This is a genomic window from Parvularcula bermudensis HTCC2503 (assembly GCF_000152825.2).
Lineage (GTDB): Bacteria > Pseudomonadota > Alphaproteobacteria > Caulobacterales > Parvularculaceae > Parvularcula > Parvularcula bermudensis.
On sequence record NC_014414.1, the window covers coordinates 2,273,804 to 2,331,474 of the forward strand.

Genomic DNA, 57,671 nt, shown 5'->3' on the forward strand with positions numbered 1-57,671 from the left:
CGTTGTCGTCAGCGGCGAGGTCGAACGATCCAAAATCGTCCTTGCCGATATCAATCTCAATTCCCTGACCTGGTGGACGGCCAAGCATAACGACTATGCCTCCCGTGAGGCCCTGGAGGTCCTGAACGACCGCTATCATTTCCTCCCGCGCGACGCCTTCGGCACCGCCAAGGCCAGCTTCCAGGCGCGGGTGAAGCGGGCGATAAAAGAAACGCTCTATCACCGATTGCCGGGAGGGGGCAGGAGCGTCCTTTATTTCCTGATACGGTATATTTTTCTGCTCGGCTTCCTCGATGGCAAAGCGGGGGCCTATTGGCACCTCCTCCAGGGGCTTTGGTATCGCACTCTTGTCGATGCCAAGGTCGCGGAGGTCGAACGCGCGATGGCGGATCATGGCCTGACGGCCGAGGCGGCGATCAAGCGCCAGCTTGGTCTCGATCCCCGAAAGGCCGAAGGTCAAAGCGTCGCGGCGCCGTCGGCTTTCCCCAAGGCCCCGCCTGCCAAGGCGCCTCCCCCGCCCCGTAAATCCGTCTCCTGACGCCCATCGGGCCATGCTATAAGGACTTCACTATTATGGGCACGACTTTCCTTGCCGCAGTGACAGATGCCTTCGGTGCCTATGGCGGGATCGCCCAGTATAATCGTGACTTTCTGACGGCAGCCGCGACCCATCCGGCGATTGACCGGGTTGAGATCTTTCCCCGTCTGGCCCCCGAGCCCCCAGTGACAATCCCCCAAGGCCTGACCGTCCATCGGCCCTCTCACAATAAGCTGATCTACGGCCTCAGAACCGCTGTCGCAGCGGCCATCGGACGTCCGGGCCTCGTTTATAATGGGCACATCTATCACGGCCCGCTGTCTGCCAAGCTGGAGCAACTGAGCGGTGGACGGATGATCAGCCAGCTCCATGGAACGGAGGTCTGGCAGCCCCTCGCCCCCCCCGTGCTGTCGGCGCTGGATCGCTCGGCCCTTGTCCTCTGCGTGAGTGAGGACACCAGACGGCGATACCGGGCGCAATCCCAACGTCGCGATGACAATACCCACATCGTGCCCAATACGGTGGGACCGCATTTTTCCCCCGCCCCCCGCGAGGGAGCCCGCGAGAAGTTCGGTCTCGGCGATCGGACGACCTTGTTGACGGTCGCGCGGCTCGATCCGAGGGAAGAAGGCTATAAAGGGCATGGCCGGGTCTTACGCGCCCTGCCGGGGCTCTTGGACGCCGACCCCTCCACCCTCTATCTGATCGCCGGGGTTGGCCCCGACCGGGCCCGCCTTGAAACCCTGGTGAGCGAGATGGGGCTGACCCCTCACGTTCGGTTCCTCGGCAAGGTGCCCTTCGGCGATCTTGCCGATCTTTACAGAGCGGCGGATCTTTTCGTCATGCCCTCCACCGGTGAGGGCTTTGGTATTGTTTTCCTCGAGGCGATGGCCGCCGGCACCCCTGCCCTCGGCCTTGCGGTGGGCGGCGCCCCTGACGCGCTTGACGGGCTGGGCGAGGCGGTGAGCGAAGACGCCTTCGCCGGCCATCTCCCCAAGGCCGTGGCGACGGCACGGGGGATGTCGACGGACGCCCGAAAGGATCTCGCCAAGCGAACGCAGGAGCGGTTCGGCTTTGCGGCTTTTTCGGCCCGCGTGCATGAGGCGCTCGACCGCGTTCTTTGAGGCCCTCATCTGAGGCTCCTCCTCGCCGCGTTCGCCCGGGGGGATGAACCTTTGCGCAGCGACTCCCCTATGGTATCGAGAGCAATTGCGGAGCGGCATCGAGTCGTTCCTCTTTTAGGCCCCTTAAGGGCGCCGACGCTCTGCCGAGCACTCAACCGTCGAAGGATCAGAATGCAGGCCGCATCGACTGGCTTTTCTCCCTCTCCACGACAACGACCTCGTCGCCGTGGACCGATGCGGAAGAGTGACCAAACGCGGCTGAGCGAGATCTACGCATCAACCATCGTCCTTCTGCTGCCGCCGTTACTGATCTTTTTCGTGACGGCGAGCACGACGCCGGACCAGAGCCTTTACGATGAGTGGTGGATCAGAGCGGTCAATCGTTACGTCCCGATCTATTCCCTCGGCGTGCTGGCCTCCACCTGCTATCGAATCATTCGCCAAGTCCCCGAAGCGCTCTGGACTCCGTTCGTCTGGTTTCCCTTTCAGTCGGCCATTTTCTTTGTGTTCGGCACGATGGTGGGGGTGTGGGGAAGTGCCGAGACCCTGCAAAGCCGGATGTTCCACCCCCTCACCATCGATATGGTGCAACTCCTGAACGTCAATCTTCTGCTTGGGGTGGGGATTCCCCTCGTCCTCGCCGGGATGTATGGGAGCCTTGCCTGGCTTCCCGATTTGAAGACGGAAAAGGCGAAGGGCCAAGCCAGCAAATTTCTGGCAATGCCTGACAAGATCGTGCCGATCGCCCTACTGACCATCTTTGCGGGCGGGCTTTTTCGCTACGGCCTGATGAAGCCGATGCAATGGGGGATGATCGACGGCACCCTGTCCGGTGTTTTCAGTTCGATGGGGTTTGTGATCGACCTTGGCTTTGCGATGCTCGCCTATTGCGTCGGATTGAAAGGGGGCCGCAGCTACGCGTTTCTCCTCGCCCTCCTCCTGCCGATTCACCTCATCCTGTCGCTATTCTCCTTTGCTAAGTTGGAGATTGTCGTGGCGCTCATGCTGCCCGTCCTAGGGCTGCATCTGGCGCGGCGGCGCATGCACGAGCTGGCCATCGGCACGGTCGTCGTCGTCGTCGCCTATATTCTCGCCGGTCCCATCGTGACCCATGGACGGACCCAATTGACGATCCTCACCGGGGATCTCAATCAGGGGACCTATTCAGACCGGGCCGGGGCCGTTGCGAGTTACTTCACAGCCCCCGAAACCACTCAGATGGTCAGGACGCACACGCCGAACATTCAAGGGTGGTGGATGCGACTCGACTTCGCCGGGCCGATCGCCAACGCGATGGAGCTGCACCGACTGGGGCAGGTCAGCAACTCCCTGGAGACGGCGTGGATGCGTTTCGTGCCGCGGCTGATCTGGCCGGACAAGCCGATCCTTGCCGGACCCGGGGCAGAGTTTTATTCCCTCATCCTCGGTCGGGAAACGAGCACCCTTGTCGGGCTCTCGATCTACGGGGACGCCTTCTGGCAATATGGCTGGAAGGGTATCTTCGTGATTTGCCCAATCGTCGGCTTTTGCTTCGGCTTTGTCGGGCGGCATACGTTGAAATGGGTGACGGAGCGGAGCTTTCTGTTTTTCCCCTTGGTCTTCTACGTTATTCTTTGGTCCGCAGACGGACCGAGTAAATATCTCGTCAATGGCTTTATCGGAAGCATGCCCCTGATCGCCGCCTATTGGATCGCGATGAGTTTCATCCACCCCTATCTCAATATCGGCAGACAAGGTGCACGACGACGGCGCGTTGTCCGCACCCCCCGCCCCATCCCCCCCGTCTCGGCCTAGCCTGGGCGGAGCATCGGTATTGAGGCCGAAAGGCGGCGCCCCCCCTCCCAGAACGCGATTGGGCGCCTTCCCACATTGTCTGAGAGCCCCTAAATGAAGGGCATGGGTTTCTTCAAAAAGCGCCACCGGTCCGCCCGCCCTCCGATTTCGGGAGCGCCGGGGAAGCGGCTTTATGCCATCGGGGATGTCCATGGCTGCGCTGAGGAATTCGATACCCTTCTCGCCATGATCCTCGAAGATCACGAAGCCAGACCGGAAAAACCCGTCTTTGTCGTATCGCTTGGGGATCTGATCGACCGTGGACCGGATAGCCGCCGGGTGATCGAAACCTTCATGCGTTTCAGTCTGCCCCTGGGAAAGAAGCTGCTGATCGCCGGCAATCATGAGGAAATGTTGCTGCGAGGCCTGAAGGACGATCCCACGGTGCTGCCCGACTGGCTGCGCCATGGCGGCTATGCCTTCTGCGAAAGTTATGGCCTTGATGGATTTGATTTAATCGGCCTCGAGCCCCCGAAGATTGCCCAGCTCATCAGCGACGCGATGCCCCCAGACCATATCGGGTTTTTGAGCTCTGGCGTCGAACGGGTCCGCTTCGGCGACTATCTTCTTGTCCATGCCGGCATCAACCCGGAGCGCTCATTAGAAGAGCAGACCGGCCGCGATCTACGGTGGATACGCGAACCCTTCTTGTCGTCTACGGATTATTTCGGCGCTGTGGTCGTCCATGGCCATACGATTACCGACGAAGTTGTGGACAAACCCAACCGTATCGGACTCGATACCGGCGCCTATCGCACCGGACGCCTGACCGCAGTGCGGCTTGAAGAAGATGAGCGCGAATTTCTCAGCACCAATTGAGCGGCCGCCGCTAGAGCCGTGTCGATCTATCGGCGCCGAATACCGTCTCTAAACCTTTGTTTTTCCACACTTTCTTGACGTGAGCCGGTCCCACGGCACGTGCAAAGGCTCCAGCCTGCCTCAGCGTGCCCATGAAAGTGGGATTCGGCCTGCGCCTAAGGGTCAGTAGCGTCCGCTAGATCTCTACGGTCTGGCTCATCGCGTCCGCCGCGGGCGTCTCGCTCTGCGGTCGACGAACGGCCGACCGTGTAGTCTTGGCAGGGTTGGCAACAATAACGGCGATACACAGTGACGCAAAGAGGGCGATGGCCGGGGTGCGGAGGGGATAATCGACAAGACTGTGCAGCACGGGCAACCAAAGAGCGACGACCGCCGCCCGTTTCATCGCCGTACCCGGCTGAATGATCGGCCGTTGCCAGGCAAACAGGGTCAGATTGACAAGAGCTGCCAAAGCCAGCCCCAGGAGAAGAAGACCCGCCACCCCTGTCTCCACCCAGAATTCGAGATAATCATTATGGGCATGATTGACGTAAGTATTGGTGAGAACCTCAGGATCCTCGTAGAGACGATAAATGTCCGGAAAACTGCCCAGCCCCGAACCGGTCAACCAATAGTCCCCAATCATACGAAAAGTCGTCGCCCAAATATCTCCCCGATTGAGAGACCGGCCATCCTCCCCCCCTCCGATCAATGAGAGAAGATCGTCCGATGTGACCATCAACACCGTGAGAGTTATCCCGGCCGCCACAGGGGCCGCGATGAGAAATAGTCGGCGACGCAGCAAGTCAGGTTGAAAGATGAGAACCCCCGCGGTCACGGCAATGGCCATCAACCCAAATCCGGCAAAGGACCCTGTGAAGACGATCCCAAAGCATAGGACGAGCGCCGCCACCACATAGACCCCGGCAAGGGCCTCGACCCGTCGGCGGAGAGGGACATTCCCTTGCGCTCTCCGTGCCCCCACAAAGCAAAAGGGGATGACCATTGCGAGGAAGCACGCCTGATGGTTGGCATTGGCGAAAAAGCCGACAGGCAATCCCACATTTGTATTCTCGTAGAAATAGAAGCCGCTTCCCGGCGCACCCACTTGGGCGATTCCCAGTGCAAAGGAGAGGAGCCCCACCCCGGCCAGCACGGGGACGAGCCGCTTCGTCAGGGCAGACCAGGCCAATTTGCTGGAGAACACCAAGAGCCCCAGCGGGATCAGCAGCATCGTAATGGCCGCAAAGCTCTCCGTTGGGGTCAAACTGATCGGTGTCAGGCCCATCTCCGCCCCGATCAATTGAAACGCGTTCGCCACCTCCTGTCCGCCCGGCAAACCCCGCCTGATCGACGCGGGCAAGGGCAGTAATTGGAGCGCGACAAGACCTACGAAAAGGACCGCCAGGACAGAGAAATACCGGCTGACCTCAGGCAAGGGCCGTAAGCGACGTGACCAGACGCAGACCAACAGAAGCGCGACGGCGAGAAGTTGCAGGGCGAGATTGACCAGGGCATTTCCCGAGGCCCCGGTGATCAGGAAGGCCACACACAGCCCCAAGGGCAGAGCGAACGGGATCGCCTCATGCAGCGCTTGCCGCCTGATACGTGTGACCAAACTGGCCATAGCTACCCCGCAGCCTGAGGGATGGCGTTAATGCGCACCCCGGTAAGGTGATATCGGACGATTTGCGAATATTCCTGCGCCCGACCGATGATGTCCAGCGCCTGATACCCACAATCCCGCGGCGGCACGGTGAAGGTCAGCCGCCGTCTTTCCCCATTGACCGCGTCCTCAAGCGTCGTGGTCATCATCTCCGATCGGTTCGGCAGACAGGAAAGGCGGAAGGCAATGCCGCCACCGCCGAGGGGCACTTGACCCTGTCCGTCAATTTCGAGGCGATAGGTACCGGGGCCCAAGGGCATGACCTGCCGGGCAAACAGCACACGGTCATCTCCTAAATGCGTGATATGCACACCGCCGCTATCCAAAAACTCCGCCTGCAGAGAATGAAGACGCCACGAAAAAAGCCCCTCCCCCTCTTTCCCCGTAAGGTTGGGGTCTAGCGGCCAGGTCCGTCCCGCAAGCCCCTCCTCCTCGAAGGTCATGGCGGCCACCAACGCCAAATCAAAGGCGTTCTCCTGTTGTAGCCGATCATAGAATGAAGGCTGAACAGTATCGGCCGCCCGGTTTACATCGAAAAGAAAATTGAGGTCACGGCTTTCGCGATTGAGGGCCATGACCAGGTGATCGGCAATCTGGCCGCCGTTACGGACATAGTCGACAATCGCCTCGCGGCCCCCGGGGGCGGTTTCCAGCGCGGCCATGATCGACACATAGCGCTGGCGGTTGTCATCATCGAGCCGCGCAAGAACACCCAATTGCGTCATCGCCTCGGCGACATCACCGCGCTCCACCAGCGCCTGGGTCTTCAATCGACGGGCAAGAACATAGCGCTGATTACGCCTTAAGGCCTCCGCCACAGCGGGATGGGCGGGATCATCGTTCAACAGAGCGGCCAAAAAGAGAGGGGTCCCGTCAAGCGGGGCAGCCGCCAGCGCCGCCTCAAGCGCTGGACGGGCCTCCTCAACCGTCAGACTGGTCTCGATCCGATTTTCGTCGAGGCTCTTCTCAAGAAGCGATTTTAACGCGGCAACGTCGACCGGCTGCCCGTTTTGGGTGACCCCGTAAGGCACATCCAGCACCGCCCGGGTGGCGATAAGGGTCGCAACCCCCGCCAGCAAGAACGTCTTTACCAGTTTCGATCCGCTAACGGATGTCACGAAGCGCGATCCTGTCGTGGCGCCCCATCGTGATCATCCGCACTGGCAAAGACCTTGATACGGCGGCGATCGCGGGCCCGGGCGCTGAGCTGTTGCTCGGAATATTCCTCGGCGGCCTTGCCATAGGCATATTGATAATAGCCATATTGCTGTCCGCCTTGATCGGCATCGAATTTCGTCAGCACAACCCCAATCAAATTTGCCTTACTTTCGAGCAGCCTGTTGATCGTATGCTGGATCGACGGACGGCGTACGCCGCCGGCTTCGACCACGACGAGAGTGGCATCGCACGAAGCGGCAAGGATTGGCGCATCGGCAAAGCTAAGCACCGGAGGTGAGTCGACCAACACGATATCGAAATGCTGTTGAGCTTCTCGCAAAATTTCCGGGAAGCGACCGGAAGACAGCAATTCTGCAGGGTTGGGGGGGACGGTTCCCGAGGGCAACAGCGACAATCCGGGATTTTCGGAGGGCACGACCTCGTCGATCAGCGCTCGGTTTTGCGTCAACAGACCGGAAAGGCCGATCGACTCCGTCGTCCCGGTTTCGAAGGAAGGCTTCCGCATATCGGCATCGATGATCAGCACCCGACGACCGGTGCGAGCCAGAACGGTCGCCATGGAAATCGTACAACTCGATTTCCCTTCTGCGGGACGGGTACTTGTGAACAAAAGGGTCGAGGGCATTCCCGACGACGACGAAAATTCGAGCGCTGTCCGCGCCGAAAAGAAAGCCTCGCATATCGGCGACCGCGGGTCCGACAGGGACGCGACGATGGATCGCTCGCCATCCTTCTGCTTGGGGATGACCCCGATGGTCACGGTCCCGAGCTTGTTCTTGACATCCTCCGGGGATTTGATGGTGTCGTCGATATAATTAAGGACAAAGGCCAGCCCCACGCCGAAGCCCAAGCTAAAGAACATCCCCACGGCCAAGCGGCGTTTGATATTGGGTTCGAAGGGATATTTCGGCGGCTCAGCTTGATCGACGATCGACAACTGGCTCGACCCGACCCCAGCGATCACGCCCACTTCTTTCAGACGTTGAAGCAGCGCCTCATATTGCGCGCGGTTGGTATCAACCTCCCGCTGGAGGATCTGATAGTTGATTTGCCGATCGCGGAGATCCTGAACATCCGACTTCAACTCTTCGATCCGAGTGCGGAGAGCCGCTTCCTTGCCGACCAGTGCTCGATATTCGCCCTGCAGCGCGGCCAAGATCCCCTGCCGCTCCCGGGCAATCTGCTCATCGATATTCTCGATGCGGCTTTGCAATTGGCGCATTGACGGGAAATCAGCCCCAAAGGCCCCCCGTCGAGACTCATATTCACTCACGAGTTCGGAGCGTAGCTCTCGAATCCGACTGAGATCCTCACTCTCCGAGAAGGACAGCGCCTGGGGATTGCTTTGCGCCTCAAGATAGCGCTGTTCAGCTTCGATCCTGGCCGCCTCGGCTTCGTTCAGCGCGGTGTTGAGAGCAACAATCGAGTCGGAGTCGAGATTGACGTTCCGTCGCTCGCCGGATTCGAGCTGGAGGATATTCTGGGCCCGCGCATATTCCACCAATTCGCGTTCCGACTCTTCGAGAGCGACCTTGGTCGCCGCGATTCTCTCCCGCAGGAAGCGACGCGCATAGGCGGTGGTGGCGTATTTCCGATCGAGGCTCTGCTGAATAAAATTATCGGTCACGGCGTTGGCGATGCGGGCGGCTTCTCGCGGATCTGGGCTCGTATAAATGACCCGCATGACCCGGCTCCGACCGGAAGGCGCCACGGCAAGATTGCGCCGCACTTTCGAAGTGGCGGCATTGAGCCGAGCTTCCCGGTCGAGGGACTGATCGGCGTAGCGGGGGTCGTTGAGCAGCCCCAGGGTTTCAACGACGCGCTCAGCCAAACTCCGTGATTTCAGGAGCTCGAACTGTGTCGCCATGAATTCCGCATCGGCGATCGTGACCGGGTCGACATTCGACCCCTCAATAATTTGGGTCTCCTGCTTTTGGACCTCAATCGTGGCTTCGGTCCTGTAAAGAGGGGTGGCATTCAGCACCATCACTGCAGAGATACCGCTGCCAAGGAGGGTGATCGCGAGGATCAGCCATTTGAAGGACAGGACGATCCGCACCATCTGCCAAAAATTGTTGGCGATGCTGGACTCGGTTTGGTCAAAAACCTCCTCGCTCTCCACCAGGGCATTTTCCTGCGGCGCGGGAAAATAGGTGAGGTTATCACGGCGGGGAGGTGTCGGCGGCTGTCCGGTCATGTGTGTGTCGACCCTAAATTCGTTTGCAGCGCACTATGCGCTAATTAGAAGAAACGGAACAGACCAAGAATGGGGGCGGCGCGCACAAGGTCGCCATAGCGGGCGCGTGCCTCCGATCCGTCCATCACAATAACGTCGCTGCCATAGACCCTTGGGTCTTCGGCCTCACCACTCCGTATCTCATTGAGATTGAAGGCCGCCCCCGCCCGTCGGCCGTCGATCTCCCTGAAGATCAGCACTTTTTTAGGGTTGGCCCCATCGGAGGGGCCGCCGGCCAGGGCCACGGCTTGAAGCAAGGTTGTACGCCCGATGATCGGATAAATGCCGGGCCGTTCGACCGAGCCGTCCACCGTTATCCGCCGCCCCAAACTCTCGATCATCGTCACGCTGACCTGGGGATCGGTCAGATAGCGCCCCCGCAGCGCATCCTCGATCGTCGATGCCAGCTCGGAGGAGGTCTTCTCACTGGCATCGATCGTGCCGATCAGCGGGAATTTAATCGTGCCGTCAAAATTAACCTGATACTCGCCGGAAAGGTCACGAACCCCGAAAACCGTAATGTCCAAGCGGTCGGCGGGGGCCAACTCGAAATACGAGGTGTCGAGGCTCTCAAGCCTGGTGGGCGCCGTCCCGGCCGTGAACTCACTGTCATAGTCTGCCGCGCTCGAGGCGCAGCCCTGCAAGATGAGGATCACCGCAAGGGAAAGAAGGGGGAGGAGTGTCGCCCGGTCAAACAGCGAAGGCACGTATTTCATGTAACAACCATTTCTGTGCCCGTTGGGATAGGGCGCTGCCCGGTTCATTGCAATGGCCCGCTTTGCGCCTGCGAAGGGGCGGAAATGACACTCGATCAAGACGCTACGTTCCCATTCAGCCTCGAACCAGCCTAGAGGGGAGAGCATTCCCGCTCAAGACGATCCTAGCGCCCTCCCCCGTCCCGCCCCGATCCTCTTGGATTAAACTTTGGACGCTCTCCGTGACGCTCCCATGTGAATGTCGTGAAGCAGCGCGATCCAGCTATCGAGACCAGCACGACCAAGGGCCGGATCGGGGGTCCCCAGCGGCAAGGGGGTCGGTGGTGAGAGGAGCCATGTCTCGACTTTCTGCCGCCACTCCTCGGGGGCCGCGAGGTCGAGGACGGCGCCGTTCCCATAGCGGTCGATGAGTTCCGCAACGGCCCCGTCCGGACTGCCAAGAAAAAGGATCGGGCGTCCAACGGCGATCACGCCATAGACCTTAGAGGGCATGATCAGTCCCTCGCATCCCGGCGCCAAACTGACGAGGTGGAGATCAGGGACAGACAGGCTTTCGCTGAGGCGATCGAGGGGTTGGTAGGGGCGATAATGTACCGTGCCTTCTGGCAGATCGGCTGTGGCGGCCTTAACCGTCTCCAATCCCTTGCCGCCGCCGATGAAGAGCCAGGTCAGGCGCTCCAGATCGGCGGTGCGCCGGACCAGATCGGCCACCGCCTCGGCAATATGGGCACGCCCGAGATTGCCCGAATAGCCGATGACCCGCCGCTCCGTGAGATCCCATCCGGCAATCAGCGAATTCTCCTCGCGGGAGACGGGCCTGATGGCCTCGTCGCACCAATTCGGCACGACCTCGATTTTTTCAGAAGGCACACCCTCTGCCTGAAGACGCTCGGCCATTTTATCGCTGAGGGCGACATTCACCGTCGCCCGGCGCAACGACCAATTGCGCAGCATCCGCAGCCCCCGGCCAAGGGGACCATTCGCCCAATTATGGTCGAGCATGCCCGCAACCTCGGGGAAGAGATCCTGGCACCAATTGACCAATTTCGCCCCTTTGACCGCAGCGACAAAGGCCGCCGCCACCGAGATCAGCGGGGGATCGGTCTTCGCCAGAAGAAGATCGCCGCGGGTAACTTCACGCATCAGGGCGAGGGTCGCCGACAGATAAAACGTCAGATAGTCGATGGCCCGCGCCGGGGCGAAGTCACGGCCGAACCGGCTGCTCCAGACCCGGATAATCCGAATGCCGCGATGGTTCTCCTGCGCCGCGAGGCGCCTTTGGGGGTCATCGTATAGCATCCGGCTGGTGACAATCGTCACCGTCTCCGCCGATAATGGGGCCGATAATGGGGCCGATGATGTGGCCAGTCGCTCAGCCAGGTCCGTCAGCAACTGGCTGGTCGCTGAATGGTCCGGCCAGAAAAAACGATTGACGGCCACGATACGCAAGAGACCCGACTTTCTCAAAACGACAAATCGGGTCTCTATGGGACTTAGGCGCGGAAGGGAAGCGAGAGGCTATTCCGCGGGGTCGAGATTAAAGCCAAACTGGATCCAGCCATCGGCGAACCCGCCGCCCTTTGCATTCGGACCGAATTCGAAATCCGTCATGGTCAGGGGGACGAGTTCATCCGTCGCAATGACATCGTCGCCAAGGCTGAGCGGCGGGATTTCCACCGGCGGAAGGGGGAAGGAGAAGTCGTCATCGAACAAGGCATCGGCCAGCACATCGACAAAAAGCGGCTCATATCGCGCCTCAAGACCGGCCTGATTGATTGGGCGCCCATATCGGTCCGTGGTGCCCAACAGAACATTGATGAGACGCCGCTGGAGGGCCGCCGGCACATTTGACGTCGGCACCGGCATCAGATCGTCAAACCCGCGCTGGGCCACCAGGCTGAAACCGATCCGTCCCCCGCATGAATCGAGCCGGTCCATTTCTTCCTCGCTACACCGCAGGGGCGATTGCAGCATGAAGTTGAAGCTCTTCGTGAAGGCGTTCAGGCGCAGGCGGCTGACGATCGAGGTCTCGAAGATCAGATAGCTGTCATAGTCTTCGAGAAAATCGATCGCGAAACGGATGCCCCCCAGTTCGAGATAGGGCGCTTCGACACCGCTATAGGCCGCGATGCGGGGCGGCACGGTGAAGCTGACCGAGACCTTCCCATTGGCCAGCAGATCATCGATGAACGCGGCGGCCTGTTCATTGGAGAGGTCGAGGTCCTCCGCAGACACCATTTCCCCCAGAGGAAGCGTGAAATCGAGAAAATTCGCCTTCCACATTTGCGCCAGGGCCTGATTGATGACGTCGATATGCAGCGCCCCCTGGATATCCAACTGACGGCTCCTGAGCCGGGGGGGAGCGATCCCAATGGCGGAATCGCGAAGCCCTGGCGACACCGCCTGATCGGTCAGCCGCATATTCTCCCGCGGGACCGAGGGCAGCTTCTCGGCCCGCGGCCGTGCCGGTGCCTCCTCCGGCGAAGTGGTAATGAGATCCGCGAGGCGATCAGCGAGCGTGTTGGGCAGGTCGATCTCCTCCACCCGCCGAAAACCTTCAGTGTCACGTTGACGCAAGACTTCCCGCGCCGTCTCGGGCGGCAGTTTGAGCACAACCGAATCGTCCGCCAAGACCGCCCTTCGCAAGGTCATAAATTGCTGGAGCCCAAGGGTGAAAATCGGCGACATGTCAAAGCGCAAATCGCCGAAAGCCATCACCATACGGTCGATGTTCACGCCGGCATCGAGGTCGATCATCCCTGCAGCGAGGGGGTTTTCGAAGCTACTGCCGGCGGTAAATCCCGTCTCTGTGCTGAGGAGCATGCCGACATCATTGCCGCCCGCGTCAAACAGCGTATCCGCCTCGGTGCATCGCGCGGGCTGACAGGTGTCGGCGTCAGCGAAGGACGACCGAAGGACATCGAGGACGCCGTCCTTGATCGTCTCCCGCATTTTACGGGCCTTCGAGGCCTCGACATTGGACGAAAAGCCGATCGCGGGGGCGACATCGAAATCATCGGGGATGAAGACGATCCCCAAGACCTCGTCGGCCGTGAAGCCGAAGGGCAGCACCGCTCGGATATTGCCGGCAGCCCGGACGGTATCGCCGCCAAGCCACCCCTTATCGCCCGTCGCCTTGAAATCGAAGGGCAGCGTGATGTGGATCGCCAACCGCTCACCGTCGAAGGGCAAGACCTCAAATCGTGGCTGTTCGGGGGTCAAGGTGATCGAGACATTCGTATTCGGCACGAACCAATTGCCACTGTCGATTTCGTCCTTGAACGTGATCGCCTCGAGGACACCGCCCTTTTCCGCGAGCACATCACTGACGAACTGGGTCATGTCGGCAAGGGAGTCGATTTCGGGCGTGCTGTTGAGGAACAACGCATTATTGAGCCATAAATGAAGCGGGCTCGCGCCGTCCGGCGCGGGCACGTCGTCGGCTGCCGAATAGATCGGCTTGTAATCGACACCGAGGACGGCAGGGCGATATTCGGCCCATTGATATCCCGCCTCATCGATCACCGTCACTCTGATCAGGTTGAGGCCTGGGGTGTAGACCATCGGCGCAACGAAAGTGACATCGTGCTCGCCCATGGGGTCGTTATTCGGGTTGCTGGGTCGACGCAGATCCGCCTCGACGGCATTCCGTGTCTCCCCCGTCCGCCGATCCGTAATGGTACCGACAAAGCCATTCGAGACCAGAACCTTGGCGATAGGCCGGGTCGCATCGCGGATGATGCCCGTCACATTCACAATGGCGGGCGGATTATCGGGGGAGACGACATCAAGATCGGTCTGTCCCGCCCTGGGCCCTGAAATGATGATCCGCGGCTGCTTGGCCAGTTCAGGCGAGGCGGTCTGCTCGACATCGACAACGGTAAGCTGGATCCGGTCACACACCACCTGGCCGGTCGGTCGCGCCTGGCGCACATCGACCGTGTACGGGCCGGTTTTGGTGGGAAGGAAGGTCTGAACCACGCCATGGCGCCGGGTCCACTCAGTCCGCTCCCCCTTTTCGATGTCGAAGGTCGTTCTGTCGTCACGCGGGACGGTGTCGCCGCAGGCATAATGGTTCGACAGCACCGAGAACGTAACGCTCTGCGCCTCGACCACGGCGCCATTGCCTTGATCCGCCGCGGCGAGCGCCTTTGCCGAAACGGCAAAAGGTTGCCCGACCCCGATGCGGGTCGTCTCCTCCCCCGTTACGGCATCCGTCATGATCGCCTGGGTGGTGGCGAAGTCCGGTGTCCGGACGACAAAGCTATAGCGATCCGCCGCAAGCCCGTATTTCGCGGCCAACGCCGCATTACCGGGGGTGCAGCTCAAAAGGTGGATCCCCTGCCGGTCAAGGGCGCCGCGCGACCGCCCCCCGAGGGCGGAAAGCGTCAAATAATCATCGGGAGACCGATCGACGCTCAATGTCATCTGCAAATCCGACACCGGCTCGCCATCGGGCAGGGTCTGCACTTGGCGGGCGTCACGCATCACGGTGCACGCCGCTGAGACTCGCTCACCGAGAACATATTCGTGATCGTTCCCTTGGTCATTGATATCGAGGACCACCGACAGCGTTGGCACGGTCGTGACGGCCAGGGAGGGATCGGGGTCGAGGAATTTTGCGTCCGCAAGGGCCTGGTTCTGGGGGCGGCAGCGGAAAACATACGATCCGGCTTCACGAAAATGCCCCTGGCTGGGGGAGGCGGGTAACGGGCCGGTAAAGCCCGCCGCCGGACCGGAGATCTGCACCACTTCAAGACCGAGATCGGCGATCGCGCCCCCGCCGGGAAGGGTAAGACGGGGACCATCTTCGTCGACGATCCCGCATCTGAGGGTGGAGGGGTAATAGAGTTCCGCCTCGGTCTCGCTGAGCCCGCCCTGTAAGACGGTCACGATGCGCGCATTCGGACGGGTGTCCAGTGTCGTTGTGGCCGCCGACACGCCGTTGGCCGCCGCCAGCGCCGCATTGCCAGCCGAACAGGTGAAGGAGAAGCTTCCCTGGCGGACGAATTCGACTTCGGCGCGTTCTGCCGAAAGGGTGCCCTGATAGCCCGCCGGATCCCCCGCCGAGAGACTAATCGTCATGTCGAGATCACGGGCCCGGCCGCTATTGGGGAGTTGGAAGAGCCTGGTCCCGCTATCGCGGACCTGACAGGTCACGGTCACATCCTCACCGAGCCAAACGCCGGCGGGATCGACCCCCGGAGAGACCACCGGTACCATTTGCGGCGCTGCCAGTGCCGACCCGCCCGCCAAAACCAGGCCACTTAGTCTTGCGAGCCATGCTGCGCAGGTTCTCATTGCCTGCATTATCCCCTCCCCAAGGTTGTAGACACACTGACAGAAAGGCCGATCTTTTCCAAGACCCTCGCCCGGCCCCGCCAACCCATTTTCACCCCTTGGCCTCGCCTTCGCCGCAAAGTCGATGCAGGAGGGAGAGAGATCATTGTCGCGTTCGGGCGCTCATTGCGCTCCGGCGGCGGCAGGATGACGTGTGACATGACGGGGGATAGGAGGGCGTATGTCTATTCGGTCGACGGGCCTCATTTTTCTGCTGGTGAGCCTCCTCGTTCTCGGTTGCGACGACCGTAAGGGGCCGCCGCCGCCAACGACGACGACGGATCTGACCGAAGAGCAAAGGCCAGAGCCGCCGCGCAGCGACGCAGACCCGGCCTCTGCGGACGACACCTTCGCCCTGCTGCGGTCAACCGTCAGCCTAGATAGTCCCGTGCCGGAAATATGCCTGATCTTCTCCCACCCCCTCGATCCGCAGGCAGATTATCAACCTTATCTCGACCTTGACCTCAATGTGGCTCTCAAGGTGGAGGGGCAGCGCCTTTGCCTTGGGGGCTTGCGCTATGGCGAGGAGACCCCCCTCACCCTCCGGAGAGGCTTGCCCGGCGCGGCGGGGCGCGAACTCGCCGCCGACACCCAAGTGACCCTCAGTTTCGAGGATCGCCCTCCCCTGGTCGATTTTGCAGGGGACGGCATGATCCTTCCCCGAATCGATGCCGATGGGTTGGCGCTGCGGACGGTCAATGTCGATAAGGTCGAGGTGGTGATCGAGCGGGTGACCGACCGCGCCCTCGTTTTTCAGTCATTGGGCGCCGGGTTTCGCGCCAATGAAGGGGCATATGGCTACGCCCCGAATGACCCCGGCGACCGAGCGATCCCCATATATTCGGGGCGGGTCGAGATCGATGCCGATCGAAACGCCGAAGCGATCACGGTTTTCCCCATCGCCGAGGCGATCGGTGAACTGGAGCCCGGGGCGTATTTCGTCCGCCTGGCCGACGCCGAAGCCATTGATCGCGATGTCGACCGCCCCAGCCGGGCGGCCCGCTGGCTCCTTGTCACCGACCTCGCCTTTACCGCCTATCGTAGCGGGGAGGGTCTGACCACGACGATCAGGTCACTCAATACGGCACGCCCCGTAGCCGATGTCGAGATCACCCTCGTCGCGGCGTCGAACGAACGGTTGGCGACCCGAACAAGCGATGACGCCGGACAGGTTCAGTTCGCGGCCCCCCTATTGGCGGGGCAGGCGGGGAATGCCCCAAGATTTCTGATGGCCTACGGACCGGACGGGGATTTCGCGGCCCTTGATCTTAATCGATCGCCGGTGGATTTGTCCGACAACCCGATCGAAGGGCGTCGTCCGCCCAACGGGTTAGATGGCTTTCTCGCCCTTGATCGGGGGATTTATCGACCGGGCGAGACCGTCTATTCAACCCTCATTGTGCGGACGGCGGCGGCGCGGGCTGCCGAAGGGCGTCCTGGGATCCTCCAACTGGTTCAACCCAACGGCATGGTCGTCGAAGATCGCCGCTTTTCGGATCTTGCGGAGGCAGGGGGGCTGAGCGCCGCTTTTGCTCTGCCCGACCGGGCCGCCCGCGGCCAATGGCGCCTGACCGCAACGCTCGACGGGGCCGGCCAAGTGGCCGCCGCGCGCTTTGCCGTTGAAGATTTCGTGCCGCAGCGGATCGCCCTTACCATCGACAGTGATCAGTCCTCGCCCCTTACCGAAGGCGAAACCCGCCCCATCACGGCGGAGATACGCTTTTTATACGGGGCGCCGGGCGCAGGGTTGCCGGTGGGGGGACGCGCCCGGCTGGTCAAGGACCCCAGTCCTTTTCCCGACTTTAGCGATTTCCGGTTTGGCGTCAGTACCGAAACCTTCAGGGAACGACAATTCCCCCTGCCCTCCACGACCGCGGATGAGACGGGCGTGGCGCAGCTCCCCCTTTCGGCCCCGGAGGCGGAGCAGTCGAGCTTTCCCCTGAGGCTGCGGGCGGTGGTCGAAGCCAGCGAACCCGGTGGCCGCCCCGTGGCGGAAGACCTCTTCATCCCCTTCCGTCCCCGCCCGGTCTATCTGGGGATGCGGCCGGCCCAGGAAGGAACCATTCCCAGGCAAGAGCCTTTTGCCTGGTCCCTCCTCGCCGTGGACCGAACGGGGCAGCAAACGGCGCTGCCGCAGGTGCAATGGCAACTCGACCGCCGCGATGTCGACTATGATTGGTACAAGCCGCAAGGCGGCGATTGGCAATGGCGCCGGACGGAGCGTTCGGTCCCGATCGAGACCGGCCAAACCTCTCTCAACGCAGAAACCGAGACGGTTCTTTCGTTACCCGCTCTCGATTGGGGCGATTACACCCTGACGGTTCGGCACGATGGTGAGGCGCTGGCGGCGCAATCCTTCTTTGTCGGCTATGGCGGACGAACGGGGCCGGATAATCAGGCGCCCGATCAAGTGCGTCTCCTTTTGCCCGATGACCCTCCCACGCCGGGCGAGACGATCGAGGTTGGCCTTGACGCGCCCTATCCCGGAATCGCCGAAATTACGGTTGCCACCGATAAAGTCCTTGCCACCTATCAATTGGACGTCCCCGAAGGGGGGGCCGAAATCAGCCTCCCGACGGATGAGCGGTGGGCCGGGGGCGCCTATGTCCTGGCCACCGTTTACACGCCGCGGGATCGGCAGGATCAGCCGCTGCCGCGCCGGGCGGTGGGGGTGGGCTATGTCGCCACCGATATGTCGGCGCGGACCTATGAGGTGGCCTTGGACGCGCCCGATCGTGTGGCGCCCAATCAATCCCTCCCCATCGACCTTAGACTTCAGGGCGGCCCACGACGGGAGCGCGCCTTTGCGACGGTGGCGGCGGTGGACGAAGGGATTCTCCAACTGACGAAGTTCGAAACCCCCGACCCCGTGGCGCATTTCTATGGCAAGGAACAGCTCGGGATCGACCTGTTAGATGATTACGGACGATTACTGGACCCTAATCAGGGGCGCGCCGCGGCTTTACGCTCCGGCGGCGATCAAATCGGCGGCGCTGGATTGACGGTCGTCCCCACAAAGACCGTTGCCCTCTTCTCAGGTCCTATCGACATCGGGACGGATGGACGGGCACGGATTTCTCTCGACCTGCCGGACTTCAATGGTGAGCTTCGACTGATGGCCATTGTCTGGTCGGAGACGGGGCTCGGCGCGGGGTCCCGCCCTCTGACGGTACGCGATGACGTCCCCGTTGAGGCGATCCTGCCCCGCTTTCTGGCGCCGGGGGACAGGGCGGTGGCCACGCTGAGCGCTGACAATATAAGCGGGGCCGAGGGGGTTTACGGCACGCGCATTGAGACCGAAGGCCCCCTGACAATATCGAACCCGTCAGGCACCGTGACACTGTCTCGCGGCGATCGCGCCGATCGTCCCTTTACGTTGGAAGCGGCGGCGCCGGGGATCGGTCATCTCTCCGTGGACATGCAGGGACCCGATGGCGCCCGATATGGGAGCCGCTTCCCCCTCGAGGTGAGGTCCGCCTTTCTCCCCGAGACGCGGATACGGCGGTTTACCCTCACGCCCGGTGAAAGCCTTACGCTTGACAGCAGCCTAGACGAGGGCCTTGAGACCGCCTCGGTGAGCGCTCACATCAGTGTGTCGGCGACCCCGATCGATGCGGCCGCCCTGTTCAGTTCTTTGCGGCATTATCGCTATCAATGTACGGAGCAGCTTGTCAGCCAGACCATGCCTCTGCTTGACGCTGCGGTGCTCGGAACGGAAGACGACCGCCCCGAGGGGGCGACAGCCGATATTCGCACCGCAATTGAGACCTTACTGGCGCGACAAAGCGCCAATGGCGCCTTCGGCCTATGGCGTGTGGGCGACCAAGACGCCTCCCCCTGGATCGGCGCCTATGCCACAGAGTTTCTGTGGCGTGCGCAGAAAGCCGGCTATCAGGTGCCGGACATGGCCTTGAACCGCGCCGTTGACGCCCTTCGGCCCTATGCTGACGGACGGTTCTACGCTGGCGGCGGGTATGATGTCGGGGTCGCCCCGCCAAAATATACCGACGACACACCTCAGCGCCTGCAGCATAGAAGCGCCGCCTACGCCCTTTATGTGCTCGCCATGCAGGGGAGCGTCGATCGATCCCGCCTGCGTTATATGCACGATCAGATATTGGACGAGATCGAAAGCCCTCTGGCGAAGGCTCATCTCGGTGCCGGCCTCCACCTGATCGGTGACCGTGGTCGGGCGATGAGTGCCTTTACCGCAGCCAACGACTCCCTCGGATATCGAAATCAAGGCGACTGGTATCAGACCCCTTTGCGCGATCGGGCAGGCGTATTGGCACTGGCCAGCGACGCCGGACTGGTCGAAAGGGCGGAAGAGATGGCCGATCTGCTGGCCACGGATATCCCGCCCCCTGCCGATTTGACGACCCAGGAGAAAGCCTTCTTGATCAGGGCGGCGGGGGCCATGGCGACGGCTGGCGAAGCGGCCGACGCGGCAACCCTTGACGGCCGCCCCTTTGATGGGGCGAGCCCTCTTTCCGCGTCACAATTGGACGACGCCCCGATTGTGCGCAATGCCGGAGACGGCCTTCTATACGGTACGCTCTTGGTGGAGGGGGCGCCGCTGACCCCTCCGCAGGCGGTCGGTTCCGGGCTATCCCTCACAAAACGTCTTTACACTGAGTCGGGCTCCTCGATTGACGCCTCGTCCTTCACCCAAGGCCAACGGGCGATCATCCTGTTGACCCTGACCCCGGAACGCGCGGCGGAGGCCAGCTATATCGTGGAGGATTTGCTCCCGGCTGGGTTCGAGATCGAGACAGTCCTCGATGTCCAGGACAGTCTTAAGGAAGGGGTATATGCCTTTCTCCCCGATCTTGTCCGCCCCGATATCGCTGAGAAACGCGATGACCGGTTCGTCTCGGCCCTGACGGTGTCATCGAAAACGCCGCGCCATCTCGCCTATCTCGTACGGGCCGTGACGCCCGGCGACTTCACCGCACCGGGGGCGGTGGCAGAGGATATGTATCGGCCTGATATTTTCGCCAGGAGTGCGTCTGGGACGATCTCGATCGAGGCCGCCCCTTGAGCCATTTCCTCCGTAAAGGAGGGAGAGTGGGCCTCCTATTGGTGGGGCCGGTCTTGCTCGTGCTCGCCTTTGACAGGCTGTTCCCTCCCCCCCTGTCGGATTTGGAGCTGTCGACCGTTGTGGCGGACCGTCATGGCGCGCCCCTTAGGGTGTTTCCCGTAAGAGAGGGACGCTGGCGTCTCCCAGCGGACCTTGACCGCCTCGACCCCCGTTTCATCGACGCCGTCATCACCATTGAGGACAAGCGATTTTATCACCATCCGGGCGTCGATGCCGCCGCGATCCTCCGCTCCCTAACAACATGGATGTTGGAGGGGGAGATCCGTTCTGGCGCCTCGACCATCACGATGCAGACCGTCAGGCTGCTTCGACCAAGGCCGCGGACCTTTGGATCGAAGTTGATCGAGGCCGTCAGGGCCCTGCAGATCGAAGCCAGAATGTCCAAAGCGGAGATCCTCTCGCTTTACCTCACCTTGACGCCCTATGGCGGCAATTTGGAAGGGGTCGAAGCCGCCAGCTACGCCTATTTCGGACGGCCGCCCCGCACCCTCGCCCCAGAGGAGACGGCGCTTCTCATCGCCCTCCCCCAGGCACCTGAAGCGAGGCGCCCAGACCGCCAGGCCGAGGCGGCGCAGAGGGCCCGATCGCAGATCCTGGCCAAGCTGGTCGCGGCCGGCGTCTATACAAGCGCCGAAGCGGCGGGGGCCGCCGAAGTGCCCGTCCCGACCGCCCGTTCCCCCTTCCCGTCCTCGGCGTGGCATGCCAGCGACCTCGTCTCGGGGCGGGCTGTTGCCAAGACTCCTTTGGTCACAACATTTGATACAGATCTTCAAAAGGCCGCCCAGCGCCACCTCGCCGCGGCACTTGAGACGACCGGGCCTGATGTCCAGGCCGCAGCGCTGGTCATGGATATTGAGGGACGGGCCGTTCGCGCTCTGGTGGGCTCCGTCAGCCGGGACCGGGCCGGGGGCTGGATCGACCTCACGAACCGGTCCCGCTCTCCGGGGTCGACGCTCAAACCGTTCGTCTACGGTCTTGCGTTCGATGACGGCATTGCGGGGCCGCAGACAATTATCGCCGATCTCCCTGCTCGATTTGCAAGCTATCAGCCGGACAATTTCGATCGACGGTTTCGTGGGGATGTGACGATTGCCGAAGCCCTACAGCATTCGTTGAATGTTCCTGCGGTGCGCGTCATGGACCGTATCGGGAGCAATCGATTTTTAGCGGCGCTTTCCTATGCCGGCAGTTCCCCGCGACTGCCGGGGGGACCCCACCTCGATGCCGGCCTCGCCGTCACCCTCGGCGGGGCGGGGCTGAGCGCGATGGACCTCGCCGTCCTCTACGGGGCGCTCGGCGATGGAGGACGCGCCCTGCCCCTCGCCTTTACTCCCGAAGAGGTCAGTGCCAATACTGCACGGCGCGGCCTGTCCCTTCTCCGGCCTGAAACGGCGACGCACCTCCTTGATATTCTCGCCGCCGCCCCCTCCCCCGCGGGCAGGATCCCCCGATCCCTGACCACAGATACCGCCCCAATCGCATTTAAGACGGGAACGTCCTATGGGTTTCGGGATGCGTGGGCCGTCGGGGTGTCCTTGGGGCGCGTCATCGTCGTCTGGGTCGGGCGACCGGACGGACAGCCTCGTCCAGGGGAGACGGGGCGCCGGGCGGCGTTGCCGATCTTGTTCGATCTCTTCGATGCAGCGGACCGCCATCTGGGCAAAGCCCAATCGGGGCCCAAGTCCGCAACGCCTCTTGAGGAGACGGGGCCGACCCGTTTTAGGGACGAGACCGCCCCGCCCCAGATCCTCTTCCCGCCCGACGGCGCCACCTTGTGGATTGAGCATGCCCAGCGGTCCCTGACCCTCACGGCAAATGGAGGCGCGCCGCTCACATGGTATGTCGATGGCGTCCCCCTGACCAATCACCCCGGTGGAGCGTCCTGGCACCCTGCCGGCCCGGGCTTTTACCGACTATCCGTGATCGACCATGCGGGGCGCACAGCCACAACATCCGTACAGGTGATCGTCGGCACCATGACCGCCCCCGCCGACGATCCGCTATAACGAAAAAAAGCGGGCTCCTGAGAACCCGCTTTTGCGCTGTCTTGTTGCTCTTCGGCGAGATTAGAACTCTTTCGTCACACGAATGAACGCCTGACGACCGCGGAGGTCATATTGGGTCCCGAAGATCGGCACATTGCCGCGGCGGAAGGTCACGCCGTCTGACACGATCGGCGGTTCCTCTCCAAACAGATTGGTGATCCCGCCCGTGATCGTGAGGAGATCGCCTGTCCACCGAACCGATGCATCGTGATACCAAACCGCTTCGGTCTCGACGATCCGCTGCGCCGGCGCCCCAAAATAGGTGGTGTCCACCGGATCGAAGACTTCATTCGACGTGTGGCCAACGAAATCGAGGAACCAAGAGAAAGTATAGTCACCCCTGGTAAAGCGGACTTGCGCATCGCCGACGACGTCGGGATCACCGATGGTCCGATTGAAATCCTCCGTGGCAAAACCAGACTCACTATCGGTATCGAAGAGATCGAGTGTATCCTCGAACGTCCATGTGGCCTGCGCATCGACGAGCAAGGTCCCGAAATCGAAATCCCGTTCATACCTTAAGGTCGCATCGAGCCCGCGGGTCACCTGACTGTTGATGTTGATGAATGTGTCTGTGACTTCATTCACCGCCAGCGGTTCTGTTGCCGTTCCCCGCGTGAAGAGATCGCAGAAATCATTCGGGAAATTATCACCACCGTAGCAGCCGCCGAGGATCGTCCCCGCCCCAAGCTGCGCGATTTGATTGTTCACTTCGATTTCGAAGTAATCGAGCGCGAGACTGACGGGGAAGAATTCCGGCGTGATCACCGTCCCAAAGGTCAAGGCGTCCGAAGTCTCCGGTTCGAGGAAACCAGCGCCGCCCCCCGAAATAATCGTCGCGGACGACGTTCCCCCGCCATAATCACCGGGAATACCCTCCGCCGCACAGTTTGCTCGAATGTCATCATCGGTACTGTCTTCCCACAGAATACACGGGTCAATGTCGGCCTGATCCAAAAATCCGGTTTGCTGCCCGAGGAACAGCTCATAGAGCGCAGGAGCACGGAATGAGGTTCCTCTCGTCCCGCGGAACCGCACGGCCGGCACCACTTGCCAATCGAGAGCGACCTTATAGACATCGCCGCTGCCGGAAGATTCGTAGTCGAAGGCTCGACCGGACGCGGTGAACGTCAATTCCTCGACGAGGGGGGCCCCTTTTAAGAGCGGGAATTCCGCCTCAGCGAAAATTTCGGTGACATTGTCTTCGCCTTTCGTGACCAAGGCGGAAGAGGAGCCCCACAAATTCCCTGCCTGGGCCTGTTCGTCCGGCTGATCATCGATCGAAAAGCCACGATATTCGGCGCCGAGGGCGAGAAGCACATCACCTGCCGGAAGGGCGAACAAATCACCGGTTACATAGGTACTGGCGACGAACTGTTCATAGGTCGTACGGCCGACAATCGGCCCGCCAAGGGTATCGTAGAAATTATCGGGATAATTGCCGCTCAAGATCTCAGCCGATTGATAATCGAATTGCGGCGCGTCGTCGTCGAACCGCACATCCCCTGACTGGTCGGCAAAAATAGCCGTATCCGTCCCATATTTGCCATCCGATCGGGAGAAAGTGGTCAGCGCGGTCCACCCCCAATCCGAGAAATATCCCGTGCCGCCGAACTCACCGTTCAGCTCACTGGATACGGATAGATATTTCACTTCCGCCTGACTGTTCGCCTGATAAATGAGAATCGGCTGGGAGAGGAAGAAAGGGTTACTGTACCCTGGATCATTAGCATAGCCATAGACGCCAAACACTGACTGGACCTCGGCTCCGCCCACCAAGGGGAAGAACTGGCGAATGCCATCGGCTGTCGTCTCCCGCTCAGTATACAGCGCTTCAAATTGCCAATTCACACCACCGAGTATGTCGATATCGAAATCCGACAACGAATAAAGGCTGAACCGCTCTTGGGCATTGATCGCGTCGGCCTCAAGAGCGTCAGGGTGGTTCAAAACGCTCTCATAAAAGGCCTGGGCCCCCGGTCCATCATCATATCGGCCTGGATTGCGAGGACGATACCCTTCTAGCGGGCCGACGGTCATACCGTCCGGTGCCGGAATGTATCGAATTGTCGGATCAAGTGCGTCGATCACCGTATTGAAATAGACATTGCCGGTGGAACAGCCGCCAAGATCGGTTCCGGCCAGGATGGACCGATCTTCTCGATCAAGCCTTTCCCTGTATCGGGGTCGAAATAGAAATCCTGCGGGCAGGCCAGATAGTCCCGATCGCCGAGGGAAAGATCCTGAAATTTCTCATACTGCGCAGCAAACAGTACGCTACCAGTATCATAGTTCAGGCCAAAGGCCCCATCGATTGAAAAGCTTTCACCGCCATCTTCAAACGGTTTGTTATATTGCACCGTAAGGGTCGGTCGATCGACGGAGGTCAGCGTGATGATATTGGCCACCCCCGCAACGGCATCCGATCCGTAGACAGAAGAAGCACCGTCTTTGAGAATCTCCACCCGCTGGATTACGGAATCGGGGATCACGTTCAAATCGAACGACCCCACCTGACCGCGAACACCGGCTGGGCCGGGTCGACGACCGTTCAACAGAACCAGACTCCGCTGGGCGCCAAGACCCCGAAGAGAAATCGAATTGATCCCCGTCCCGCCTTCGACAACAAAACCGCCGAATTGGTTGTTAAACTGGACCGAGCCCGATGCGACACTTGACCCCTGAATGATCGACGCTGTGTCGATCAATCCCTCAAGGGTCGCCTCTTCGGCCGTAATCACCTGAATGGGAGCCGCAGAACTAAATTCATCGCGGCGCAGGCGAGACCCTGTGACGACGATTTTGTCATTCGTTCCGCTATCGTCGAACGTCGTCTCCTCGATCTCTACCTCAATCGTTTCTTCCGCCGGGCTTTCGGTGATCTCGTCCTCAACGACGAGATCCTGCGCCAATGACGGCACGCTGGAGAGCGCGAAGACGGCGGACCCCAGCATCAAGGTTCGCACGCAATGCTTTTTTACAACCATATTCACACCCACAATCTAAAGATGTGGCCTTCTTAAAATACCGGTCACTTGACGTTAAGGAGTTCGTAACAATTCTGACAACGTCGAGCAGATTTCTTCAAGGGTTTTTGTAACGCAATGTCGATTTTTTTGTCATTGCTATGTCACATTATATGTTATGTATATGTCTTTTATACATATTTTCCCCTATCGCGGAACGCGAAAACGCGCAACAAAATACACGTCGATGTCACAGGCTGTCGAATTGACGCGCTGGTTTTTCTGTAAGATTGTCTCCCCAACAGACGATATTTTTAGGAGATGTGGCGTTATGCGAAAATTGGGGCGGACGAAGTGGGTCAGTGTCGCCGCCTGGCTGACGGTGTGGGGCGCCCAGGGGCAGGCAGAGCCGATCCCCGTTGAAGCGCTCTCCCGAGAGCCGGAGATGACCAGCCTCTCCATGTCGGCCGAAGGGGACTATCTCGTCGGCTTGGTGTCCCCAGCGGGCAATGACGGCGAAAAACTGGCCCTCGCCGTTTGGGACCTCGAAAAAGGGGGAGAGCCGAAACTCACCGCGCCAAATGATCGTATACGGTTTATTGCTGCCCAGGCCCTTAAAGCCGACAAGTTGTTTTTCCTTACATCCCAGGCCTGGACAGGCACGTTGCAAGGTTGCGGCGAAGGGCGCCGCGTTGGATCAACGGCGACATTCCTCAACAAATTATACATGACCGACACGGCGATGGACGATTTTGAGGAGCCGTTCACCGGGGCACGCCGACTTGGTAATAGTGACGCCACGGAACGCTGCTTCGAGATCGCCGGCGAAGCGGGTCTATATCAAGACCTTCCCCTCGACCCGACCGACGTCATCGCCCAGAGGGTCAACACAGACACGCTCATTACGGAATATTATCGCGTCAACCTTGTAACAGGTCGTGAAACACTGATCTACAAAGAAACGTCTAGGGAATCCGCAGGGTTGTTCAACCCTCGTACAGGGGAGCTTCTGACCAAATTTCGGCAGAGTCCTGATGGGAATGGCGGCTATACCTTCGAAACATTGATCCGAGACGATGAGACAGGAAGTTTCGACGTCCACGACAAGCTTACTTGGACAGCCGACAATCGGCACTCCATCCAGATTGTCGGGCGGGACGAAAAGACGGGATACTATTACGTCTCTACAGACCAATTTTCCAATACGGCCGACATTTATTTCTACGATCCAGTTGCGCGGGAATACGAGTCGGAACCGCTATTCGCGTTAGATAATTTCGTCGCCAGTGGCGTCGTCCTGGGGCAGAAAGAATCGAACTTCAATGAATTGCTGGGGTTCCGCTATCTCGGTGCCAGCCCATCGACCTATTGGATCGATCCGGAGTGGGATGCCATTGTCCGTGGGCTGGAAAATGCCTATCCTGACCGGGGTATTGGTATTGTTGATTACACGGATGACCTGAGCAAAATCCTCTTTACAACGGAGAGCTCAACCTATCCGCCCGCCTATCACATCCTGGTCGATAAGCGAGCGACACAGGACATTGGCGCTCAGCGTCCTTGGATTGACAGTGACGCTCTGCGCCCCACCAGCCTCATTTACTACACGGCGCGCGATGGCCTGCGCATCCCGGGGTTACTGACGCTGCCAAAGGGTTTCACCCCTGGCGAGGACGCGCCTTTACCCGCAATCGTGTTGCCCCATGGGGGGCCATGGGCGCGGGATTACGCGAATTGGGATGCCACCGGATGGACCCAATTCCTCGCCAGTCGAGGCTATGCGGTCCTGCAACCACAATATCGGGGGTCGGATAATTGGGGACGCTCCCTGTGGCGCGCCGGCGACAATGAGTGGGGTCTCAAAATGCAGGACGACAAGGACGATGCCGCGGCCTGGTTGGTCGACCAGGGCATCGCCGACAGAGATCAGATGGCGATCTTCGGCTATTCCTATGGGGGGTTCGCCGCCATGGCCGCGACGGTACGGGAGGGTGGCCCCTTCCAGTGTGCGATCGCCGGGGCAGGGGTCTCTAACCTTGACCGACTGAGCAATACATGGAGTGAGAACCGGGTGCAGCGGGCTCTTCAAGGGCGCACAGTGGATGGAATGGATCCAGCCGAGAATACACGGCACGCGAATATTCCCGTGCTCGTCTACCATGGCGACCGGGACGTCCGGGTACCGCTATTCCACGGTCGAGATTTCTATAATGCCGTGAAGGATCGGGTCGACGCAGAATTGCTTGTCGTTGAAGACATGCCCCACAGCCTGCCATGGTGGCCACGTCACCATCGGGTCACCCTTGAGGCCATTGAGCGGTTCCTTTCGACCACTTGCGGTCTGACCCCGACCCCACCGCAATAAGTCGGGGTCAGCGCCGGCGTGGCAGCCCCCTCAGATCGGCGCCGTCAGGTGAACGGCCCCCGCCTCGACGCGGGCCTTCACCTGATAGACCCGCTCGATCAAGGGCGGCGTCAGGACCTCTTGCGGTGGCCCGTCCGCAACGAGGCGCCCGTCAACCATCACCAGGACTCTGGTCGCGTATTGGCAGACAAGAGAGAGGTCGTGGAGGATCATCAAGACGCATCCCCCCTGTTCAACCATACCCTTTAATAGAGCGAGAAGGGTCAGGCGATGATACGGGTCGAGACCGGCCAGCGGTTCATCGGCGATAAGCATCGGTGCTTCGGAACAGAACGCCCGCGCAAAATGCACCCTCGCCAGCTCTCCGCCTGATAAGCGCGTCGCCGGACGATCGGCGAGGGCCACGAGGTCGCATCGGACAAGGGCCTGCATAACCGCGCGGAGATCTTGTCCCTTGAGCCGTCCGAGGGCGGCGCCATAACTAAACCGGCCCAGCGCAACCATTTCACGCACGGACATCGGCCAGGGCGGCGGGCGATCCTGGGGAAGGTAGGCAAGGCGTCGTGCCCGCTCGGCGGGGGGCAGTTGCGCAATCTCTGCCCCCCCTAAAGTCGCCGTACCGGCTTCCCGTGGTTCCCCCCCGAGAAGTCCGCGGACCAGACTGGTCTTTCCCGCCCCATTCGGACCGATCAGGGCGATCAACTCGCCCGGCCCCGCTTGGAACGAGACCGATCTGACGACTTGCCGCCCCTCACGGATCATTGTGAGATTATCGACCTTGAGATCAGTCACCGAGGCGCCCCCCCACGGCGATCCAAATAAAGAGTGGCGTGCCCAGCAGTGCCGCAATAACCCCAAGTCCAAGCTCATTATGGGTGGGGATCAGACGGACACAAATATCCGCCGCAACAAGGATAGCGCCACCGGCAAGGGCGGAGGGCAGCAATGATCGCGCAGGGTCGAATCCAACAAGGGGGCGGATGAGATGCGGGATCACGATGCCGACAAAGCCGATAGCCCCCGCCAGGGCCACGCTCCCCCCAACCGCCATCCCGGCGCCAAGAATGGTCCATCGCCGTTGCCGCGCAAGATCAAGGCCCAAGCCCCACGCCGCCTCCTCTCCAAGGGTCAGCGCCGACAATCCTCGGCGAATGACCCATAGCAAACCGCCGCCGACCAGGATGAAGGGACAGCATAGGAGAAGATCCTGCACGGATCTGTTCGCAACCGACCCCAAGGACCAGTAGATCAGGTCAGAGAGCGTGAACGGATTGGGCGCGAGATTGAGAAGCAGGCTCAGGAGGCTCCCCGCAAAGCTGGTCACCCCAATTCCCACAAGGAGTAAGGTTGTCACGCTCCGGACTTTTTGGGCAACGATCACCAGACCGGCCGTCGTGACAATGCCGCCAAGTATCGCCAGCCCAGGTAAGATGAGCGGGCTTATTGTCGTCAGTCCAAAGAGGATGCCCGTCGTTGCGAATAATGCCGCCATGGACGAGATGCCCAAGACCCCAGGGCCGGCCAGCGGATTACGAAGAAGCCCTTGCAAAGCGGCTCCACTCACCCCCAAGGCCGCGCCGACACTAAAAGCCGCCAACGCCCGCGGTAAACGGAGTGACCAGACAATGATCCTGTCACTCGGTGTGCCCTGCCCGACCATCGCGGCGATGACCTCGAGTAGAGAAAGGGAGGCTGCACCGAAAGAGCAACTCACCAGCAGAGCAATGACGGCCACAGCCAAAAGGCTGCCGGTCAGTCCCACCTGCCGGCTCATTGACGCTCTCCCTGCTGGTCGAGGGAAGCGAGGGTCTCAATTGCGCGAAACGTATGTTCGCCGCCGCAGGTAAAGAGTGAACCGTCAACATCATAGGTTGGAACATGATCGAGCAAAGCCTGAACATGGGGGTGGCGGGCGGCGCTCCAGCGACCCGGTCGATCATCGGCAGGACCAAATCGAGGGACGACGATCAAATCGGGCTTCTCCAGGACCAATCGCTCCAAAGGTACCGCCTGCCACCCTGGCCTTGTCTGATAATTCCGATACCCTGCCCTTGTGATCACATCGTCCACCAGCGTCCCGGGTCCCGCGACCACCCCCCCGGCGGTGAGATAAAGAAGACGCCGCCCTTCGGCCTGCGTTTCTGATTGCGGTGCCGACGCATGGCGATCCAATCCTCGGGACGCGATCCGGCTTGCGCGCCCATCAGCGCCCAGCGCCGACGCCAGCGCGTTCATCCCTTCAAGAACACTTGCCGTCTCCGTACCGCTCAATTGGGTCGTCCAGGGGATCGTCACCACATCGAGCCCCGCCGCCTCAAGCCGCGATAAAAGAGGGGGTCCGCCGCCATAGGACCGCACGATCAGCGCCGGCTTCAGGGCAATCAATTCCTCGGCGCTTGGCCTTATCTGCTGCAAGCCGTGGGCTTTTTCTCGCTCCGCGGAATAGCTCTTCCCCGCCTGGGGGGAGACGGCCAGAATATCCGAGCGATCCGCCAGCTGCAATAGATACTGGTCTGCACAAAGATCGATACTAACGAAACGACCCCCCTCCCCTCTATCGCTCTGCGGTGACGGCGCACACCCCAGAAGAAGGCCGATACAGCCCATCACTGCAGAACGTGTTGTTTTCATGCCTCAATACTCAACCTTCACCCCGATGAAGCCTGAGCGGCCCGGTGTTCCGTAGCCGAGGACCTGCTGATATTCCTCATCGAACAGGTTCTCAATCCGGCTATAGAAGACCAGATCGTCCGTGAGCGCATAGGTTGCGGTGACATCGACCCGGGTCCATGCGGGCAGGTCCTCACCGCTTACGGTCTGCTCCTCGCCATTATAGCGGACGAACAGCGCGCCGGAGAGGCGGCCTGTCCCCTCCCCTATCAAGGCCAAATCGCCGCTATGGCGGGGGAGGCGAATAAGAAGATCGCCTGCCTCATCCTCCGTGTCCAAAAAGGTATAGGCCCCGTCGACGGTAAGCCAGGGGAGCGGAACGAGACGGACCGCTGCCTCCCCCCCCACTGTCTCGACGTGATCAATATTCACATAGCCATCGGTGAAGGTGAAATCGATCAGATCGTCAAAGGACTGCTGAAATACGGTCATCGAAAGGGTGGCAGGAAAATATGCCGGATCCCAATCAAAGCCGAGTTCAGTGCCCTCGGCCCGCTCAGCCCGCAGCTCGTCATTCGGCTCTGTCAGGCCGCAAAAAGTACAAACATAGGTGGTTTGGAACACAGAGGGCGCTTTGATCCCCTCCCCCCAATTTCCCCTTAAGGTCAGGGCGTCCGTCACATCATAGGCTGCCGCGATCCGCGTGGTTGTTTCCGATCCAAATCGGGAATCATCATCAATCCGTCCCCCGATGGTGAGGGTGAGGCGATCGCTTGCGCGAAATTCGTGCAGCAGAAAAAGACTGTCGGTGGTGGCGTCCTCGGTCTCGACTGACGTTTTCTCCTGCTCAACGCCTAGGGCGATACGATTGCGCTGCCCCAGCTTCCCCTTTCCCAGGTAACGATAGAGCTGTCGCTCTCCCTCCGTAGAGAAACTGAGTTGCCCGCCTGAAAAGCTATCCCTCGAAAGGCGCCAAGTGCCGAGGGTGAATTCGTGGGCGAAGAGGTGGCCGTCCCCGCCGAGATTGAGACGCACCTGTCCCCCCTGCTCCGCGGCTTCATCATAGTCGTCGCCGTCGGCGACGCTTCCCACCGCGCTGGCGTCGAAACGGTCGAGATCGGTTCTCGCCTCGCTGCCGAAAAAGCTACCCGTTAGAGTGGCATGGGCACCGAGATCCACATCGCCCTTGATCAGCCATTGGGCGCGATGGAATCCGTCCGATTCCTCATTTCCCGCGGCTTCATCGGCCTTGGAAATGCCGTCTGTCGTCAGCGCATTGCCGATGAGGGCAAGGCCGCCCGATGAGCCGCCGAGCTCAAGATCGACCATGCCGGAGCGGGTGGCAAAAGAGCCAAGTTCCGCCCCGACCGTGCCCGAGATCCCCTCACGCCGAGGCGTGACCGTGTTGACCAAAACAACACCGCCAATCGCATCGGCCCCCCAAAGGACCGATTGCGGCCCTTTGAGCACTTCGACCGTCTTGATCCCCGCCGTGCCCAAGCGGCTGAAATCATACCCCCCGGCGGGCGCTGCCGTATCGTTCACAGGAAGACCGTCGATCACCAACAATGTCTGGGCCGAAGCGGCCCCGCGTAGGCGAACGCTGGCTGTGCCGCCAAAGGCGCCGTTTGTGTTCACGGTGACCCCCGGCTGGGCCGCCAGGGCCTCGACCAGAAAAGGCGATTGCCGCCTTTCAAGATCGGTCCGATCAAGGACGGATATCGCGGTCCCGGTCTCGGCCAGAGATTGCGGCAGCCGCGTTCCGTCAACGATAATGATGTCTTCTTCGGCCTGGTCGCGGCCATCCCCCTGCGGTTGATTCCCAACCACGGCCAAGGCCCCGCTCAACGCCCACGCGCTCAATCCCATTCTATCTCTCCGTGGTCCCCCCACCCGTGATGGGACCGATGATCACGACAATCGATCGAACGGATCACCGTACGGGCGATCGATCAGCTTGCCGTTACTGAGGAGAGGCGAGGCCTTCCCGCCCGCGATAAGGGCTATTCCCGGCCCCCGGACGAACGACGCGATGGCAGGTCTCCTGGCTCACCGATCATCGCTTCCAACCCCCTTCCCGGAGTTTCCTCCAGTGGTGTATCGGTTGTCAGCTCCTGGCTCACAGTTGCGGGTACAGCCCCGGATTGCCACCGGGTTCCCTCTTCGCCGTGATCTCTCACGGAACCATCTCTTCGCTGAATGGCCAAACGCACCGGCAAAGTCAAACGGCACCCCCACAGGAGAGTATGGGTATTGCGCCGCTGCGGACTGTCCTTGTGCGCCCCCTCACGAGGCCATCTCCAACGCATCCAGGCGGACCCGCCCTAGCGTAAAGCGGCAAAGACCGCACGGTCCCTAGGCAGGCGCGGGATGACGATCCCCTGATGGGACGGTTTTTGTCGACCGATCCGGTCGGATTTTCCCCCGCCCGACCTGACATGGTCAACCGCTACGCCTATGCCGCAAACGATCCGGTGAATATGTTGGATCCGACGGGGATGTGTTCGGAGAGCAGTTCAAGCTCGGAAAAGTTTTGCTATCTCGAGGATACGATCAAGAGTTTTCTTGAACCAATCGTCGAAACAGCAATGAACTTTGCCGGGGTCGATGTGACCCCCGAGTTTTATCCGCTTGGGGATAGAGTCGGTGGTTGGGTTTTGCCCGTGTGGGCGGTGGATGCAACGGCCATCAGCACGGAGGCTCAGGCGGTGATGGCCGTTGCGGGTGCAGGGATGCGGCATAGACCGCCGGGGATTGGTAGCCGATGGCCGAATGAGGCCGCTCGGTGTTGTGGTCGTTGAAGTGTCCGTATGGCGTGGTCTTGCTCAGTTCGCTGACGTCGATCATCGCAGCGCCTCCACCTTGGTCTCCTCCAAATAGGCATGCAGGTCGTTGAGGCTGTAGCGTACGAGCGCGCCGATCTTCGAGTATCTGGGCCCGCCGTTACGGTGATGCCGGTGCCACTCTAGCTTCTGCCTCGAGCAGCCGAAGTAGGTCGCAGCCTCGCGTGTGGTGAGCAGCTCTCTGTTCGGCGCCATGGACGCTCCTTGTACACCACTTAGGAACGGTTAGGATACGCTGAAAAACCAAGAGAACTAACCAGCAAAGTGTTACACATTGAAAGGCGAAAAAAAATGTTCAGCGTTTTCAGTAATTTGATAAGGGACTTTTCTTCCGAGAGTTTCTGCGCAATGATCGGCAGAGGCAAGCGAGGAAGCCATGACATTTATGCCATCGATCCAAAGCCAGAAGTTTTATCGCGTGCCATATCACGTCATCCAAAGAGGTCTCGAAGCTGGCGGCTTTGACTTCAACGAGGACGGGTACTCCAATTTTAAAGTGTCATTGAACGGTCAATTAGATAAGCCGATGCCGAGCTACAAGTCGCTTGGCGCAATGGTTCGCCGACACGACTACAATAAACTCAACACGTTGAGACCCCTGATCGCGGGGTTGAACTCGATCGATGCAAATAATCTCGATCCGGAGAGTGCGATTGTTGAGTTCTCGTATTGGATCGAGAACTATGAGGGAGCGCTGCGAACCACTGGTGAAATAGTTAAAAGGCGAGGTCTAACTCGGCTCAGCAAACCCCGGGATGGGCGCGTCAAGCACGCCATGGCTTACATTGAACAGGAGACCGGTATCACGAGGCAGTTCCAAAATGAGCTGTTGAAGCGTCGTCGAACTTCGCATGCCATCTGCGACAAAATTAACGCATGCATTCGCGATTTGACGGGATTTTCCGTGCACGTAACTCAAATCGGCGCCGGATCCTCGACCGATCAAGGGCCGGTAGCGCCCACTGTTGCTCAGCAAACTCTGCAATTGGAACTCGATCTGTACTAGGAAAAGCTCATCCCACAGAAAGATTTGCGATTCCAATCGACTAGATGGTTAACGAAATTCTGAGACCTTCCAGGTCCCGACGAATGTATCCCACAAATTCCCTATAAAATTGTCAGCATAACGGCTTGTGTCTTCTCGGATAAGTAGCTCGGAGAAGATAAATTGGTCGGAATCTGGGAATGGCTACAGCCTTGGTTTGTTAATCTTGGAGACAAGCTCGGGTCGATCAGCTTGAGTTCGCTTGTGACATGTTTTTTTGCCCTGGAAGCGCTCTTAAGTCTTTTGGACCGGCTTCCAAGAAAAGGCGCGGAAAAGCTTGCTGACAAACCATCCGAGAATAGGGGCTGGGCCTCGGGTTGTAGAGTGGCAATCTATGTTGTGGTGGTGACGGGCGTTATGGCCAAGCGCTCGTTGGTCTAAACTGAGATTTGTTCAGAAATCGCGACGGACCTGCCGCCAGCAGCTTTCCGAATGGTTGCTGCCACCTTCTCGACCTCGCCCCGCAGATACCCCGTAAGGTTCGCCCGCGTCACGTAGCGCGAGCTGATGTCGTTGGTCTTATGGTTAAGGAGGATCATCGCCGTTTCGACCGAGACCCCTGCCTCGAGGGCGAGGGTCCTGTAGGTGTGGCGCATCATGTGCGGTGAGTACGGGAACTTCTCCGACCGCTTGAGCTGGTCGATGTAGCCGGTCCTGGTCCTGGCCGGGAAGACGAACTCGCTCTTACCACGGAGCACACCCAAGTCCTCGATCAGCGACCAGGGGATCGGCACGCGGAAAGCGCGCTCCTCTCCGCCCTTCGGCGAGGGCACCAGCAGGACGCCCTGGTCGTCGAGGTTCGCCCACCGCATCGACCGCGCCTCGTTCGACCGCAGGCCCGTCATGAGCATGGTTTGCCAGCAGAGGCGCTTCTTCACCTTCTCCATCGCGTCGAGCCGCGCCCAGAGGGTCGGCATCCCCTCCAGCGGTACGGCCCAGTCCCGCGTCCTGTCCTTCGCAAAGCGGACGCCGCGCGTGACGGGGTTCGGCGGCAGGTCGTACACCCGCGCCACGTCGTTGAGCAAGAGGCGGGCGAGCCGCAGAGCGCCGTTGGCGGTGGCGGGGCCGCGCTTCTCCGCCAGCTCCTCGTGTAGCTTCGCGCAGGTCTGCCGGTCGAGCAGGTGCATAGGCAGGTCGCCGATCTTGGCCAGGGGCGCCTTCGGTCCCACCGTTAGGCTCTTGTACGACTGGTGCGTCTTGGGCCGCAGGTCGTCGCCGCGCGCCTTCAAATACTTCTCCAGCGCCTGGCGCAAGGTGGGGATGCCGTCCTTTCGTAGCCTCGGGTCCTCACCACGCCGAGCCATGACGTTGGCCTCGATGGCCTGCTGCCGGGCGGTCCTCAGGCTGACCTCGTTCGCCCGGCCGATCATCAGGGAGACCGCTCGGCCCGTTCCGTCGTTGACGCTGGTCACGAGCTTGTAGCTGCTCGACCGCTTTCCGATGACGAGCCGCAGACCACGCACCTCCGTGTCGTAGAGCTGCGTGCCCGCCGGGTGTTCGTCCCTGGCCCTGTCCACCAGGCCCTGTGTAAATTTCGTCGCCACGTCCAAATCCTCCTTCTCAGACCTAAAATCGGCCTGAGACGCATCAGGAGCCGTTAGGATCGGTTAGGATTATGCCGTGGACGGAGCGCTGGAGATGCGGCTAAATGGAGGGGCGCCGGCGAATCATGGGCACAGCATGTTGTGCCTACTGGCTCGAATGGCGCTGATTTTTGTGGTGCCCCCAGTCCGACTCGAACGAACGACCTACTGATTACAAATCAGTTGCTCTACCAGCTGAGCTATAGGGGCCAGGACTTGGCGGTATGCCGAAGCGCGACACCGGTCAAGCCGCGGATTCTATCGAAAAATGGTTGCGAGGTCATCGCCTTTTGTCTATCCCGCGCCCTCCCCAAGGCCCGGACGGGCCACTGATGGAGGGGTGGGTGAGTGGTTAATACCACCAGACTGTAAATCTGGCGCTTCGGCTACGCTGGTTCGAATCCAGCCCCCTCCACCATTTTGTTTGCGCACCCGCTTCTCTGCTTGAGCGCGGTTCCACCATTTCTATTTTCGCACCCGCTTCGCTGCTTGAGCGATTTTTCCATATCTCACGGCGCGCAGCGCCTCCGATGGGGCGGACTTCGTCCGGGCCGCCGTCGCGGCCTTGTTCCGGGGTCGATCGTTGATCGAACACCTCCAGCATTCTTGCTTGCGCTACCGCTTCGCTGCTTGAGGCGCTCTCTGGCCTACCGCTTCGCTGCTTGAGGCACTCTCTGGCCTACCGCTTCGCTGCTTGAGGCACTCTCTGGCCTATCGCTTCGCTATATGAGGCCGGTTCCGGCTAGAGGGCGCTCCCCTCACCTCCCCATCAAGGCGCCGGTAACCAGCAAGTGCCGCAAGCCGCGATGATTTGCGCGCGGACCCGCTGCTGTAAATGCGCCCCCAGCGCTGAAGCGGCGAAGTGCCGGTCGTCAAGCTGGGCGCAGGGGACGATTCCGCGAACCGCATTCGTCAAAAAGAGAGCCGATGCCTTGGCGAGCAGGTCTGCGGTGATAAGATCCTCCCGCACCTCCCGCCCCTCCGCCGCCGCCATCGCCATCAGCCGGGCCCGCATGGTGCCAGCAAGAGCCCCGGTCGAGAGCGGCGGGGTGATAAGCGTTTCGTCAATCAGGACAAAGATATTCGCGATGGTCGCACAGGCAACGCTCGTGCCCTGCCAGTCAAGCAGGAGAGCCTCGTTCCGCCCCGCGGTCTCCGCCTCATCCGTTGCGAGAATGGCCCCCAAATATTGCGCACATTTGAGATGGGGGCTGAGGGTCTCAGGATGGGGTCGCCGCCGCTTTGTCGTGACGGCTGTTCGCGGCTGCCTCAACGCTTCGGCACCGGGAGCCGCGCCGACCAGCACCGCGACAAGTGGTTGATCGAGCCCGCGGGACGATAATCCGCGCACCCCCGTGCCGCGCGACACGGTGAGCCGAAGAACGCCCCCCGACGTCAGATCATTATGCTGCAAGGCGGCTGCGAGGCTTCGCTCCGCCCGCGCCAAAACGAGGGACGGGGCCACCCCCATGACCTTCAGCCCGCGAGTCAACCGATCCAAATGATCGTCAAGACCGAATGGGACGCCCCCGTGAACCGCAATCGTTTCGAAAAGACCGTCACCGTAAAGGAAGCTCCGATCACGGAGCGGCAATACCCGCGCATCCCCCTTAACGGGCGCGCCGTCGATGATATCCACAAGTTCCATTATATATTTTCCGGCACGGCGTTCCCCATAGGAACCAATCCCCCTTCCTCCGCAAGACGATAGGCGGTCGGGTCCCCGCTTTCGGCCAGGGCCAACCCGGCAAAGGAGGCAGCGGCCTTCAGCTTCATCTCGCGATACTCCGCCATCGGGTCGGAGAGGGTCGTGATCGCCCCCCCTGCGCCAATCCTTGCATACCGTCCGCGCTGGCAGATCGCGCGGATGACGATCGACATTTCCGCCGCCCCGGTATGGCTGATCCAACCGAGCGCCCCGGAATAGAGGCCGCGCGGCTCTCCTTCAATCTGTTCAAGGAGAGTCATCGAGCGGATCTTGGGGGCACCCGTCATCGAGCCACCGGGAAAGCACGCCGAGATAACGTCGAGCGCGTCAAGACCGTCCTGCCGTTGCCCAACGATAGTCGACACCAATTGATGGACAGTTTGATAGCTCTCGATCCCTGCGAACACCGGTACGGTGACAGTCCCCGGCACGGCCACCCCGCCAATATCATGCCGCAGCAGATCGACGATCATCAGATTCTCAGCGCGATCCTTGACACTTGCGCCGAGGGCCGATTTCAACTGTGCATCCGCCGCCACCGTCGCCCCCCGGGGACGCGTGCCCTTGATCGGTTTGGCCTCGATGGCGCCGTCCACGGAGAGCTTCAAGAACCGCTCTGGCGATGCCGAGGTGAGCGCGATCTCCGGATGCCCAATATAGGCCGCAAAGGGGGCGGGGTTCACCGACCTCAGGGCGCGATAAACCTCCCAGGGCGGAGCGGACATTTCCGCGATGAAAGAGGTCGTCAAACAAAGCTCATAGCTGTCGCCGTGACGGATCTTTTCCTGACACCACTTCACCTTCTCCCGATAGGTGCGGGCATCCTCCCGCGGGGTGATGATGAGGGGCCTCGCCCCCCCCTCTCCGTGAGACGGATCTGTGGGGCGTTGCCGGAGCTGCGCCAGCAGGCGCGCCTTCATTCTGCCCCCCCATTCGCGCCGCTGCGGTGCGTCGTCCTCGTCGCCGATGGAGACCACGAAAACCTCTCCGGCCTGGTCATCCACCACCAGGAAGGAGGACACGGCGAGGAAGAGCGCTTCGAGGGGTGCGGGCGCGAACGTCACCGGCAAGCCAAGGGCGCGGCGCGCTTCATAGCCGATCACCCCAATGACCCCACCGAGGAATTCTGTGGGCAGGGCCCCCTCGTGCCTGACCTCACGGTCAAGATGGCGGCGAAGGGCCTCGGGCCAGGGATCGGCGCCCCCGCCTCCTGTGATCCACTTATTTCCAGGTGCGTCTGGAAACGCCAGGATCGACACCTGACGCCCTTCATAGGGGCGCGCCGCTTCGAGGAGGATCCCTTGCGGAGGGCCAGGTGCCGTCAGCGCTTGGAAGATATCGGCGACGCTCCCCGTGATCGGCACCGTCTCCATCAGGGCGGCGGCGGGCCTATCGTCCCTTTGCGCATGGCCACCCCGCTTGCGTTCCCCCTCCGAAGGAACCGTTGCCCCAGGTCGGTGGCAGGCAGGCGGACATGCCTCCCCCTCACCCTTCGCACATTCGCCAAGAAACGCTGTCGCGAGATCGCGCCCGCCGTCAGTGCCGATTGACTCAGGATGAAACTGCACCCCCCATCGTCGACGGACCGGATCGCTCGCCGCCATGATATATCCGTCCTCGCTCCGCGCGTCTGGCACAAATCCGCGGTGGCCGGGAGGTCGGTGATCCCCCAGGAATGGTATCGCGTCGCCGAAAAGGGGCTGACCAGATTGGCGAACCCTCCCCGCTTTTCATGGTGGATTGGCGTCACCTGGCCGTGGATCGGGGTGGGCATTTGAACCAACCTCCCCCCCGCCGCCAAGGCCAGCACCTGAAACCCGAGACAGACCCCGAATATCGGTCGATCAGCCCGCGCGATGAGGTCCGGCATGATACCAATATCGTCGGGCCGTCGTGGGTCCCCAGGCCCAGCGGACAGGAGGATCCCATGCCAATATGGCGATTGGAGAGAGGCCAGGCTGCGCCGCTCATTCCGAAAGACCACCACCTCATCCGCCCCGCAGAGACGAAACAGATGCACGAGATTATTGGTGAAGGAATCGTCGTTATCGACGAGGGCCAACCGCATAGGCGCACTTCCAGAACGAGCTGCCGGATTAGCGCTGATTTGCAAACCAGCACAGATTGAGATGATGCAATAATGCCGCACTTTCGCGGGAGCGTCACGAAAATGACATTTCGTGTTGCGGATTTCCCCGAACGCCGGTTTGTTCGCCACGATTTGTTGCTGGCGCTGACGAAAATAACAGGATGTGCTCAATTCGTCGGGTGTTTTCGCCCCCGCTGCTCGCGGGATTGTGCATCGCGGCGGAGCGTGGCACTGTATGGTTAAGAGCGGGTAATATTCGCGCAGAAGGAACAGTGAATGTCATTGGGTCGTCTTGTCTCTCGTTATAGCGTGGCTTTGGTGCTGCCTGCTTTGACACTGTCCAGTGTGGCGGTCGCACAGGATGCGACGCCGGACACATCAGCGGCGCTCGATACCCAATTCATCTTGAACAGCTTTCTTTTCCTTTTCGGCGGCGTCCTCGTGATGTTCATGGCCGCCGGTTTTTGTATGTTGGAGGTCGGCCTCGTTCGGACCAAAAACGCTGCGGAAATTTGCCTGAAGAATATGGTTCTCTACGCGTTGGCCGGCATCGCGTATTACGTCATCGGCTACAATCTCATGTATAACGGTGTTGAGAGCTTTGTCGGCTCCCTCGGCATATGGTCGCCGTCCGAGCTGGCCAGTGACGAGACCATTTCCATTGATACCGGCTATGCGGCGACATCCGATTGGTTTTTCCAGATGGTGTTTGTGGCGACCGCAGCTTCTGTCGTGTCCGGTGCGGTTGCCGAGCGGGTAAAGGTCTTCCCATTTTTGATCTTTGTCCTTGTCCTGACAGCAATTATTTATCCCATTCAAGGGGCGTGGAGCTGGGGCGGCGGCTTCCTCAGCCAGAGTGGATTTTCCGACTTCGCCGGCTCGACGATCGTTCACTCCGTCGGCGGATGGGCGGCCCTGACCGGGGTGATCATTCTCGGCCCGCGGGCGGGTAAGTTCGTCAATGGGCGTATCAATGCGATCCCCGGCAGCTCCCTCCCCCTCGCGACCCTCGGGACATTTATTCTTTGGCTTGGATGGTTTGGCTTCAATGGCGCCAGCCAATTGGCGATGGGCACGGTCACGGATGTCGTGGCGATTAGCCAAATCTTCGCCAATACGAATATGGCCGCCGCCGGCGGCGTGACGGCCGCATTGATCACGACAAAGCTCGTCTACAAAAAAGTGGATCTGACTTTCGTCCTCAATGGGGCTCTAGCTGGTCTTGTGTCGATTACCGCCGAGCCGCTGACCCCCAATATTGGTGAGGCCATTTTGATTGGGGCCACCGGGGCGGTGATTGTGACCTTCGCGGTCCCAATGCTCGACAAGTTCCGTCTGGACGATGTCGTGGGGGCCATTCCCGTACACCTCGTCGCCGGTATTTTCGGAACGCTCGTCGTTCCGCTCACAAATAGTGACGCACAATTTCATACCCAATTGCTGGGGGTTGCTGCTGTGGCGGCGTGGGTCATTCCAACGTCGGCTATCGTTTGGGGTGTCCTGAAAGTCACACTCGGGATCAGATTGTCGCCTGAGCATGAAAGTTTGGGTGGGGATCTTTCCGAACTGGGCTTGGAAGCTTATCCGGAATTCGGGCGGGGATCGATTGGTCCGCTCGAGTCGGCCGAAGGAGCAGCGGTTCGCATGGCGAAATCCTCCTCCAAGGCATGAATTCACGTATTCTCTCAGTGCCGAGGCGGGCGGCACTCGGGGGTAATGTTAACCACCGTCAACAGATAGCGGAAAATACCATGAAGAACTCGACTCTCCTTCTTGCCGCCAGTTCGGCACTTGTCTCCTCCCTGGCCGTCGCCAGTGCCCAAGATTCATCTTGGGATGTGTCCGGCAACGTCGCATTTACGTCTGACTACCGCTTCCGCGGTGTGTCTCTGTCGGACAACAGCTTCGCTGTCCAAGGTGGCTTTGACGCGGCGCATGCCAGCGGATTTTACGCCGGGACCTGGGCGTCCAGCCTCGACGGTGACAGCGGCGTGCCCACCGAACTCGACCTCTATGCTGGCTATGGGTGGACGACCGCCGACGGCGTGAGCTTCGATATCGGCCTCCTTGGCTATTTCTACCCCGACGCGGCACCGGACGACTTTGACTATTACGAGCCCTATGCCTCTGTCGGCACCACGATCGGCGGCGCCGATCTTGGCCTTGGCGTTGCCTATGCCCCTGAGCAAAATGCCCTCGACGACGACAATATCTACTTCTATTCGAGCGCCGATTTTGCCCTGTCGCCCGCCGTTGGGTTGAGCCTTGGCCTCGGCTACGAAGACGGCCCCTTCGGTGACGAAAAGCTGGACTATAGCGTCGGCGTTGGCACCTCCGCCAGCGGCTTGGACGTTTCGGTCGCCTTTATCGGCTTTACTCAAGAAGACGATGACGGCTTCGAAGGCAGCGACGAAACCGTCGTCCTGACCGTTGGGAAATCCCTCTAAGCGCAAAAAAGCGCGACACATTTCGCCAAATTAAGGGCGAAACATCGACATAACCGCCTCCACAGGCTAGGGGAAATTCCCTTTTGCCTGTGGAGGTTTTCTTTTGTCCGATATGCTTCGTTTTATCGACACGCCGCGCCAGACGCCCGAGAAGCGGGCCGCCGAATTGCGTCGAGAAGATTTCGAAGAAGTCTATAGCGGCTTCAAGGAACGCCAGGCGGAGGCGCAGGCGAGCCGCTGCAGCCAATGCGGCGTTCCCTTTTGTTCTTCGGGCTGCCCGCTTGGCAATCATATCCCTGACTGGCTCCGTCTCGCTGCGGAGGATCAGCTCGAAGAAGCCTGGCGCCTGTCGGAAAGTACCTCCAACATGCCAGAGATCTGTGGGCGAATTTGTCCCCAGGACCGGCTATGCGAAGGATCGTGCGTGATCGAACAATCCGGTCACGGTACGGTAACCATTGGCGCGGTGGAGCAATATATTACGGACAATGCCTGGTCGAAGGGGTGGATCAAACCCATTGCCCCCGCCAGGGAACGGCCGCAGTCCATTGGCATCATCGGCGCCGGTCCCGCTGGCTTGTCCGCGGCGGACGAGCTGCGGTCCCTTGGCTATCGCATTACGGTCTATGACCGTTACGATCGCGCAGGCGGTCTGATGACCTATGGCATTCCCGGTTTCAAACTTGAGAAATCCGTGGTGATGCGGCGGGTGAAGCGGCTGGCGGACTCGGGCGTCACCTTCGTGCAAAATGCCGATATCGGCGGCGGCGTGCCTTTTTCGGATCTGCGGGAGAAGCACGATGCGATCCTCATCGCCACAGGCGTTTATAAAGCAAGAGAGCTTTCGGTCCCTGGGGTCGGCGCCAATGGGGTCGTGAGAGCCCTTGATTATCTCACGGCCTCGAACCGCAAGGGCTTCGGCGACGAGGTTCCCGGATTTGACGAAGGGCATATGAATGCGCACGGCAAGCGTGTGGTCGTGGTCGGGGGCGGCGATACGGCGATGGACTGTGTCCGCACGGCAATCCGCCAAGATGCCGCGAGCGTTACCTGCCTTTATCGACGGGATCGGGAAAATATGCCCGGCTCTGCCCGGGAAGTTGTGAACGCAGAAGAGGAAGGCATCTCCTTCCGGTGGCTGTCCAATCCCAAATTGCTGCTTGGCGATGCCAATAAGCTCGACGGCATCCGCGTGGCGCGTATGCGCCTTGGTCCACCGGATGCCTCTGGCCGTCAATCGCCTGAGGAGATCCCTGGCGAGGATGCGGACCTTGCCGCCGATATGGTGATCAAGGCCCTCGGCTTTTCCCCCGAAGATCTTCCCACAGCGTTTGATGAGCCCGATCTCGCCCTTACCCGCTACGGCACGTTGAAGGTTGACCCCTCTTCCTATGAAACCTCGCTGCCGGGTGTTTTCGCCGCAGGCGATATCGTCCGCGGCGCAAGTTTGGTAGTATGGGCCATCCATGACGCCCGCAGAGCGGCGGCGTCGATCCACCAATATTTTAAGGGTCAAACGGTCGGGGCCATTCCCGAGACGGTCGGTGAACAGCAAACCGATTACGACCCCAGAACTTACGAACCGGTAGCGCCATGACCCAACAACCTCCCTTTGGCTTTTATGATCCGAGAGACGAGCACGATGCCTGCGGTGTCGGCCTTGTGGCGGCAATCGACGGCACCCCTCGGCGAGAGGTCGTCACCCGAGCCGTGGCCGCCCTTAAAGCGGTGTGGCACCGCGGCGCCGTCGCGTCGGACGGAAAGACCGGCGATGGCGCGGGACTGCGTATCGATGTCGCCCAGAATTTCTTCCGCGAACAGGTGGAGCGATCCGGCCATTCCGCAAAGGATCTCGATGTCTGTGTCGGGATGATTTTCCTGCCCCGGACCGATTTTGCCGCTCAGGATCGGGCCCGCGCGATCGTCGAAACCCACATTCTCAATTTCGGGTTCCGCCTATTTGGTTGGCGGCAGGCCCCTGTCGAACCGGGGGTTATCGGCGCAAAGGCGAATGCTGCCCGTCCTGAAATCGAGCAAATCTTGTTCTTCGACCCCAAAGGACGGGACGCGGATGAACTGGAGCGAACCCTCTATATTGTCCGCCGCCGTATCGAAAAACAGGCACTGACCGAACGGCTTCCTGACTTCTACGTATGCTCTTTGAGCCCTAGGGACATCATCTATAAGGGAATGTTCCTCGCCGGGGATATCGACAGCTTTTACCTCGACCTGCAGGACGACCGTTTCGTTTCCAGCTTCGCGATCTTCCACCAGCGTTATTCGACCAATACCTTTCCGGAATGGCGACTGGCGCAGCCCTTCCGCATGCTGGCGCATAATGGCGAGATCAACACCGTCAGAGGCAATATCGCCTGGATGAAGGCCCATGAAGCGAAAATGGCGGGGGCGGCCTTCGGCGATTACGGCGAGGACATCAAACCGGTGATCCAACCGGCTTCGTCAGATTCTGCGGCCCTTGACGCGGCCTTCGAGCTTCTGGTGCGGGCGGGGCGCTCGGCCCCAATGGCCAAGGCCCTTTTGGTGCCGGAGGCCTGGTCAAAGCGCGAAAGTGTCTTGGGACCGGAGATTCGCGCCCTGTACGAATATTGTAATGCCGTGATGGAGCCCTGGGACGGTCCGGCGGCCCTTTGCGCCTTTGATGGCCGGTGGGCGATCGCCGGTCTCGACCGCAATGGCCTGCGCCCTCTTCGATATGCCCGGACGACTGACGGATTGCTCGCTGTGGGGTCGGAATCCGGCATGTGTCCCCTCGATGGGAAAGAAGTGATCGAGCGGGGCGCCGTGCCCGCCGGTGGGATGATCTGTGCGGACCTGAAAGAAGGGAAATTCTACGGCATTCAGGAAAGTCTCGATCGTCTTGTCGAGGCCCATCCTTATACGGATTGGCTCAAGGAAGTCACCGATCTCGACCCGCTCATCGGGCCGGGTCCGGAGGATCGCTTGTTCGACAGTGAAACCCTCAATCGGCGTCAACTCGCCGCGGGGTATTCTCAAGAAGACCTTGAATTGATCCTGAAACCAATGGTCATGGAGGCCAAGGAAGCCATCGGCTCCATGGGGGACGATACGCCCCTTGCGGTGCTATCTTCACAATATCGGCCCCTCTCTCATTTCTTCCGGCAACGGTTCAGTCAGGTGACGAACCCTCCGATCGACCCCTTGCGGGAAGGTCGAGTGATGTCACTCAAGACACGCTTCAAGAACTTGGGGAATATCCTGGCCCAGGATGAAACCCAGTCGGATGTCTATGTCCTCGAAGGACCGATCCTGACCAATGGCATGTACGACCGTCTTTGCGAACGGCTTGATCCGGTTGTCATCGACTGTACCTATACTGAGGCCAAGGGCGACGGACGCGCTCTCAGTGCTTGTGTCGACCGTATACGGAAAGAAGCCTGCGATGCGGTGCGGAGCGGGGCGAGCCATATCGTTCTATCCGATGAAAATCAGGGGCCGTCACGTCTTCCCCTGCCGATGATTCTCGCCGCGGGTGGTGTTCATCGTCGCCTGATTGACGAAGGGTTGCGGTCCGATTGTTCGTTCACCGTGCGGTCCAGCGAGGCAATCGACAGTCACTATGCCGCCGTATTGATTGGGGTCGGGGCCACCTGCGTCAGCCCCTATCTTGCCTTTGAGACGATCGCGGATCGGCTGGAGGCCGGGAAGTATCGAAATGTGACGCTGTCCGAAGCGGTGCTTGCCTACAAAACGGCGATCGAGAATGGCCTGTTGAAGATCCTCTCCAAGATGGGTGTGTCGGTGCTTTCCGCCTATCGGGGGGGGTGCAACTTCGAGACCCTGGGCCTCTCTCGTCCGCTGATTGCCGAGTTCTTTCCGGATGCCTCATCCCGCATTTCGGGAATGGGCTTTGTGGGGCTTGAGCAGTCAATGATGCGCCTTCATGACAGTGCGTGGCCCCGTGAAGATGAAGGCTCGGTCAAACGACTGCCTGTGGGGAGTTTCTACCGCGTCAGGACCGGCGGCGAAGCCCATGCGTATGAAGCATCGTCGATCAAGGATCTGCAAATCGCAGTCCGAGAAAATGATCAGGATGCTTATCGTCGCTTTTCGACCCATCTTCAGAAGCAATCGCCGATCCAACTTCGTGATCTTCTCGATTTCACGAAGAGCGGAAAGCCTATCCCTCTCGAAAGTGTGGAAAGCGTCAATTCAATCCGTCAACGGTTTGTCACGCCGGGCATGAGCCTTGGGGCCCTGTCGCCCGAAGCCCACGGTGTCTTGAATGTCGCGATGAACCGTATCGGCGCGAAATCCGTTTCCGGTGAGGGGGGGGAAGACCCCAAGCGCTACACCCCAATGCCGAATGGCGACAATATGAACTCCGCGGTCAAGCAAGTGGCCTCGGGTCGCTTTGGGGTGACGGCTGAATATCTCAACCAGTGCCGTGAAATTGAGATCAAGGTGGCGCAAGGGGCCAAACCCGGTGAGGGGGGACAGCTCCCTGGGTTCAAGGTCAACGCCTATATCGCCAGCCTGCGGCATTCGACCGAAGGCGTGACCCTGATTTCGCCGCCGCCGCACCATGACATCTATTCGATCGAAGATCTCGCCCAGCTGATCTACGATCTCAAGCAAATCGCCCCCAAGGCACGGGTCTGCGTGAAGCTTGTGTCGTCGGCCGGGGTTGGCACGATCGCGGCGGGGGTCGCCAAGGCCAAGGCCGATGCCATTTTGATTTCCGGCAATGTGGGGGGCACGGGGGCCAGCCCGCAAACCTCCATCAAATTTGCCGGGTCGCCTTGGGAATTGGGTCTGGCAGAAGCCAATCAAATCCTGACCCTGAACGATCTGCGGGAGGATGTGACCCTAAGGACCGATGGGGGTCTGCGGACGGGGCGCGATATCGTCATCGCCGCCATGCTCGGCGCCGAGGAGTATGGGATCGGCACCCTATCCCTCGTGGCCATGGGCTGCCTGATGGTGCGCCAGTGTCATTCCAATACTTGTCCCGTGGGGGTTTGCACCCAGGATGAGGCGCTACGGAAAAAGTTCGTCGGAACCGCGGATCAGGTGGTCAATTTGATGACCTTTATCGCCGATGAAGTGCGGGAGATCCTCGCCTCCCTCGGAGTGGCCTGCCTTGACGATATTATCGGGCGCACGGATCTTTTGGCGCAAGTGGGGCGGGGCTCTCCCCTCCTCGACGACCTTGACCTTAACCCGCTTCTGGTGCGGGCCACCGGCGGGGTGCCGCCGCGGTCCGATCGGACGAAACGGAACGAAGTGGCTCCAACGCTTGACGAGAACATCGTCAAAGATGCCGGCGCCGTGTGGGAACGGCGCGAGAAAATGCAGCTCACCTATACCGTCCGAAATACTCACCGGGCCGTCGGCACACGGACGAGCCATCATATCGTCAAGCATTTTGGGGAATTGCCCGATGGGCACCTTACCGTCCGGCTGCGGGGCTCGGCGGGGCAATCCCTCGGTGCCTTCGGGGCAAAGGGTCTCCGGATTGAGGTTGAAGGGGACTCCAACGACTATGTCGGCAAGGGTCTTTCGGGGGCACATATCGTTGTTCGTGGCTTTAAGGATGAACCCTCCGGCTCGGTGTTGATCGGCAATACGTGCCTATACGGGGCAACCGATGGCCGCCTTTTCGTCGCCGGCAAAGCCGGTGAACGGTTCGCGGTGAGAAATTCCGGCGCCGTGGCTGTTGTCGAAGGCGTGGGGTCCAATGGCTGTGAATATATGACCGGCGGCACCGTCGTGATCCTCGGTGAGATCGGTGACAATTTCGCGGCGGGCATGACGGGCGGCAAAGCGTTCGTGTACGACGAACATGATCTGTTTGTTGGTCGTACTAATCCTGAGCACGTTACGTGGCGCGCCCTGGGTGACCACGAGAAAGCCTGCCGTACCCTTATCGAACAACATTTGCTCGAAACGGGTAGTCCAAAGGCGCGGGATCTCTTGTCGAATTGGGACCAGGTCATGCCGAAATTTCGGTTTGTTCTGCCAAAATCCCTAGCCGACAAGCTCGATCACCAAGAAGTGAGCGCCGTCTCGGCCTAAATGGAGAGCGTTGCCCGGTCCTCGACGAGGTTGGACCGGGCAAGGACGGGAGGAGACATCGAAAAAGATGACCGGTCAACAACATATCGTGGTCATCGGCGCCGGACAGGCAGCCGCTCAATTCATTTCCGCCTATCGGCAACGGGGGGGGGAATCGAAAATAACCCTTGTGGGTGACGAACTCGACCTGCCCTATCAGCGTCCGCCTCTTTCAAAAGCCTATCTGAAGGGCGAGTTCGACGCAGACCGCTTATCCTTTAAGCCGCAATCCTTCTACGATGATAGCATGGCGGTTTGTCTCTTGGGGGAGCCGGCAGCGTCTATCAACCGGGAACAGAAGGTCGTGACAATGACGTCTGGCAAGACGCTCCCCTATGATGTTCTCGTTCTGGCGACAGGGTCGCGGCCCCGTCCCCTTCCCTCCTTGCCGACCAGTTATGACAATGTGTTTTCTCTCAGAACACGGGCTGAATCGAACGAACTCGGTGCCGCTCTGTCAACGGCAAAGCACCTGACCGTCATCGGGGGCGGCTTTATCGGGCTTGAAGTCGCCGCCATATCCCGATCTCGTGATATCCCCGTCACCCTCTTAGAGCGAGCTGACCGTCTGTTGGCGCGGGTGACGTCTCCTCTTGTCAGTGACTTTTTCACTCGCCTCCACCGCCGTCACGGGGTCAATGTTCATTTGTCCGCCGAAATCAGTGAGGTGCGAACCGACGGAAACCGCGTGACCCACCTTGCCCTAGGGGATGGACAGGTCATCGATACCGACATCATTCTCGTCGGTATTGGCGGCATCGCCAATGACGAATTGGCCAAAGGGGCGGGAGTTAATTGCCAGGACGGTATCGTGGTCGACGATCTTGGCGCCACGAACGACCCCGCCATCTTTGCGGCCGGCGACTGCACAAGGCGGCCAGTGCCGTCGGGCGACCTTCTCCGTATCGAGAGCGTCTATAATGCCAAGGAACAGGCCGATCAAATCGCCTGTCATTTGACCGGCAGCCCCTCGCCCGTGGTCGACACGCCCTGGTTCTGGTCCGATCAATATGACGTCAAGCTTCAAACCGCCGGGCTCTTCAATGGATATGATGAGGCCCTACCAAGAGGGGAGACGGACGACGCGCCGTTTTCCGTCCTCTATTTCAAGGATGAGAGGTTGATCGCGGCGGATTGTCTGAATGACGGCCCGATGTTCATGACGGCGAAGCAAATCCTCAAAACAGGGGCGGTCATCCCCAAAGCCGACCTCATCGATCCCGCAGTGCCCTTGAAAGAGATTATGGCGAAAGCGAAGGCCGCGGGCTGACGACGAGGCTTCTGCCATATGCCTTCAAGCGGATCCGGGCCGCCCGATATTCGTCGCCATGACGCTCGGACGACGATCGAGGGCATCGCGCCAACGCCAAATATTGGTCATCTCCGCCGGCGGTCGTTGCCTCACGACCTTTGCGAAATCAACGGCAACGAGAGCGGTAATGTCCGCAAGAGAAAACCTGTCTATCGCGAGAAATTCTCTCTCCGCCAGCGTCGCGTCGAGCACGGACCAGAACGCAGCCAGCCGTTTGGCCCCGCGCTCGATAAGGGCCGGGATCTGATCAAATCCATGGGGGCCGGTAAGCGCCCGTCCCTTCATTTGAGGCGCGGCATTGCGGAGAATTTCGGCCACCGCGAGAAGCCCCTCATACTCGCATCGCGCATTCCACTGCGCGACCAACCCTTTTTCGGCGGGTGTCTCGCCCGTCAAAGATGGCTCAGGGTAGGCGGCCTCCAGATAAGCGAATATGCCGTGGTTCTCCCCCAGCACGGTGCCATCGTCGAGTATGAGAGCGGGCACAGTACAGCCTGGATTGATCGCCCGATAGGCGTCCCCCAAATGCTCCCCCGCCACCAAATCGACGATCACAGTGTCGAACGAGACACCCTTCTCAAGGAGGGCAATGCGGGCCCGTCTTGGGCTTGGGGCACCGGGGAAGTCATAGAATTTCATTGTCATCAAATCCTCCCAATGGGGCGTGTCATTGTCCAGCATGCCCCCACTACCTAGGTTAAGGACATCCTGAAGGGAGACGACAATGACGCAAGCGAGATATCTCCTTTATACCGCGCCGACCCCCAATGGATGGAAAGCGTCCGTCACCCTCGAAGAGCTGGAACTCCCCTATGATGTGCATCCCATCGATTTGATGAAGGGCGCGCAAAAGGCGCCGGACTATGTGCGGCTCAATCCGAATGGCCGCATCCCGACCCTGGTCGACAGGGAGGAAGGCGATTTCGCCATCTTCGAATCCGGCGCGATTATGATCTATCTGGCAGAAGAGACCGGGCGGCTATTGCCGACTGACAAAAAAGGCCGGAGCACAGTCCTTCAATGGCTGATGTTTCAGATGGGCGGGATCGGCCCAATGATGGGGCAGGCCAATGTCTTCGGTCGCTATTGGCCAGAGAAGATAGAGCCCGTGATCGACCGATATCGCGGCGAGAGCGCCCGTCTGTTCGGGGTGCTCGATACGCGGCTTGCTGACCATGAGTGGCTGGCTGGCGACTATTCTATCGCCGATATTGCGAATTGGTGTTGGGTGCGGACCTATGCCTGGTCCGGGGTCGATATCGACCCATTCCCCCATCTTATAAGGTGGAAAAACGCGATCGAAGGGCGCCCAGCGGCCAGGGCCGGGGTTGTCGTGCCCGGTTCGCTTAAACTTTCCACGCAGGAAGACGCGGACGCCTTTTCAAAGGGCGCCCGGTCCATGGTCGAGACGGGCAAGAAATAGCGGTCCGTCGATACCGCCTAGTCCCGCCGCGAGAAGCTGCGCAGCCTGGCGGCCGCAGGGAACAAAATCACCACCAGCGCAATCTCGATGACCAGCGGCGCAAAAACCATCACCCCGCCTTCGCCGGCCAGAAGCCCGACCAGCCGACTGAAAATCATCAATCCTTCGATCATGATGATCGCCACCAAAAAGCGGGATTCTTCGAGGAAGAAGCCGAAAACAACCATCAGCGCCATGGCGAGATAATGCCCGCCGATAATCGCGCGAATAGCGTTCATCCCGCTCTCTTGGGTGACGGAGAGACCCAGAATGCCGGCGACCCAATCCGGGGCCACCAAGGCATTCGCCCCGATCAAAAAGAACCCTACCGCCGCCAAAAGAACGACACGATCCAACAAAACGCCCATATTTCAAGCTCCCTGAGGCATATTGAGACATTCCGTGTCTTGTTGGCCTAGGTCAGTCGGTCAATAAAGGCTGCCAGCTAATAATAAGGGAGGCTGGGCATGGAATTTGACTATGTCATCGTCGGGGGCGGATCGGCCGGAGCTGTTTTGGCGGCTCGGCTGAGTGAAAATGGCCAAAATTCCGTCTGTCTTTTGGAGGCTGGGGGCAAAGGAGACAGTATTTTCGTTCGGCTGCCAGCGGCCATTGCCCTTGGGGTCAGGGGGACGTTGAACAACTGGAATTATGAGACCGTTCCCCAAAAAGGATTGAATGGGCGGACGCCCTTCCAACCTCGCGGCAAGGCCCTTGGCGGATCGAGTGCGATCAACGCCATGATCTATATGCGCGGCCACCACAAAGACTATGACGAATGGGCGTCGCTCGGTGCCACTGGCTGGTCATTTGACGACGTGCTGCCCTATTTCAAGAAATCCGAAAGCCACGAACTGGGTGAGACCGACCTTCATGGGGGGGAGGGACCGCTTCAGGTCTGTACCCAGAAACATGCCCAACCCATCAGCCTCCGATTTATCGAAGCGGCCAATCAATGTCAGATCCGCACGAACAATGATTTCAACGGCGAAATCCAAGAAGGGGCCGGCCTGTTCCATCTGACCCGTCACTTCGAGGGCAAGCATAAAGGGGAGCGATGCTCTAGCGCCGCGGCCTATTTGCGATCAATCAAGGCACGGTCTAATCTGGAAATTCTGACAAACGCCCCTGCCTCCAAAATCCTCTTCGATGATCATAAGGCGACGGGGGTCAAATTCCGTCATGGCGATACGGAGAAAACGGTTAAGGCCAGGCGTGAGGTCATCCTATCCTCCGGCGCCTTCGGCTCCCCGCAATTATTGATGCTGTCGGGTATTGGCGATCCGAACAAGCTCTCGCCGATGGGCATTCCTGTACTGGCCGAAGCCCCCGAGGTGGGGACGAATTTGCAGGATCATTTGGATATCATCCTTCCGGCCAAGTCTTCTTCAGCCTACACCCCATTTTTGCCATTGCCTGGACCGATTTCAACCATCAGGGCACTGGTCGACTGGATCAAGCGGCGGGATGGCTTGTTCGCGACGCCGGGAACGGAGGCCGGAGCGTTCTTTTTCTCCAAACCCGAACTCGACCGACCGGACTTTCAGCTTCATTTCGGGTTGATGCGGGTCGAGGATCACGTCCGTAAACTGCATTTCGGTCACACCTATTGTACCCATATGTGCCTGCTGCGACCGAAATCCCGCGGTGAGGTCACCTTGTCGAGCCCGGATGCCATGGCCCCGCCCCTGATCGATCCGCGCTATCTGGATCACGAAGACGATCTTGCCGACATGATCGCCGGTGCCAAGAAAACCCGTGCCATCATGCAGGCCCCCGCGTTGAAAGAGGCGCAGAAAGAGGAAATCGACACCCATGAGGGCATGACGGATTCCGATTGGGCCGCGTATATCAGAGCGAAAGCCGACACGATCTATCACCCCGTCGGCACCTGTCGCATGGGAAGTGACGAGGGGGCGGTGGTCGATCCGCAATTGCGGGTGCGCGGCGTTGACAACCTCCGCGTTGTCGACGCGTCGATTATGCCCCGGCTGATCGGCGGCAACACCAATGCGCCCACCATGATGATCGGCGAAAAGGCTGCCGATATGATCCTCGGACGCGCATCTGCGTAAGATCGTCTGCCCTCTGGTCGACCCTGTTCCCGTTTTTGGTAGAGTATGCCAAGAACGAAAGTGCAGAAAGTATTTTCGTCGCCGGGCTCTCGCGTTGCACGCGGGCAGCCCGGGGATGGGTCGGCAGGAGCGGCACCATGGACAACGCCCCTACGCAAGGTGATCGGGCGAATTTGAGCGCGCGCCCTGCCGGGTCGCTCGCCGATCGCGCCCAGCGTCTAGGGCTCGACCTCTCCCCTGAGGCCTTAAGCGGGATCGCGACCGTCGAAGCCGGGCTCGCCGACCATATGGAGCGCCTAAACGCCGAGGTCGCTCACATCCCTCCCCTTGCGCAGCACGGCCCGGCCATCGGCGCCATAGTGGACGCCGTCAAAGGGCGGCAGCAAACGCCCCGCGACATCGCCCTGTCGGCCTTGGCCGTGGCGCGTGAGGCCAATCGAGATTTATCCTGCTTCACCCGCTTCTTCGAGGCACGCGCCCTGGCCGACGCCGCTCGGGTCGAAGCGCGCCTGGCCCGCGGCGAGGATCCAGGCCCCCTGGCGGGCGTCCCCTATGCCGTGAAAGATCTGTTCGGCGTTGCCGGGGAACCGACAACAGCAGGGGCCCAATCCCGGGAAACAGCTCCCCCTGAAGCGGATGATTGCGAAGCGATCAGACGATTGGGCGATGCCGGCGCCATCCTCATCGGGTCAACCATGATGGATGAATACGCCTACGGCTTTGTCACGGTGAACAGCCATTATGGCACGACCAAAAACCCGCACGCACTCGATCGCCTGGCCGGGGGCTCATCGGGCGGCTCCGCCGCGGCCGTAGCGGCCGGCCTCGTGCCCTTTGCCCTTGGGTCTGACACCAATGGCTCCGTCCGTGTCCCCGCCAGTCTCTGCGGCGTGTTCGGTCTGCGACCAAGCCATGGCGATATTCCCACTGAAGGGGTTTTCCCCTTTGTCCCCAGTCTCGATACGGTCGGGGCCTTTGCCCGCTCTGCGGCGGATCTGGCCCTTGTTCATGCGGTCCTTCGCGATCGCGCCTTTGTGGGGAGCGAACGGGCCTTACGGATTGGCTGGCTCGACGGCTATTTCACCGCCCCCCTCGATCCTTCCCTCCGGGCCCGTCTTGATACGGCCATCACGTCCATTGGCGAGAGCCCCCCGATCACCCTCCCCGAAGCGGGGCGCGCGCGATCGGCGGCATTTCTTCTCACCGCGGCGGATGGGGGACGAGGACATCTCGGCAGGCTTCGTCAGCATCGCGATCAATATGACCCAAGTACGCGGGATCGGCTCCTCGCGGGGGCGCTGTTGCCAGACGATCGCCGCGCCGATGCCCGCCGCGCGGCAAGAGCCTTTGCCGTGGCGCTCGACGAGGCCTTCGACAAGGTCGACCTCCTCGTCACCCTCACGACCCCGTCAGAAGCGCCGGCAATATCGGACCCAAGATTTTCCCTCGGCGGAGAATGGGTGGACGCGCGGCGGGAACTTGGTCTTTTTACGCAACCCTTTGGGCTATCGGGCGTCCCCGCCATGAGCCTGCCCCTTCCCTCCCCGCCCGGGACCCTCCCGATCGGGTTGCAGCTTATCGGCCCCCGCGGTCGCGATGACCTGGTGATCGAAGCCGCGCTACGCCTTGCCCAGGCAGGGACGGTCGCCCCCTCCACTCCTCCCTATTACAGGACATCGCTGCCATGCTGACGACGCCAAGTAGCCAAAGGGGCATGGTGACCTCCCCCCACCATCTGGCGAGCCAAGCTGGATTGGATGTCCTGCGGGAGGGCGGCACAGCCATAGAGGCGGCCATCGCCACCGGCGCCTGCCTAGCGGTCGTCTATCCGCATATGAACGCTCTTGGTGGTGACAGTTTTTGGCTGATTGTGCCTCCCTCCGGTGCCCCAAGGGCGGTGATGGGGGTGGGCAAGGCCGCTGCGGATGCCGGGCTATATCGCGGTCGAGGTCTGTCCACCATTCCCACCCGTGGCGGCCTTGCGGCCAACACCAGTGCCGGTCTGGTCGAGGCCTGGCGGGTCGCGCGAGAGCAGGATCCCGGCGAGGGCACCCTCCCCCTCAAGCGTCTTTTCGACGACGCGATTTTCCATGCCGAGAACGGCGTCCCTGTGACCGCCGGCCACGCCGCCCTGGCACAGGGAAAGGACAAAGAACTGACCGGAGACCCCGGTTATGATGCCATCTATCGCCCCGGCGGCAAATTCCTCGTCGAAGGGGAGAGGCTGTCGCAGGGGGCGCTGGCCCAAACGCTAAGGGGCCTTGCCGCGCGAGGACTTCGCGACTTTTACGAAGGCGACATTGCCCGCGCCCTCACCGACGACCTGGAGAAAGCAGGCAGCCCCGTCACGGCGGCGCATCTCGCCCGGCAGGAGGCCAGGGTGGTGCCCCCTCTCAAATGCTGTCTTCAGAACCAGATCGAGGTGCTGAATACCCCGCCCCCCACCCAGGGACTGGTCTCTCTCCTCATCCTGGCCCTGTTCGACAGAATTGCCCCCGATCCCACCGAAGGCGTTGATTTTGTCCATCGTGCCGTCGAAAGTTTCAAAGCCGCCCGCCGGATCGCCGCAAAGGCGCGTCTCGGCGACCCGTCATTGATGACGTCGGACGCCCAGTCGCTTCTCGATGACCACGCCCATCTCAACGACGTGGCCCAGGCGATCGACCTTGGCCGCGCCAGCCCCTGGCCCGACCCTGGCAGCGACGGCGGCACGGTGTGGTTCGGCGCCGTCGATCGCGACGGCACAATGGTCAGTGTGATCCAATCGATTTATCACGAATATGGATCGGGGGTCGTGTTGCCGGAAACCGGCGTCACCTGGCAAAATCGCGGGGCGAGTTTCGGCCTCAAGGAGAGCGACCCCAATCCCATCGCCGAAGGACGGGAACCCTTCCACACCCTCAATCCCGCCGCCGCCTTACTGCCCGATGGTCAGCGGATGATCTACGGCACGATGGGCGGGGAAGGGCAGCCGCAAACCCAGTCCGCCATTTTCATCCGTCGTCTGCTCTTTGGCCAGCCTCTCCAGGCGGCCATCACGGCCCCCCGCTGGTTACTGGGCCGGACCTGGGGAGCGGCGACCAACAGCCTTAAGATCGAAGACCGAATGCCGGAGGATGTCGTAGAGGCGTTGCGCGCGGCCGGTCACGATGTCGAACTCTTCCCTTCCTTCGACAGTGCGATGGGCCATGCGGGAGCGATTCTTCGGCACACTCACGGGCGACTGGAAGGCGCAACCGACCCCCGCAGCGATGGGAGCGTCGCGGCATGGTGACAGCACACCCCGCTCCTTCTTCGGCACAGCGGGCCATCGCCCGGTGTCGGGCCCTTGAGCGCGCGCCCTATAGTGAAGAGGATCAGGGGCTCTTTCGGCCCTATCTTTCCCCGGCCCACGCTACGAGCCTTGGGGCCGTGGCGTCCTTCATGCAGGAGGCGGGGATGACGCCCCGTTTGGACGCCATGGGCAATCTGATCGGTCGATATGAGGGGGCAGGTCGGGAAGACCGGGTCCTGATGATCGGCTCCCACATCGATTCGGTTCGCGCCGCCGGGGTGTTCGACGGTCCCCTCGGCGTGATGATCGGGATCGAAGCCGTCCACCAGATGCACGACGCGAATCATCAGTGCCCCTTCCCCATCGAGATCGTGGCGTTCGGCGATGAGGAGGGCTCCCGCTTTCATACCTCCATGCTGTGCAGCCGCGCGGTGGCAGGCGATCTGGCCGATGTCGATCTCGACAAGATCAAGGACGCAGACGGCGTGACTGTGCGCACCGCCCGCACGCTGTTCCGTCCTCCCCTTCCCTTTGATCCGAAGGCGCCGCCCGACAGCGCCGAACGGCAAGATCTCCTGGCCTTCGTCGAAGTCCATATCGAGCAAGGCCCCGCCCTTGAGGCGGCGGGTCTGGCGCTGGGCAGTGTCTCCGGCATTGCCGCCCAAAGACGGCTGCGCGTCCATGTGGGGGGAAAGGCCGGCCATGCCGGCACCGTGCCGATGTCCCTTCGCACCGATGCCCTCACGGCGGCGGCCGAAATAGTGTTGGCCGTCGAGGATCTGGCGGCGATCCAGGCAGAACGCGCCCAGTGTCACTGTGTGGCGACGGTCGGACGGCTGGAGATCCGACCGGGGGCCAGTAATGTGATCCCGGGGGCAGCGGAACTGACGATCGACATCCGTGCGGAAACCACAGAGCTCCGAGATGACCTCACCGCCCGGATCGCAGCGGCGATCGAGCGGATCGCCGACAGACGACAGGTCAGCGCCAGCCACGAGACGGTCCAGGATCTGCCGGGAACCGCCTGTGACCCTGATTTGACCGAGAGGCTGTCCGCCGCCATCGTCTCGGTGACAGGGCAAGACTTACAGCTCTCCAGCGGGGCCGGCCATGATGCAATGGTCATGGCCAGGGCGTGCCCGATTGCCATGATGTTCGTCAGGTGCCGGGGAGGGATCAGTCATCACCCTGATGAATATGTTGAGGAGGCAGATGTCGCC

General features: G+C 60.6%; 37 protein-coding genes, 2 tRNA genes, 1 pseudogene and 1 riboswitch (2 of these 41 running past the window's edge). Of the genes and pseudogenes, 20 read left to right on the plus strand and 20 right to left on the minus strand.

What is annotated here, in order from left to right; all coding sequences use genetic code 11:
- The 4 genes from PB2503_RS10760 to PB2503_RS10775 form a co-directional block, all read left to right on the plus strand.
- On the plus strand, nucleotides 1-538 hold the 3' portion of the coding sequence (locus tag PB2503_RS10760; protein ID WP_013301287.1) for a glycosyltransferase family 2 protein. Its footprint begins 461 nt before the window's first position; the window shows 538 of its 999 coding nt (coding positions 462-999); its start codon lies beyond the left edge, outside the window; its stop codon occupies nucleotides 536-538.
- 35 nt (nucleotides 539-573) lie between these two features.
- Nucleotides 574-1,662, plus strand: a complete 1,089-nt coding sequence (locus PB2503_RS14120) for a glycosyltransferase family 4 protein (protein WP_013301288.1) — start codon at nucleotides 574-576, stop codon at nucleotides 1,660-1,662.
- Between the two features lie 171 nt (nucleotides 1,663-1,833).
- Complete coding sequence (locus tag PB2503_RS10770) at nucleotides 1,834-3,456, plus strand: hypothetical protein (RefSeq protein WP_148235263.1); 1,623 nt, start codon at nucleotides 1,834-1,836, stop codon at nucleotides 3,454-3,456.
- A gap of 102 nt (nucleotides 3,457-3,558) precedes the next feature.
- A complete protein-coding gene (locus PB2503_RS10775; RefSeq protein ID WP_041534987.1) occupies nucleotides 3,559-4,314 on the plus strand; it encodes a metallophosphoesterase in 756 nt (251 codons plus the stop codon).
- Between the two features lie 175 nt (nucleotides 4,315-4,489).
- Here PB2503_RS10775 and PB2503_RS10780 read toward each other — a convergent pair whose 3' ends face one another.
- From PB2503_RS10780 to PB2503_RS10805, 6 genes are all read right to left on the minus strand, one after another.
- A complete protein-coding gene (locus tag PB2503_RS10780; protein ID WP_013301291.1) occupies nucleotides 4,490-5,920 on the minus strand; it encodes an O-antigen ligase family protein in 1,431 nt (476 codons plus the stop codon).
- A 2-nt stretch (nucleotides 5,921-5,922) separates the two neighbouring features.
- Nucleotides 5,923-7,077 (minus strand): hypothetical protein, encoded by a 1,155-nt coding sequence (locus tag PB2503_RS10785; RefSeq protein ID WP_013301292.1) that lies wholly within the window; start codon nucleotides 7,075-7,077, stop codon nucleotides 5,923-5,925.
- Complete coding sequence (locus PB2503_RS10790; protein WP_013301293.1) at nucleotides 7,074-9,335, minus strand: GumC family protein; 2,262 nt, start codon at nucleotides 9,333-9,335, stop codon at nucleotides 7,074-7,076. Before PB2503_RS10790 ends, PB2503_RS10785 begins: the two co-directional genes overlap by 4 nt.
- Nucleotides 9,336-9,379: 44 nt before the next feature.
- Complete coding sequence (locus PB2503_RS10795) at nucleotides 9,380-10,237, minus strand: polysaccharide biosynthesis/export family protein (protein ID WP_083811064.1); 858 nt, start codon at nucleotides 10,235-10,237, stop codon at nucleotides 9,380-9,382.
- Between the two features lie 54 nt (nucleotides 10,238-10,291).
- Nucleotides 10,292-11,530, minus strand: coding sequence for a glycosyltransferase family 4 protein (locus PB2503_RS10800; RefSeq protein ID WP_238525841.1), 1,239 nt, complete (start codon nucleotides 11,528-11,530; stop codon nucleotides 10,292-10,294).
- A gap of 78 nt (nucleotides 11,531-11,608) precedes the next feature.
- Complete coding sequence (locus tag PB2503_RS10805; RefSeq protein WP_148235264.1) at nucleotides 11,609-15,400, minus strand: hypothetical protein; 3,792 nt, start codon at nucleotides 15,398-15,400, stop codon at nucleotides 11,609-11,611.
- A 211-nt stretch (nucleotides 15,401-15,611) separates the two neighbouring features.
- On the opposite strand from PB2503_RS10805, the gene PB2503_RS10810 reads away from it, so the two are divergent.
- Together PB2503_RS10810 and pbpC are read left to right on the plus strand one after the other, a co-directional pair.
- Complete coding sequence (locus PB2503_RS10810; protein WP_013301297.1) at nucleotides 15,612-20,471, plus strand: alpha-2-macroglobulin family protein; 4,860 nt, start codon at nucleotides 15,612-15,614, stop codon at nucleotides 20,469-20,471.
- A gap of 26 nt (nucleotides 20,472-20,497) precedes the next feature.
- Entirely contained in the window at nucleotides 20,498-22,537 is a 2,040-nt protein-coding gene (gene pbpC, locus PB2503_RS10815; RefSeq protein WP_013301298.1) for a penicillin-binding protein 1C, read from the plus strand.
- A gap of 60 nt (nucleotides 22,538-22,597) precedes the next feature.
- Here pbpC and PB2503_RS10820 read toward each other — a convergent pair whose 3' ends face one another.
- Nucleotides 22,598-24,667, minus strand: coding sequence for a TonB-dependent receptor (locus tag PB2503_RS10820; protein ID WP_169310306.1), 2,070 nt, complete (start codon nucleotides 24,665-24,667; stop codon nucleotides 22,598-22,600).
- Complete coding sequence (locus PB2503_RS14875) at nucleotides 24,664-25,563, minus strand: TonB-dependent receptor plug domain-containing protein (protein WP_169310307.1); 900 nt, start codon at nucleotides 25,561-25,563, stop codon at nucleotides 24,664-24,666. Before PB2503_RS14875 ends, PB2503_RS10820 begins: the two co-directional genes overlap by 4 nt.
- Before the next feature lie 310 nt (nucleotides 25,564-25,873).
- Between PB2503_RS14875 and PB2503_RS10825 the strand changes: the two genes are divergently transcribed.
- A complete protein-coding gene (locus PB2503_RS10825; RefSeq protein ID WP_013301299.1) occupies nucleotides 25,874-27,907 on the plus strand; it encodes an alpha/beta hydrolase family protein in 2,034 nt (677 codons plus the stop codon).
- 30 nt (nucleotides 27,908-27,937) lie between these two features.
- Here the strand turns inward: PB2503_RS10825 and PB2503_RS10830 are convergent, their stop codons facing one another.
- The 4 genes from PB2503_RS10830 to PB2503_RS10845 are packed head-to-tail and all read right to left on the minus strand — an operon-like array spanning nucleotide 27,938 to nucleotide 32,386.
- Complete coding sequence (locus PB2503_RS10830) at nucleotides 27,938-28,699, minus strand: ABC transporter ATP-binding protein (RefSeq protein ID WP_013301300.1); 762 nt, start codon at nucleotides 28,697-28,699, stop codon at nucleotides 27,938-27,940.
- Complete coding sequence (locus PB2503_RS10835) at nucleotides 28,692-29,681, minus strand: FecCD family ABC transporter permease (RefSeq protein ID WP_013301301.1); 990 nt, start codon at nucleotides 29,679-29,681, stop codon at nucleotides 28,692-28,694. The genes PB2503_RS10830 and PB2503_RS10835 overlap by 8 nt, the downstream gene beginning before the upstream one ends.
- Nucleotides 29,678-30,538, minus strand: a complete 861-nt coding sequence (locus PB2503_RS10840; protein ID WP_041534988.1) for an ABC transporter substrate-binding protein — start codon at nucleotides 30,536-30,538, stop codon at nucleotides 29,678-29,680. The genes PB2503_RS10835 and PB2503_RS10840 overlap by 4 nt, the downstream gene beginning before the upstream one ends.
- 3 nt (nucleotides 30,539-30,541) lie before the next feature.
- Nucleotides 30,542-32,386 (minus strand): TonB-dependent receptor plug domain-containing protein, encoded by a 1,845-nt coding sequence (locus tag PB2503_RS10845; RefSeq protein ID WP_013301303.1) that lies wholly within the window; start codon nucleotides 32,384-32,386, stop codon nucleotides 30,542-30,544.
- 148 nt (nucleotides 32,387-32,534) lie between these two features.
- Nucleotides 32,535-32,721: riboswitch (cobalamin riboswitch) on the minus strand.
- Nucleotides 32,722-32,889: 168 nt separating this feature from the next.
- Here PB2503_RS10845 and PB2503_RS10850 point away from each other — a divergent pair.
- A pseudogene (locus tag PB2503_RS10850) lies at nucleotides 32,890-33,318 on the plus strand (RHS repeat-associated core domain-containing protein); the annotation flags it as partial.
- A 42-nt stretch (nucleotides 33,319-33,360) separates the two neighbouring features.
- On the opposite strand, the gene PB2503_RS10855 reads toward PB2503_RS10850, so the two are convergent.
- The gene (locus PB2503_RS10855; RefSeq protein WP_013301305.1) at nucleotides 33,361-33,555 is read right to left on the minus strand and encodes a helix-turn-helix transcriptional regulator; all 195 of its coding nucleotides are present in this window, start codon (nucleotides 33,553-33,555) and stop codon (nucleotides 33,361-33,363) included.
- A gap of 181 nt (nucleotides 33,556-33,736) precedes the next feature.
- On the opposite strand from PB2503_RS10855, the gene PB2503_RS10860 reads away from it, so the two are divergent.
- A complete protein-coding gene (locus PB2503_RS10860) occupies nucleotides 33,737-34,366 on the plus strand; it encodes a hypothetical protein (protein WP_013301306.1) in 630 nt (209 codons plus the stop codon).
- A 416-nt stretch (nucleotides 34,367-34,782) separates the two neighbouring features.
- Here PB2503_RS10860 and PB2503_RS10870 read toward each other — a convergent pair whose 3' ends face one another.
- Nucleotides 34,783-35,949, minus strand: coding sequence for a tyrosine-type recombinase/integrase (locus PB2503_RS10870; protein WP_013301307.1), 1,167 nt, complete (start codon nucleotides 35,947-35,949; stop codon nucleotides 34,783-34,785).
- A 173-nt stretch (nucleotides 35,950-36,122) separates the two neighbouring features.
- Nucleotides 36,123-36,198, minus strand: a tRNA-Thr gene (locus tag PB2503_RS10875).
- A gap of 124 nt (nucleotides 36,199-36,322) precedes the next feature.
- Here PB2503_RS10875 and PB2503_RS10880 point away from each other — a divergent pair.
- Nucleotides 36,323-36,406, plus strand: a tRNA-Tyr gene (locus tag PB2503_RS10880).
- A gap of 351 nt (nucleotides 36,407-36,757) precedes the next feature.
- On the opposite strand, the gene PB2503_RS10885 is transcribed toward PB2503_RS10880, so the two are convergent.
- The 3 genes from PB2503_RS10885 to PB2503_RS10895 are packed head-to-tail and all read right to left on the minus strand — an operon-like array spanning nucleotide 36,758 to nucleotide 39,764.
- Nucleotides 36,758-37,636 carry an aminotransferase class IV gene (locus PB2503_RS10885; protein WP_013301308.1) on the minus strand — a complete coding sequence of 293 codons (879 nt, stop codon included), beginning with the start codon at nucleotides 37,634-37,636 and terminating at the stop codon, nucleotides 36,758-36,760.
- On the minus strand, nucleotides 37,636-39,060 hold the full coding sequence (locus PB2503_RS10890) for an anthranilate synthase component I family protein (RefSeq protein ID WP_158305847.1): 1,425 nt from the start codon (nucleotides 39,058-39,060) through the stop codon (nucleotides 37,636-37,638). Before PB2503_RS10890 ends, PB2503_RS10885 begins: the two co-directional genes overlap by 1 nt.
- An 8-nt stretch (nucleotides 39,061-39,068) precedes the next feature.
- Nucleotides 39,069-39,764 carry an anthranilate synthase component II gene (locus PB2503_RS10895; RefSeq protein WP_013301310.1) on the minus strand — a complete coding sequence of 232 codons (696 nt, stop codon included), beginning with the start codon at nucleotides 39,762-39,764 and terminating at the stop codon, nucleotides 39,069-39,071.
- 297 nt (nucleotides 39,765-40,061) lie between these two features.
- Between PB2503_RS10895 and PB2503_RS10900 the strand changes: the two genes are divergently transcribed.
- The 5 genes from PB2503_RS10900 (at nucleotide 40,062) to PB2503_RS10920 (ending at nucleotide 49,598) form a co-directional block, all read left to right on the plus strand.
- The gene (locus PB2503_RS10900; RefSeq protein ID WP_013301311.1) at nucleotides 40,062-41,456 is read left to right on the plus strand and encodes an ammonium transporter family protein; all 1,395 of its coding nucleotides are present in this window, start codon (nucleotides 40,062-40,064) and stop codon (nucleotides 41,454-41,456) included.
- Nucleotides 41,457-41,536: 80 nt separating this feature from the next.
- Nucleotides 41,537-42,232 carry a TorF family putative porin gene (locus tag PB2503_RS10905; RefSeq protein WP_013301312.1) on the plus strand — a complete coding sequence of 232 codons (696 nt, stop codon included), beginning with the start codon at nucleotides 41,537-41,539 and terminating at the stop codon, nucleotides 42,230-42,232.
- Nucleotides 42,233-42,344: 112 nt separating this feature from the next.
- Entirely contained in the window at nucleotides 42,345-43,829 is a 1,485-nt protein-coding gene (locus PB2503_RS10910) for an NAD(P)-dependent oxidoreductase (RefSeq protein WP_013301313.1), read from the plus strand.
- Nucleotides 43,826-48,289, plus strand: coding sequence for a glutamate synthase large subunit (gene gltB, locus PB2503_RS10915; protein ID WP_013301314.1), 4,464 nt, complete (start codon nucleotides 43,826-43,828; stop codon nucleotides 48,287-48,289). The genes PB2503_RS10910 and gltB overlap by 4 nt, the downstream gene beginning before the upstream one ends.
- Before the next feature lie 67 nt (nucleotides 48,290-48,356).
- Nucleotides 48,357-49,598 (plus strand): NAD(P)/FAD-dependent oxidoreductase, encoded by a 1,242-nt coding sequence (locus tag PB2503_RS10920; protein WP_013301315.1) that lies wholly within the window; start codon nucleotides 48,357-48,359, stop codon nucleotides 49,596-49,598.
- Between the two features lie 24 nt (nucleotides 49,599-49,622).
- Here PB2503_RS10920 and PB2503_RS10925 read toward each other — a convergent pair whose 3' ends face one another.
- Nucleotides 49,623-50,285 carry a glutathione S-transferase family protein gene (locus PB2503_RS10925; protein ID WP_049782053.1) on the minus strand — a complete coding sequence of 221 codons (663 nt, stop codon included), beginning with the start codon at nucleotides 50,283-50,285 and terminating at the stop codon, nucleotides 49,623-49,625.
- 79 nt (nucleotides 50,286-50,364) lie between these two features.
- On the opposite strand from PB2503_RS10925, the gene PB2503_RS10930 reads away from it, so the two are divergent.
- Nucleotides 50,365-51,063, plus strand: coding sequence for a glutathione S-transferase family protein (locus tag PB2503_RS10930; RefSeq protein WP_013301317.1), 699 nt, complete (start codon nucleotides 50,365-50,367; stop codon nucleotides 51,061-51,063).
- A gap of 17 nt (nucleotides 51,064-51,080) precedes the next feature.
- Here PB2503_RS10930 and PB2503_RS10935 read toward each other — a convergent pair whose 3' ends face one another.
- Nucleotides 51,081-51,470 (minus strand): hypothetical protein, encoded by a 390-nt coding sequence (locus PB2503_RS10935; protein WP_013301318.1) that lies wholly within the window; start codon nucleotides 51,468-51,470, stop codon nucleotides 51,081-51,083.
- Nucleotides 51,471-51,569: 99 nt separating this feature from the next.
- On the opposite strand from PB2503_RS10935, the gene PB2503_RS10940 reads away from it, so the two are divergent.
- The 4 genes from PB2503_RS10940 to PB2503_RS10955 all read left to right on the plus strand — a co-directional run.
- The gene (locus PB2503_RS10940; RefSeq protein WP_013301319.1) at nucleotides 51,570-53,177 is read left to right on the plus strand and encodes a GMC family oxidoreductase; all 1,608 of its coding nucleotides are present in this window, start codon (nucleotides 51,570-51,572) and stop codon (nucleotides 53,175-53,177) included.
- Nucleotides 53,178-53,314: 137 nt separating this feature from the next.
- Nucleotides 53,315-54,868, plus strand: coding sequence for an AtzE family amidohydrolase (locus tag PB2503_RS10945; RefSeq protein WP_013301320.1), 1,554 nt, complete (start codon nucleotides 53,315-53,317; stop codon nucleotides 54,866-54,868).
- Nucleotides 54,862-56,451 (plus strand): gamma-glutamyltransferase family protein, encoded by a 1,590-nt coding sequence (locus PB2503_RS10950; RefSeq protein WP_041534990.1) that lies wholly within the window; start codon nucleotides 54,862-54,864, stop codon nucleotides 56,449-56,451. The genes PB2503_RS10945 and PB2503_RS10950 overlap by 7 nt, the downstream gene beginning before the upstream one ends.
- A protein-coding gene (locus tag PB2503_RS10955; protein ID WP_013301322.1) for an allantoate amidohydrolase crosses the window boundary here: on the plus strand, nucleotides 56,445-57,671 show its 5' portion. It continues 60 nt past the right edge of the window; only the first 1,227 of its 1,287 coding nucleotides appear in the window; the start codon lies at nucleotides 56,445-56,447; the stop codon falls past the right edge of the window. Before PB2503_RS10950 ends, PB2503_RS10955 begins: the two co-directional genes overlap by 7 nt.

What these genes read in the sequence shown, in the direction of transcription:
- PB2503_RS14875 (WP_169310307.1), bottom strand. Translation starts at nt 25,563, where the DNA reads ATGGTTGTAAAAAAGCATTGCGTGCGAACCTTGATGCTGGGGTCCGCC.
- PB2503_RS10775 (WP_041534987.1), top strand. Translation starts at nt 3,559, where the DNA reads ATGGGTTTCTTCAAAAAGCGCCACCGGTCCGCCCGCCCTCCGATTTCG.
- PB2503_RS10860 (WP_013301306.1), top strand. Translation starts at nt 33,737, where the DNA reads ATGACATTTATGCCATCGATCCAAAGCCAGAAGTTTTATCGCGTGCCA.
- PB2503_RS10950 (WP_041534990.1), top strand. Translation starts at nt 54,862, where the DNA reads ATGCTGACGACGCCAAGTAGCCAAAGGGGCATGGTGACCTCCCCCCAC.
- PB2503_RS10925 (WP_049782053.1), bottom strand. Translation starts at nt 50,285, where the DNA reads ATGACAATGAAATTCTATGACTTCCCCGGTGCCCCAAGCCCAAGACGG.
- PB2503_RS10840 (WP_041534988.1), bottom strand. Translation starts at nt 30,538, where the DNA reads ATGAAAACAACACGTTCTGCAGTGATGGGCTGTATCGGCCTTCTTCTG.
- PB2503_RS10930 (WP_013301317.1), top strand. Translation starts at nt 50,365, where the DNA reads ATGACGCAAGCGAGATATCTCCTTTATACCGCGCCGACCCCCAATGGA.
- PB2503_RS10810 (WP_013301297.1), top strand. Translation starts at nt 15,612, where the DNA reads ATGTCTATTCGGTCGACGGGCCTCATTTTTCTGCTGGTGAGCCTCCTC.
- PB2503_RS10805 (WP_148235264.1), bottom strand. Translation starts at nt 15,400, where the DNA reads ATGCAGGCAATGAGAACCTGCGCAGCATGGCTCGCAAGACTAAGTGGC.
- PB2503_RS10835 (WP_013301301.1), bottom strand. Translation starts at nt 29,681, where the DNA reads ATGAGCCGGCAGGTGGGACTGACCGGCAGCCTTTTGGCTGTGGCCGTC.
- PB2503_RS10855 (WP_013301305.1), bottom strand. Translation starts at nt 33,555, where the DNA reads ATGGCGCCGAACAGAGAGCTGCTCACCACACGCGAGGCTGCGACCTAC.
- PB2503_RS10780 (WP_013301291.1), bottom strand. Translation starts at nt 5,920, where the DNA reads ATGGCCAGTTTGGTCACACGTATCAGGCGGCAAGCGCTGCATGAGGCG.
- PB2503_RS10895 (WP_013301310.1), bottom strand. Translation starts at nt 39,764, where the DNA reads ATGCGGTTGGCCCTCGTCGATAACGACGATTCCTTCACCAATAATCTC.
- PB2503_RS10920 (WP_013301315.1), top strand. Translation starts at nt 48,357, where the DNA reads ATGACCGGTCAACAACATATCGTGGTCATCGGCGCCGGACAGGCAGCC.
- gltB (WP_013301314.1), top strand. Translation starts at nt 43,826, where the DNA reads ATGACCCAACAACCTCCCTTTGGCTTTTATGATCCGAGAGACGAGCAC.
- PB2503_RS10905 (WP_013301312.1), top strand. Translation starts at nt 41,537, where the DNA reads ATGAAGAACTCGACTCTCCTTCTTGCCGCCAGTTCGGCACTTGTCTCC.
- PB2503_RS10900 (WP_013301311.1), top strand. Translation starts at nt 40,062, where the DNA reads ATGTCATTGGGTCGTCTTGTCTCTCGTTATAGCGTGGCTTTGGTGCTG.
- PB2503_RS14120 (WP_013301288.1), top strand. Translation starts at nt 574, where the DNA reads ATGGGCACGACTTTCCTTGCCGCAGTGACAGATGCCTTCGGTGCCTAT.
- PB2503_RS10910 (WP_013301313.1), top strand. Translation starts at nt 42,345, where the DNA reads ATGCTTCGTTTTATCGACACGCCGCGCCAGACGCCCGAGAAGCGGGCC.
- PB2503_RS10825 (WP_013301299.1), top strand. Translation starts at nt 25,874, where the DNA reads ATGCGAAAATTGGGGCGGACGAAGTGGGTCAGTGTCGCCGCCTGGCTG.
- PB2503_RS10940 (WP_013301319.1), top strand. Translation starts at nt 51,570, where the DNA reads ATGGAATTTGACTATGTCATCGTCGGGGGCGGATCGGCCGGAGCTGTT.
- PB2503_RS10935 (WP_013301318.1), bottom strand. Translation starts at nt 51,470, where the DNA reads ATGGGCGTTTTGTTGGATCGTGTCGTTCTTTTGGCGGCGGTAGGGTTC.
- PB2503_RS10790 (WP_013301293.1), bottom strand. Translation starts at nt 9,335, where the DNA reads ATGACCGGACAGCCGCCGACACCTCCCCGCCGTGATAACCTCACCTAT.
- PB2503_RS10845 (WP_013301303.1), bottom strand. Translation starts at nt 32,386, where the DNA reads ATGGGATTGAGCGCGTGGGCGTTGAGCGGGGCCTTGGCCGTGGTTGGG.
- PB2503_RS10945 (WP_013301320.1), top strand. Translation starts at nt 53,315, where the DNA reads ATGGACAACGCCCCTACGCAAGGTGATCGGGCGAATTTGAGCGCGCGC.
- PB2503_RS10770 (WP_148235263.1), top strand. Translation starts at nt 1,834, where the DNA reads ATGCAGGCCGCATCGACTGGCTTTTCTCCCTCTCCACGACAACGACCT.
- PB2503_RS10795 (WP_083811064.1), bottom strand. Translation starts at nt 10,237, where the DNA reads ATGCTCTCCCCTCTAGGCTGGTTCGAGGCTGAATGGGAACGTAGCGTC.
- PB2503_RS10885 (WP_013301308.1), bottom strand. Translation starts at nt 37,636, where the DNA reads ATGGAACTTGTGGATATCATCGACGGCGCGCCCGTTAAGGGGGATGCG.